Genomic DNA, 57,671 nt, shown 5'->3' with positions numbered 1-57,671 from the left:
TGTGAAAATGATCTAGTTAATTTGCTTGTTAGACTCAACTTTGTGTCACCCCCCATTTTTTCGCCTTTAGAACAATAATCCAACTATTTAAATAATAGGAGACATTCGCTTTTATTGCCAAATTATTTTGTGGCGAGTGTACAAAATTCAAAGCTAGAAAGGGGAGTTAAGTCTTTAGAGTGGAGGCACTTATACAAAACGCTTAAACCAACCATTACTAAATTAAATTAGTCTAATATATCGGTGACGCAGTAGACCGATAAAAGCTTTACTCCGTTTTATCCTTAAACTCACACAAGTCTTCGATAATACAGCTGCCACATTTAGGTTTGCGGGCGGTACACATAGCGGCCGTGTAGAATCAACCCGTGGTGCACTTCTACTTTAAATTCTTTCTGCACGACTTTTAAAAGTTTCTGTTCAACCTCTACTACGTTTTTACCCATAGCAAACTTGGTCCGGGTGTAACAGATGCAGAAATTGAAAAGATAACCACGGAGATTAAATACCCCATAAAAGCTCCTGTACGGCCTATATTATCAATTACAGTTATTTTTGACGTTAGAAAGGGTTAGGTTATTTTTCCATCACTAAAATAATAAGCGATGAGGCCTAAGGAGTTGATCAACCCATGCGCAATGATCAGTGGGAATAATTTTCGACCGTTATATAAATATACCAAAGCGAAAATGACAGCTACCACACCCGTGCTAATAATTCCTGGTATACCTTGAGATATATGAAGCATACCAAAAATAGTCGCGTGCAAGACAACGGCTGAAAAAATGCCTGCTTTCCTTTCTCCAAATAACGACATTAGGCTGTTCAATAAAAAACCACGCATTAATAGCTCTTCACCTATCGCTGCACCAACCCAAATTACAACTAGTAAATATATAGCTAAATACAAAGGATTACCTAATAAGAATTCAAACCTATCGGTAGAACTTTTGGGTATGGTGACATCAAGGGCACTTGAAATAATTGGAACTACTGCTGCCATAAATGCGAGCACTATCACCACTATTAAAATGGCAATGCCTATAGATTTGAACAAACTTCTCCCATCAGTAGGTAAGTTAAATCCGCGACTTTTCCATGTGATGTCTTGTTTCTTCATAAAGTATGTTGCGACAAATATTCCACACCACATTGCGATTGAACCCGCACCAATAACACTTAACCTGTCTGCGATGTCTTTAACGAGTAACATTACGCCTAGGACTACAACAACTTCAAAAATTGTTTGTTGTTTCGAAGTTAACTTTATCATTATCAAATTTTTCCTACTATTGCCGAGTTTTAACTTTTCGGTGGTATTGTATTGGCCTATTAAAATAATGGTTTAGTCCTTATTATTTAAATGATAATATTTAATTGATTTATTAGTAAAAGAGATAACTTGTTTCCAATGGCATTACATCCGGCAACGTTAACTTGTCTTCAAGTATTTAGCGCAATAGTTGAAGAAGGTGGTTTTAGTAGGGCATCCGAACGGTTGGGGTTGACGCAAAGCGCGGTAAGCCACCGAATAAAACAATTGGAAGAAATCACAGGTGTAACACTTATTAATAGAACAACGAGATATATGAAGGTGACTGATGTTGGCCAACGTTTATATAATCAGTCTCGACTGAATCTTGTTGAACTAGAGCGTACATTATCCAGTTTGAAAAGCATGTCTGAAGCTCCTTTAAGTTTAACCACTATATCGTCATTAGCGACCAAGTGGTTGCTACCTAAACTCAATGAGTACAACCTAGAACACCCTAATCAGCCATTATCGGTGCTAACTGATGATAAAATTATCGACTTAAATTATGAAGGCATCGATGCCGCAATACGCCTAACCGATATTAACGATCCTGCTCTGCATATGACCTTTATTTGTGATGAATGGGTTTTTCCCGTAGCAAGTGGTGCTATAGCTAAAGATGAAAATATTATTGCTCAACCAAACCTGTTATTAGATTTTCCTTGGCTTATAGATGTTATTGCTGAAAAAGGAAGTGATGAAAGCTCTTGGAAAGGTTGGCTCAGCAACCAAGCACTAGGTTTTCCTGACAATCATAAGAAGCAAAGCTTTAACCGAACTGACATTGCACTTCAGGCGGCGGCAGCGGGGCAAGGGGTTGCCATCGCTAGGGCAAGTTTAGTTGAAACAGATATGCTGGAAATGAAACTTTTTAAACAAGTAGGACGTGCAGTAAAGATGAAATATTCATATTATTTTGTATGTCCTCATGAAAAGGCAGATCACCCTGTGATAGCCAACCTTAGAGATTGGATATCAAAAGAACTAAAGGCATCAGTGAGCAGAGTTAAGCAGCATATTTGTTAAATACAATACACGTGAAATAAAGTGTCTAATTACCTAGGAATAGATAATTGGCACGTGTGTAAATGCGTTAGTATTTAATAGTCCAATAAGTCGGTTGCATTAAGCTTTAAGCATAATTCCAGAATACTCATCTTTCAGCTTGTGTAATTAAAGTGAACCTAGTTATTCACTCTGGTCTTTAAATTCACACAAATTTTCAATAATACAAGCGCCGCATTTGGGTTTACGGGCTACGCAAGTATATCGACCGTGAAGAATAAGCCAGTGATGCACATCGACTTTAAATTCTTTCGGTACAACTTTTAGACGTTTCTGTTCAACCTCTACTACGTTTTACCCATCGCAAATTTAGTGCGATCGGATACGCGGTTGATGTGGGTTTGTAAAGCGATAGTAGGCCAGCCAAAAGATAATTAAAGTAGGCATTGTGACTGACTCAATTTTTAGATCTGCTTTTAGCCAAAAGCTGAGCTTAACTCTTGAGTTACTAAAATCAGTTCAGCAGAGCCTAAAATCGACAAAATGCCTTTATGAAATAAACCGCAACCTAATCTAAGACCTGGCCTCTGCTAGTTTATGAGGCTAAACCAATCTGTTAGCTGACTATCAGTTTCAAATACACGAGAAAGTTATATTTAACGAAAAGTAGCAAAACGCGTTTTATTTAATTACTAGAGAATACATCGAAATTTCGATTCTTCGTATAAGCATATACAAGAGACATTTTTGAAATATCAAATCTGGATGGTAATTGGTCTGCCAAAATATCAATTTTCTTCGTTTTTTCTGAATACCTTTTTATTGCGTTTTTTTGTCCTAATGCTAACCAGAACCATTGTTCACCATACTTCTTAATATTTAAAGAACGATGAGTAATTAAGGAAATATCATCAGTCGGAATATTTGTATCTATCGTTCCATTTGGTCCTGATTTCACAATATTGTTTTGGTCTACCCAAATAGTGTTTCCAGAATTACTTGCATGCTGGACATATTTCCAATTAGGGGATTCAATTGATGAAATTTCACTCATTAAGTCATAAATGTGAACTTGCCATTTACCTTGCTTCTTCATACTAAAACTAATTTGTTGATCTGTTTTGAACGATACAGCGCGCAGTTCCTGCTCTGGTAAAGGTAATTTGGTGACTTTAAAATCAGATAAATTAACATAAAATATACTATTGATACCCAGCGCTATTAGCGCTTGGCCATTTGGAGAAAACTTCAAATCGAAGTAGTGATTTTGGTTATCAAAGTTAGTTAGCTTTAAGCGCTTTTCTGTCACAACATCATAAAGCCATATTTGTTCACTGCCTGTAGCTTCACTTATATAAGCTACTGCTTTACCGTTTGGAGAAAATGCTGGTAGCCTGTCACTAACACTAGCATTTGCAATAGTTTTGCTGTTCCCATTAATTAGATCTACAAGTTTAATATCTTTGTTATGCCTACCTGCAACATACAAATAGTCCGTGCCGTTACTATGTCTGTAGGGTCTTACGATTTGTTCACTGGCAGAAAAAATAATTTCTTTTTCCTTACCTGATAAATCATAGCTAGCCAATTGATATGATGGGAAACCATCCATAAGGACAATTTTGTCTCCTTGGTGAGACCATATTCCGCAGCAAATATAAGCATTTTGCTTGAAGAGTAAATTAAGTTTTTCACTATCTAAGTCAAGAGAGTAAAACCCTACCCACTGCTTTTCATCAGGCGATGAAATGAGAAGCTTGTTTTTTGTTGGGTGGAGATCAAATTGACTATTTCCTGCCAGATGAACACTCGGCTGATTTAATCGTGTTTTTATTTTGGTTTTAAGATTTAACTCAAATAATTCATAGGGTGTACCAGCCCCTTTATTTTCTGAAAATACAACTGTATTCTTATCGTGGGTGTACGACATCCCCCCATAACTTCCTTTATTACAAGTATAAATCAATTCTGGCTCTTCTAATTGCAGACCATTGACGGCTCTAGTGTAGTATTGGCAAGTATTGACACTAGTTACCAAGTAAACTATTTCTTTACCGTCTGGACTCCAACTCGCAGGACCAACATCTGCATCATTACTATGTTGCACATATACTTTCTCATGACTTTTTAAACTTTTGATGACAAGGTTAATTTGGTTGTCTGATGTAATCGACATATAGCTAATTCTAGTGCCATCAGGAGAAATCGAAGGTTGAACTTCATTACCGGCATCAGTGGTAAGAACAATTGAACCTGAAATTTTAATGTCTTTATCTATTGTTAGTTCAGAACTAGGTTTATCTTGAACAAGTAGGAACCAAGAACAAAATGCAGCAATTAACAGAAAAGTTGCTAGTAACAAAAGTTTTTGATTACTTTTTCTAATTATTTCGCTGCTTCGATCAGCATGTATTTCGATCAAAGGTTGTTTTTCTTTATAATCAGCTAAAGGTTGAACATTAGCGATAAACTTGTAACCTTTTTTTGGAAAAGTAGCGATAAAGTTAGGCTTTCTTGCATCATCTAGAAATACTTTCCTGAGCTTTGTGATAATCCTAGTCACAGCATTATCGGAAACAATGCGCCCTTGCCATACATATTCAATTAGTCGGTCTTTACTAATGATTTCATTCGGATGCTGACAAAAGTAAACCAAAAGCTCTACCATCATAGGTTCTAACTGGCTCGAACCATCCTCAGATAGCAAAGTCTGCTTTTCGTCACAAAAAATATAATTATTAATTTGCCAACGCATATAAAATATTTTAACAAAGGTAAGTATTTGAAAATTAACATACATCCTCCATTTAGTCACATAAAATCATAACAAATCACAAGATTATCACGACTTATTTTCACCATTCCCTTAACTTCTTTTCGCAATCTAAATTTATTGAACTAAAAAGCAGGTAACTATGAATAAAGCGTCTTATCTATTGGCCATTGCAGCTTCTATTTCTCTAACGTCATGTTCTGTGAGCAGTACAAAAAGTGAAGCGACATTAAGGGCTGCGAGTGTTTGTTTTTCAACTAACTCAAGTGCAGATATTAAAGCCCAATTTGAAAACGGTATCGTGTCGAAAACGATATTCACTAACAAAGAGGAATCTTTATCTAGCATTGAAGAACGGTTAGAAGATCTTAATATTCCTTCCCTTTCATTAGCTGTAATGAACGGTGGTATTATCGAGTGGTCTGCTATTTATAATTCACCATCAAACAAAGCGCTAATAGATTGTAATACACGTTATCAAGTGGCTTCATTATCAAAGCCTGTCACTGTCATGGCTGCGATCCGTATGCAATCAAATGGGTATATCGATCTAAATGAAAATATCGAAAACTATTTAAAGAGCTATAAACTGCCAAAAGGCAAGCAAACGAAGAGTGCGCCTATTACGATTAAAAATACGCTAGATCACTCTTCGGGGATTAATTCTGGAGGTTTTTTAGGGTATCAACAAGGTTCGCCTATACCATCTGATATTGAAATATTAAAAGGTAATAAGCATTCAAATTCAGCACCTTTATCTGTTGTTAGTAAACCAGGAGTGCAACTTGCTTATTCAGGAACAGCATATACGTTAGCTCAAGTTGCATTAAAGGATATATTCAAAAAAGATTTTTCCAGCATTATGGATAAATGGATCTTGTCGCCGTTGGGGATGGAAAACTCCAGTTATCGTTCTCCTGATATATCTTCTATAAATCAACCAAACTCAAAAATACAGGCAATTTCAATTGCTAAAGGCCATGACTCTGATGGTAAAGAAATAGAAGGTGGTTGGAGAGTTCATCCTGAACTAGCCGCCGCTGGAATGTGGAGTAACGCCAATGATATGGCTACTTTTATGCTTGAAATATACAAAGGCTACCAAGGCAAGAGTACTTTGTTTTCTCAATCAGAGATAAAGCAAATGCTTGAAAATGAAAAAGATGGCCACGTTTATGGGTTTATTTTAAACCATGAAGGAGATGACATTACTCTCACCCATTTTGGCGGTAATGTGGGTTACCGAGCTGGCATGACTATTAGCTTAAAAACGGGAGATGGCTTAGTTTATTTACTTAATTCTGACAATGGTGCAGCGTTAGGAAACCAATTAATGATGACCGCATCAAAACTGTACGATTGGTCCAGCTTTAAACAAATCATCAAAACCAAACGTGAAGCCAAGATAGAGATATTGAAGTCTCTAGTAGGTAATTACTTGTGGAACGAGCAACTAGCGTTATCCATTAGTTATGAAGATGAACATCAGCAGATTTCACTGCATTTCCCCAATGGTGATCAATACAAACTCACTCCTATAAAAGGAGTTGGTAAATCCTTTATACATCAGGACACTGCCACACTTGTCTCTTTTAACTCATGGGATAAAGAGACTGAATTTACTGTATATGGACAACGAGCTGTAAGAATGAAATAACGTCAACACGCCTCGTTAACAATGAGCGTGAATGACACCCGAAAGCAATTTACTAAAAGGAAAAAAGATGAAAACACTAACGGCGATAATACTAACATTACTGTTACTCACGACAAATGCGACAGCAGAGCCTAGAAAAAAAATATTAATAGTTGCCTCTAATATGATTGATATGGGCGATCCTGAAAAACACGACGCAAGAAATAATTTATGGGAATTCGCTCCGCCGTATCATATTTTTGTTAGTCATGGATTTGATGTCGACTTTGTATCACCTCAAGGTGGAAAAGTGGATTTTATGATGGATCCATTAGGTATTAGTAGTTACACCATCAAGTATGAAGGTTTTCTAGAAAAAGCGAACAGTTCATTATCGCCTGCTCAAACTGATCCAAATGACTACTGGGGAGTATTCATCGGTGGTGGTTACGGGGTTATGTTTGACGTTGCAGAGAATAAGGAAATACATTCGATTATAAGCCGGGTATATGAATCAGGTGGTATTGTTGGTGTCGGCGGTCATGGCTCAGCAGGTATCGTAAACGTAAAATTATCGAACGGTGAGTTTTTGGTGAAAGAAAAAAAAGTGGCCGGTTTTCCTAACTCTACCGAAAAATCTAAATCATGGGCAAAGCAAGGGACACTTTTGCCTTTTCTTATTGAAAGTCAGTTAAATAAAAATGGCGCTATCGCTCAGAATAAGAAAACACTAAAAGATAAACATGCAGTAGTAGTAGACCAACGAATAATCTCAACAATGTTCTTGCCTCCAGCAGCAATTGTCGCAAAAGAAATGATTTTATTGAAAGAAGCTAAATAAAGCGCCGATGACGCAAGTAGCCGATGCTAATTAGCAATGCGCTCGATTTTTATTTGAATTAAGTACAATAAGGAAAATGTATGGTTAACCCATTTAAAATATTAAACTTTTACAGTATCGTAATTACCAGTTTGATGTTGAACAGCGACGCACACGGACAGGTTGGTGGTAGTGCGGGCTACGACAGTTCTTTACGAGCAATTGAACCTAAAAATATTACCTTTAATGCCGGACTCGCTGGTTCCTCTTCGCCTCAAATAGGTAGGCTTATAGTCGCGAAAAGTCACAGGCACGTAATTTACAGTCTAACGCCAAATTAAACATCGTTAATTCTCGCAGTTTATTTGCCAGCTCTAACCGTATTCTATTTAACCATATTTCTTTGAGTTTTAGAGAAAATTTTAACCAACTAGTTTGCCTTTATTCCAGCAAGATTTTCGTGAAGTTGATTTGCTGTCGACCATGATAATGCTCCTTTCATGAAGGGACTATAAGAATGGCTGGAAGCACTGAATTTATTGATAGCAGGCATTACTTAGCCAATTTCGGACATTAGTTTTTGAGTTACTAACGGCAGCTCAGAGCCTGAAGCGGACATCGATCTTTTGTGATGCCATAATCATACTAAGGGTAATATTAAACCAAGATTTCAACTTATTTGTGACGCGGGTTCAAGCTCATTGCAGCCGTAAAAATTTCCGTTTTTAAAACAAAAAACGACTATTTTAGTAATTTCGCTTTCCTTGATTCTAATTTTTAATTACTAGGGTCTATGTAAGTAATACCTGTCTTTATGTCAGTGATACTTGACACCTATTAAGTTTGATGTAATGCTTACCTTACATTATGTCATGAGATAGTGACATGATTAGATAGTTGATTAACGATAGCAAGGTAAAGACCGGAGGTTAAAATGAGTAATGAATTAGATAAAAAGGAAAAGAAGTTTCTAGTCAAATTTATGTTGCATATAGCGATGTTTTTAGCGGTTTTAGCGATATCAGTAGTAATGAATGAGACCAATAATTTGTCTATATACAGCACTGGATTCCTCGCAATGTCTCCTGTAATTCCTGTGATATTTTTATTGCGGCTGGTGGTAAATCATTATAGGTCATTAGATGAATACATCCAGAGAGTAATGGGTGAAAGTTTGCTTTGGGCTGTAGGTGTTGTTGGTTGTGCGGGAATGGCTTATGGCTTGCTCTCAGAAATGGTTGTGGTGCCGACTATTAGCCCATCCTTTATGTTGCCAGCAATAGCAGTCATCTTTGGTGTAGCGCAGTTTATTAAACTATCGGGCAATACCCATGAAGAATAGGTTACGGGTACTTCGTGCAGAAAAAGGCTGGTCTCAAGCAGATCTTGCTGAAAAGTTAGGAGTGTCACGTCAAGCCGTGAACGCTATAGAAACAGGGAAACATGATCCTTCTTTAACTCTTGCTTTTGCTCTTGCGGATGCTTTTGGACAACGCATTGAAGATTTGTTTTTGCACAAAGAGTAAATCTTAAACAATATACCTTCTTTAGGCGAACTGTCGTCGTTATTCTGTGCGAATAATGCAGTCTGCTTTGTCGGAGAACTTGTCGTTAGATAAGCCAAGGCTAATGTCAGCAGTTGTATCAAAGTAGACAAAAGTTATTCTGTCTTATCTTTAAACTCACACAAGTCTTCGATAATGCAGCTGCCACATTTAGGTTTGCGGGCGGTACACACATAGCGGCCGTGTAGAATCAACCAGTGGTGCACATCAACTTTAAACTCTTTAGGTACTACTTTTTCGAGCTTTTTCTCAACCTCAACTACATTTTTACCCATCGCAAATTTTGTGCGGTTTGAAACGCGGTCGATATGGGTATCTACGGCTATGGTAGGCCAGCCAAAAGCGGTGTTCAGTACGACATTGGCCGTTTTACGGCCCACGCCAGGCAGGGCTTCTAAGGCTTCTCTGTTCTCTGGTACTTCGCTGTTATGTTGATCCACTAATATTTGGCACATTTTATATACGTTAGCGGCTTTTGAATTAAATAAACCAATGGTTTTAATATAATCACGCAGTGCGTCGTGGCCAATATCTAAAATAGCTTGTGGTGTATTAGCAACTGGAAATAGTTTGCGTGTCGCTTTATTCACACCAACATCAGTGGCTTGTGCTGACAGTGTAACGGCAACGAGTAACTCGAATGGGCTTGAATACTCAAGCTCTGTTTCTGGGTTTGGATTATTATCACGTAAGCGAGTAAGTATTTGATAACGTTTTTCTTTATTCATGCAACTTAAAACGCATTAGCTTTTATTAAGTTAATGCGCTTTCCCCTTAAGTTAAGCTAGTAACACGCGCCCGAGGGCCTTTTTCAGCTTCTGGCGATGTTATTTGTTTTGATTTTATTTGTGCGTCGATAACGTTTTTAGCTGCAATGAGTAAACCTAAACCCAAAAATGCACCGGGTGGTAAAATAGCGAGTAAAAATTGATTATCAAAACTAAACACTTCTATGCGTAAAACGCTAGCCCAAGGGCCTAGCAATAAATCAGCGCCATCGAATAATGTACCTTGTCCTATGAGTTCGCGCATTGCACCTAAAACCACGAGTACAACCATAAAACCGGCCCCCATCATTAACCCATCAAATGCAGATAAGTGCACGGGGTTTTTAGATGCATATGCTTCAGCACGGCCAATAATGGCGCAGTTAGTAACAATTAGGGGAATAAAAATTCCCAGAGATTGATACAGACCAAAGGTGTATGCATTCATTAATAATTGAATAATCGTTACAAATGCGGCAATAATCATTACAAAAACAGGAATACGGATATCTTTTGGTACCCAATTACGTACTGCAGAAATAGTTACATTTGATCCAATGAGTACCATCATGGTTGCAAGTCCAAGACCTAGCGCATTAGTGATGGTAGATGTAACAGCTAACAGTGGGCACAACCCGAGTAACTGCACTAATGCAGGGTTGTTTTTCCACATGCCTTCGTTGATTAACTCTTTATACTGACTCATGCGTCACCTGTATTACATGCATTGGGGGCATCAAATATCATATTAAATTGAGATTGCGAAAATAACACCGCGTCTTTTACAGAGCCTACCACTGCACGTGGTGTAATTGTGGCACCTGTAAACTGATCAAAATTACCGCCATCTTTTTTTACAGCCCAGCGATCATCATTTTCACCTAATACGGTTTTTCCTTCAAAGAGCGTGATCCAAGGCGACTTTTTAAGTTCAATTTTATCGCCAAGACCTGGCGTTTCTTCATGCTTGGTTACACGTACGCCGCCAATAGTGCCGTCTGCGAATACAGAGGTAATCAAATCAATATCACCACTATAACCTCTTGGTGTTACGTGTCGTATTATTAACGCAACAGGTTTGCCTTTCATGCGGGCTCGGTAAATTATTTGTGGGGACTTACCAAGTTGTGGGTCATCAATAAGCACACAGTCTTGATATAATGAATTATCATAAAACTGTGGTTTGAGAACTTCTTGTAGTTGGGTTGATAATTGATTGCGTTCTTGCAGTGCGATGTTATCAGCAGTTAAGTTATAGACTACAGCAACAGCCCCCGTTGTTGCTAACGCAAAGGCTGTCAAAATGGCACCGTTTTTAGTCATTGAGGGTAAAATCATTATTTTTTCACCCCATGCCCGTAGGTCCTAGGTTGTGTGTAGTAGTCTATTAAAGGAACAGCCATATTTAATAATATCACAGCAAAAGCCACTGCATCCGGAAAGCCACCAAAGGTACGAATTAAATAAATTAATAAACCGATAATTGCGCCATATATTAATCGACCTTTATTGGTGGTTGCAGCAGATACGGGATCAGTCGCGATAAAAAATGCAGCAAACATAGTCGCGCCACTAAATAAATGAAAAACAATTCCAGCTTCTGTCCCTGGCGATGCAATGTAACCAATACCACTGCATACAGCAAGTGTTACAATTAAGCTCACAGGAATATGCCAGTTAATGACTTTACTTTTAATAAGGTAAAGACCACCGATTAAAAAACCTAGATTAACCCAACCCCAGCCTTTACCAACCCACTCGTTGAACAAGGGGGATTGCATACTTTCTGACGCGGTTAGACCATGGGCAATATCTGTTTTTACGGTATCAAGCGGGGTAGCCATTGTCATCCCATCGATCCCTACACGCAATTGATCAACACTAAAACCAGTTGCAGTGAAATCAGTGAATATCACCCCCAGTTGCTGACTAAAATCAATTGAATTACCGAGTAAGTCGCTGACCGGTAACCAAGCTGTCATTTGAACAGGAAAGGAAATAAGTAATAATACATAGGCGGCCATTGCGGGATTGAACAAATTAAACCCTAAGCCTCCGTATAGTTGCTTTACTATCACAATCGAAAATAGGCAGCCAATTACAATAATCCACCAAGGCGCAAGTGGTGGAATACTCAATGCAAGTAGGACACCCGTTAACCAAGCACTGCCATCTTTTAAAGTCTGGAAAGTAGGACGCTTTCGCATTTTCATGATTGTAGCTTCTGCCACACTCACTGTAATAAGCGCAAGTACAAGTTGAATGACTACCCCAGTGCCAAAAAATATAACCTGTGCGATAAAGCCGGGAATACAGGCTGCAATCACCGTGAGCATAAGCGTGTTTAAAGACTTATGGCTATGGTTGTGGGGCGAGCTGGCCATGGTTAATTTCATGACTTATCACTTCCTTCTTGTTGGTTCTTTTTAGCTTTTGCTCGTGCAATAGCTTTTGCTACAGCGGCTTTCTTTTTATCTTCAGCACTGAGCGGCGCACTTTCTTTGGCTTGTTCAAGCTCAGAACTGACAGTCACCTCATCTGCGCTTTTGGTTACATCTGCCTTAGCGGCTTTTTTAGCTTTTGCACGGGCAATAGCTGCGGCAACAGCTGCCTTCTTTTTATCTTCATCGCTGTGCAAAGCACTCTCTTGCGGTTGCTCAGGTTCAGAAACCACAGATACCTCATTTAGTTCTTCAACTTTATCTGCCTTAGCGGCTTTTTTAGCTTTAGCCCGCGCAATGGCAGCAGCAACGGCCGCTTTTTTATCATCAACAGGGGGTTGCTCTGTTGGCAATTCTTCGTCAGCTTTAGCGGCTTTTTTAGCTTTAGCACGCGCAATGGCAGCAGCAACGGCCGCTTTTTTATCATCAGCAGGGGGTTGCTCTGTTACCGGTTCTTCGTCGGCTTTAGCGGCTTTTTTGGCTTTAGCCCGCGCAATGGCAGCAGCAACGGCCGCTTTTTTATCATCAACAGGGGGTTGCTCTGTTACCGGTTCTTCGTCAGCTTTAGCGGCTTTTTTGGCTTTAGCCCGCGCAATGGCAGCCGCAACGGCCGGTTTTTTATCATCAACAGGGACTTGCTCTGTTACCGATTCTTCGTCAGCTTTAGCGGCTTTTTTGGCTTTAGCACGCGCAATAGCAGCCGCGACGGCTGACTTTTTATCGTCAGCGGTTTCATTTGTGCTCGAACCGGCTTCTTTTTGTGCTTTGTAAGCACGCGCTTGTTCTTTTCGCGCAGCACGCTCTTTTGCTACTTCACTGTTATCTGGTTCAAGTTCACCTGAGTTCTTTTTCGCTTTAGCACGAGCTATAGCTGCAGCTACTGCTGATTTATTGTCAGATTTTTCATCTGAGCTTTTAACTCGCGCAAGCGCATCGGCTACTTTTTGTTTTTCGTCGGCAGATTTGGCTGCAGGCTTGCGTTTATGACGATTTTGCCTTGCTTCTTGTTCGCGCTCTAAACGTTCTTTTCTTAGCTCAAAGCGCTCTTTAGCTCTTTCGGCTTTAATTTTTTCGGCTTGCTGTTCTTTTATTTCAACTTTCGCGACACGATAATATTGAACCAAAGGTATTTCACTTGGGCACACATAGGCACATGCGCCACATTCAATACAATCGAATAGGTTGTATTCTTTTAATTTGTCATATTCTTTAGATTTGGCAAACCATTGTAACTGTTGAGGTAGTAACGAAGCTGGGCATGCATCAGCACACGCACTACAGCGAATACACGCTTGCTCAGGGCCCGGCTCTGCAAGTTCGTCATGATCAGGTGCTAAAATACAGTTGGTTGTCTTAATAACCCCAATGCGCACAGTGGGTAAAGTAAAGCCCATCATGGGGCCGCCCATTACAACGCGCTGTTGTGGTACTGGTGAAAAGCCTTGGCAGTCAAGCAAATGTTTAATCTCTGTGCCAAGTAATGCCCAAACATTACCAGCATTGTGGATAGTATTGCCTGTTACAGTTACCACACGTTCGATTAAAGGTTTACCTTCTAAAACAGCTTGCTCGATTGCGTATAAGGTGCCCACATTATGAACAAGTACGCCAATATCCGCAGGGATCCCAGCACTGGGCACTTCTTTATCGGTCAATAATTGGATTAACTGTTTTTCACCGCCTGAGGGATACACAGTCGGCACCGTTTGCACAATAATAGTGTCATCATGCTTGGCGGCTTGTTGCATTGCCTCAATTGCTTCAGGTTTATTATCTTCTATACCGATAATGGTTAAAGTAGGTGATAGCAGTTGTTGCATTATTTTAATGCCGGTTACTATTTTATCGGCATGTTCACGCATCAGAACATCGTCGGCTGTGATGTAGGGTTCGCATTCAACGGCGTTAACAATCAAAAACTCAATGGGCTTTCGACTATCCGCCTTTATGTAGGTTGGAAAGCCTGCGCCACCCATGCCCGAAATACCACTGTTGTGAATAATATCAATTAACTCGTCATGCGCTAGGTCAGCAAAAGCGATGTGAGGAGTAAGTTCACACCATTTATCTTGTCCATCAGGGGCAATAATAATGCTTAATTCCGGCAGCGCAGAAGGGTGTGCAGATGGCATTTGGCAGATATCGGTGATAACACCGGATGTAGGCGCATGAACCGGTACCGACCAGTTTGCTACAGGCTTGGTAAGTGCTTGCCCTTTTAGTACGGTTTGGCCTTTTTCAACAATGAGTTGGCCATTAGCGCCAATATGTTGTTTAAGTGGAACAACAAGTTTATCTGGCAGTGGTAATCGAGTGATTGGGCTTGCATTAGATAGCCCTTTTTGACCAGGTGGATGAATCCCCCCGGGAAATGGCCACACTTTACCTTGTTTGATCTGTTGAATTAACTTTTCCATGTGCGACCTCAATCTATTTGCGTAACAGGGATTGCATCTAACTGCCATTTCCACGTTTGTTTTGTGGTCTCAACAGGCAGCATATCAATACAATCAACTGGACAAGGTTCAACACATAAGTCACAGCCAGTACATTCATCTATCAGTACGGTGTGCATTTGTCTTGTTGCGCCAACAATGGCGTCAACAGGGCAGGCTTGAATACATTTAGTACAGCCAATGCATTCATCTTCTCGAATATAAGCGACGGTCTTGACAGGCTCAGCTTGCTCTCCGCCTGCCAGTGGTTTGGCTTCAACGCCCATTAAATCAGCCAACTTCTTAACAGTAGCTTCACCGCCAGGAGGGCATTTATTTATTTCGTCACCATTGGCAATCGCTTCAGCATAAGGGCGACAACCAGGGTAACCACACTGGCCACATTGAGTTTGCGGTAAAATGGTATCGATTTGTTCAACGATAGGACTACCTTGCACGCGAAAACGTACTGCGGCAAAGCCTAAAATTAAACCAAAAATAAGTGCTAGCGAACCAAGCGCTAGTAATGCATAAAACAAGGTCATGTTAAAACTTCACTAATCCGGTAAAACCCATAAAGGCCATCGACATAAGGCCTGCGGTGATCATCGCTATTGATGCACCTTTGAAAGGAGCGGGGACGTCTGCGGCGGCTAGGCGCTCCCTAAGGGCTGCGAATAAAACAAGAACTAAAGAAAAGCCCACGGCAGCACCAAATCCATACACTGCTGATTGAAGAAATGAGTGATCTTCTTTTATATTTAATAGGGCAACACCAAGCACTGCGCAATTGGTGGTTATTAATGGTAAAAATATACCTAATAATCTATATAAAGTAGGGCTTGTTTTTTTAACAACCATTTCGGTAAATTGCACCACAACAGCAATGACTAAGATAAAGCTCATAGTGCGCAAAAAAGTTATGTCTAGGGGGATCAAAATATATTGATTGACTAAATAACTTGTCACAGAGGCGAGTGTAAGTACAAAGGTTGTAGCCAGCGACATGCCAATAGCAGTATCTAATTTACTAGATACTCCCATAAAAGGGCATAAACCTAAAAACTGTACTAAAACAAAGTTGTTAACCAGCACGGTGCCAATCAACAGCAAGACATATTCTGTCATATTCGCCTCAAGCTATAATAATCGCGGACATTATCCTTTTTTCTCACTGGTTTAACAACACATCACAGGGAAAAAAGCTGCTTTTGTAACACTCAGAGTAATACGTATTGATTAAAATAAATGATTAATTTTGGAAGAGTCTTAGGAGCTGTAAATTAAAAGGCGCTGTGTGCGCCTTTTAATTGGTAGTAAGGTGTTTAAATATCTTTTGGCTTTTCGATGTAATAGCCTTGCACACCATCTAAGCAAAGAGTTTCAACGATGTGTTTTTCTTCTTGGCTTTCAATGCCTTCAGCAAACACACTAACGCCAATCCGGTGAGCTAAATCGACCATCAAGCGCATGAAGTATTGGTTATTTTTATCTTCTTCTAGACCACGTGTATAACTTGCATCCATTTTGATAAAATCTGGTTTTAAATCACGGAAGAACTTAAATGAGGTCAAGCCTACGCCAAAGCGTTCTACGGTGATCCTAGCACCTACGCGGTGTACCATATCAATAAAGCGTTTACTGGCTTTAATATTTTGTTGTAGGCCAAACTCACTGACTTCAAACACCAGTTTCGAAGCGATGTTTGTATCTTTTAGCAAGCGTCGCTCAAGCCAAATTACAAATTGGTCATTGTGCGCGCTTGATGCTGTAACATTGATACCAAAATACTTCTCTGAAAAGTTTCGGCTTTTAATTTTTTCTAACGAGGTATCTATAATCAAGCGATCAATTTCTATTGCCATATCAAGCTTTTCAGCCATGGCTAAAAATGAAGCGGTCGGAAGCACTTGGCCTTCTTGAGTTTTAAAGCGTACTTGTATTTCTGCATAGGCTTTTGCACTTTTGCCTATCGGCATAATGTTTTGCATGACCAAGTGTACGCGTTTTTCTTCGATGACTTCGTTAATCACTTTACGCCAGTTTTGATTACCAAATCCTGCGCTTACATTATTAATTAAGTCAGTTTCACGTTGAACGTGCCACGCATTGGCTTGTTTTGACTGTGCCATGCTCATTGCGTTATCAACGACTGAGAGCAGCTCACCCAGCGGCTTACCTTTTTCATAGCCAACAATACCGGTATTCGCTACTGAACTGAGTTCTTGATTTTGTTGATATTGCGTAAATCGCGACTGCAGATTATCACCGAATCGTTCAGATTCCTTTAACGGTATATTAGGTAATACGACGGCGAAGTCAGAGCTATTTAATCGAAAAACCTTACTGGCTGTGTAAGTGCCGCTAATATGTTTAATAATATCAGCAACCGCTTTTACGTATTCATCACCTTTTTGGTAACCACGAGTCTGGTTAATAATTTGCAGTTCACTACAGCGAACCATCGCTAAAGAGCCAAATGTGCTTTTATCACTGCTTTCTATATTTTTTTCGTAATATTCAACGAACATGTTCCTGTTACCAAGGTCGGTTACAGTATCTTTGTACGCTTCTTGTTTTATTGAATGCGCAGCATTTTGAATATCATCATGCTTACTTTGTAAAAAGTGAGACAACCGATTAAAGCTTGGCACAAGATCTGAGGCTAGCTTTTTAATTTTGCTGCTATCAATGGCAGTATCTAGGCTGTCGTTTACTTGATTTTGATTTATATATACATCAACGACATCAGCGACAGTCATGCTTATATTTCTATTAAGCCTTTTTAGCATCGCTTTCATGAAGATGACCGGGATAATTGCCATTACACCTGAGACCAAAATCACAATAAAAAAAGCGTGTTGAAGTAAATGCGCTAAATTGCTTGCATTGACAGTAAACTCAACTTTTATATCAGATGCATTGTTAACTGCAAATTGTGGCCTTACTGAGTTGAATGTAGAATTCACCATCGCTGCAAAAGCTGGCAATGGAGTAGGGGACTGAATATTGACTATTTCTTTCCCATCATAGTCACGTAATATGAACGTTGAAAAGACTTTTCCATCTATTAAAGCTTTTTGGATTTTTGATGAAGAAAAATCATCCATAGTTTGTTCGTTTATATAAGTACTGATTACGTTTTGCGCTGCTTTTTGCTTTTCGCTTACTGCACTATTAAAAGCAGCTGCAACAAAGTAACCGCCAATGCTGGCAAATAGTAACCAAGAAATGAGTTGTATAAATATGAGTTTTTTAAAACCAGCCATGATTTAGTCTTTCATTCGTTCAAAAGGGAAGGAATCAAATCCTTGATTTATCAGCGTACTTTTTCAATTACTGCCGTAATTAAAAATAATTACATTTGATTGGATTAGAGTAGAGGAAATACTAAGAAAAGTCTAATTGATTCGTTAAGTTGGCTCCCCCTCCCCGACTNNCCAACTGAGCTAAGGGGGAAGCGTCATGCCTTTCAACGGGGCGAAATATTAATGATGGAGCCGCAAAGTGTCAACATAAAAACTTCATAAATTCAAAAAAGTAGTTTATTCGATGTTTTTATGTTCGATCTGCGCGTTTTATAACTCTAATCGTGCAATTAATAACATCCCAAAAAAGAAAAACTTCAGCAACAGGGTGATTATGTAGCTAGGTTTAAGTGATGTAGCACCAACTAAAAATATGAAAAACCATAATTTGGTATCAATTTTATTCTCTAAAATACAAAAAAACAGTTTTTATACGGTAAATACTTTAAAGGGGGATTTTTTATTATTAAGCGTTAAGAAGTCGCTTTTGTAATAAGTTACGAAGTTTTTTAACGCTAAGAATTTTGTTAGGGCAAATTCTAGAAATAATATCAGAACGAATCCCAATAAATTTTTTACTTTAAATTCAGATTAATAAAGAAGACTTTCTTAAGTTGGAGGGTTACTTTCGACTGTAGATATGCTCATACATTGCATGTTTAGGTGATTTTTTCATCTGAAATGCCAAAATGAATTAAGTTAGTATTCGCCAACGTAATTAGAATTTAGTTTCTATCGATAAGTTAAACCCCTTGATTGGTGCGGGTTTGAATGAGTTATCCACGGAATCTGTGGATAACTCTGTTTATTAAAGTTTAAGAACATCATCTACGCTATATTTTTCGGGCGCTGTAAGGATATCAAGCACTAAAAACATTTTTTTTATCTATATATAAAACAATGTCTTAAAAAAAAAGCATGAATTAGCACCCTATGATGAGGAAAATTATTCGTGACGATAAGATATAAGCAATTTTTGTGTAAAAAATCAGCGCTAGCGGAGAGGGTTTTGTTATAAACGTTACATAAGTGTATTTTTATTGTTTTTAACTGATGTTTTTGAGCTATTGCAAGGAAACCGCTTAAAACGTGTACTTTTCTACCAAATTTATGACCGTTATGAACGATAGAAACTTTATCTACCTATATGTAAACGGATTCATTTAATAAATGCGTGGCTTGCAACGCGCTGATGCTTTAAAATGGCAGCTTAATAAAAGAGGCTTATTTATTCACATGCGCGCAAACTTGCAAACAAACACATCCCCTGATTTATTAAATTCCCCAATAGTTCCAACGCTAAAACGTATGACGATCCCGATGATCTTCGGCATGATCACATTGATGATGTTTAATATTGTTGATACGTTTTTTATTAGTTTGTTGGGTACCGAGCCTTTAGCCGCGGTGAGTTTTACTTTTCCTGTTACTTTTACTGTTATCAGTTTGGCAATAGGTTTAGGTATTGGCACATCTGCTGTAATAGCAAAAGCGTTAGGCAGTAATAATATGGAAGAAGCGCGGTTTGACGCTAGCATGGCGTTGTTGGTAGCTGTTGTGATGGTGCTTATTTTATCTTTATTCGGCTATTTATTTATTGAGCCAATATTTAAATTACTTGGGGCAGGGCAGAATACGCTGCCATTAATTCATGATTACATGGGTATTTGGTTTATGGGTAGTGTGTTTTTAATCACGCCGATGATCGGAAACTCAGTATTGCGTGCAAGCGGCGATACAAAAACTCCAAGCATAGTGATGGGGGGAGCCGGGCTAATAAATGCGGTACTCGATCCCATCTTAATTTTTGGCTTTGGTCCATTCCCCGCAATGGGCATCAAAGGCGCTGCAATCGCGAGCGTGATAGCTTGGTCTGTAGCTGTAGTGATCATTTTATATATTTTAGCCGTAAAAAAAGGCTTGTTGAGTTTACATGCAAAAAACCAAACAGCTTTGGTATCGGTTAAGAAAATTTTAAAAATCGGGTTTCCCGCAGCGGGCGCTAATATGCTCACACCCATTGCGATGGCTGTGATGACAGCACTCGTTGCTGGTTATGGACCTGAGGCGGTTGCTGCGTTTGGTGTGGGTAGTCGAATTGAATCCATAGCAAGCCTTGTTGTGCTGGCGTTGTCGATGACATTACCGCCATTTATAAGCCAAAACTTTGGTGCAGGTAAATTAAGTCGAGTGAAAGAGGCTTATTGTTCAACGCTTAAATTTGTAATGATATGGCAATTTATCATTTACTTATTGCTAATCGTATTTTCAGGTGTGATCAGTCAATTGTTTGGTAAAGAGCAAATGGTTATCGATGTAATTACCTTGTTCATTTATACATTACCGCTTAGTTATGGTTTTCAAGGCGTAATAATTTTATCTAACTCATCTTTTAATGCGCTACATAAGCCTATGAATGCGCTAGTGCTTAGCGTTATTAGGTTATTTGTTTTTTATGTACCGTTTGCTTATATCGGAAGTTTAATTGCAGATTTACCTGGTTTATTAATAGGTGCTGCAATAGGTAATGTGTTCACCGGCTTAGTTGCCTATAAATGGTTCATAAAAGAACTCAATGCTATTAATAATTCACCCGTCAAGGAGTGCCAAGTATGAGTGATCATTTCCAACTCGTTTCGCAGTTTACCCCAAGTGGCGATCAACCTACTGCCATAGCCCAGTTATGCGAAGGCTTAGAGTCAGGATTAGCACATCAAACTTTACTGGGTGCCACGGGAACAGGTAAAACATTTACCATGGCAAATATTATTAATGATTTAAATCGCCCGACAATCATTATGGCGCATAATAAAACACTTGCAGCGCAGCTGTATGGGGAGATGAAAGAGTTTTTCCCTCACAACGCCGTTGAGTATTTTGTGTCTTATTATGATTATTATCAGCCAGAAGCCTATGTTGTAGCCAGTGACACATTTATCGAAAAAGATGCGTCTATTAACGAACATATTGAACAAATGCGCTTAAGTGCAACAAAAGCTTTGTTAGAGCGTCGTGACACGATAATCGTGGCGTCAGTATCTTCCATCTATGGTTTGGGCGATCCTGATTCATACATGAAAATGATGTTGTTATTAAAAGTCGGTGAGACAGTTGATCAACGTGATATGCTTCGTCGTCTTGCAGAATTACAATATACACGAAATGATATTGATTTTAGCCGTGGTACGTATCGAGTACGTGGCGAAGTTATTGATATCTTCCCTGCGGAGTCAGAGACTTATGCCGTTCGTGTAGAAATGTTCGATGATGAAATTGAACGTTTGAGTATATTTGATCCGCTAACAGGGGCGGTTGAAAAACACATAGTACGTGCCACCATCTATCCTAAAACGCACTATGTGACACCACGAGAGAAGATCCTCGATGCCATAGAGCATATTAAGGCTGAACTGAAAGAACGTCGTGCTCAGTTATTAAGCGCAAATAAGCTTGTTGAAGAGCAACGTGTAGCACAACGAACACAGTATGATATCGAAATGATGACCGAGCTTGGTTATTGTTCGGGCATCGAAAACTACAGCCGTTATTTATCAGGTCGCACACCGGGTGATCCACCACCCACATTATTGGATTACTTACCCGATGATGCGCTAATGATCATCGATGAATCGCATGTCACAGTATCGCAAATAGGCGCTATGTATAAAGGCGATCGCAGTCGAAAAGAGAACCTTGTTGAATATGGTTTCAGAATGCCCTCGGCAATGGACAATAGGCCGTTACGATTTGAAGAGTTTGAAGCTATCGCGCCGCAAACTATTTATGTGTCGGCCACCCCTGGGGACTTTGAGTTGGAGCGCTGTGGTGATGATATTGCAGAACAAGTGATTCGTCCTACAGGCTTACTTGATCCTGTAATAGAAGTGCGCCCTGTTGGCACTCAGGTTGATGATTTACTGTCTGAAATATATAAACGCGTTGAAATTGATGAACGTGTACTAGTAACCACACTTACGAAACGAATGGCCGAAGATTTAACGGATTATTTGAACGAGCATAATGTTAAAGTTAGGTACTTGCATTCAGATATTGATACCGTTGAACGTGTTGAAATAATAAGAGATTTTCGAGCGGGTGTATTTGATGTGTTAGTGGGGATCAATCTTTTACGAGAAGGCTTAGATATGCCAGAAGTTTCTTTAGTGGCGATACTTGATGCCGATAAAGAAGGCTTTTTGCGCTCGGCACGTTCGCTTATTCAAACCATAGGGCGTGCAGCTCGTCATTTAAACGGACGTGCAATTTTATATGCTGACCGCATGACAAAATCTATGACTAAAGCGATAGATGAAACCCAACGTCGTCGTGATATACAACACGCTTATAATATTAAGCATGGTATTGAGCCAAAGGCACTATTGAAGAAAATTACCGACATTATGGATGTGGGTGAGCAGGCAGGCCCGCAGGATAATTTAAAACTTATTCGCAAAGAAACCAATAAAGTGCTCAGTGCTAAAGAGATTGCAGTTCAAATGAAAGAACTTGAAACTAAAATGCATGCCTATGCAAGCGATCTTGAATTTGAAAAAGCCGCTTCAGTGCGCGATGAAATACACGAATTACAACAACAGTTGATTAAAAATGCATAATTTTTCTCCTCTAATCACTGCACTTGATAGTGCACCGATTGCAGCTAATGAGCTGTGCCGTATTTTCCATGGTCGTGGTCACAGTGTTGAACATTTAAGCCATTTAAATTTAGACTTTTATCCACCGAGCTTATTTTTAGTATCTTATGATGAGATTACCCCTGAAACTCTTGAACAACTGACTGAGCAAGTTTGGAACTGGGTAAAAACAAATGCACCTGAACATATTACGGCACTGGTTTACCAGCAACGTGCAGGGCTAAAAACTCAAAATACATTGTTATACGGTGAGTTACCTGAATCTCACATAGTTAAAGAAGGCGCTGCCAAGTTTCATGTTGATTTAATGAGTCGTCAAAACACCGGGATTTTTCCTGATATGCGAAATGGCCGCGAGTTTGTGAGTAATAACAGTAAAGGCGCCAAGGTCCTTAACTTATTCTCTTATACTTGCGGGTTTTCAGTTAGTGCCATGCAAGGTGGTGCTGACTGCGTAATCAACATGGATATGAATAAAGGCGTATTACGCACAGGGAAACAGAACCATCAATTAAATGGGTTTGATCGCGGTGTGAGTTTTTTACCTCATGATATTTTAAAATCATTCGGCAAACTTAAAAAAGCAGCACCTTTTGATTTAATCATTGTTGATCCACCGAGCTTTCAAAAAGGCAGTTTTATACTGACCAAGGATTATCAAAAAGTACTACGTCGCTTGCCAGAACTATTAACCTGCGATACTCAGTTATTATTATGCGCAAACAGCCCTGAATTGTCAGAACATGCGTTTAAAGCATTAATCGAAGAACATACGCAAGGTGCTATCACTTTTGTTGAACGTTTAGCACCTACGTCAGGATTTGTTGAAGTAGATAGTGATCGTAGCTTAAAAGCACTTATTTATAAAACCACCATAACATCTGCATAATATGAAACTCAGCCATCGTTTGAGTGCGATTAATTCATTGGTAGATGAATCCTATGATGTAATTTGGGATTGCTGCTGCGATCATGGTTTATTGGGAATGACACTCCTTAAGCGAGAGGTTGCACATAAAGTAGTTTTTGTAGATATCGTACCTGAGCTGATGGATGCATTGAGTAATACACTCGGGCGCTTTGCAGATTCAAACGCTAACAGTCAGTGGCAGGTTCAATGTAAAGATGTATCAAGTATTGAACTTACCGCTGATGCGAAACAATTGATTATTATCGCAGGTGTAGGGGGGGAGCTACTATTAAGGCTAATGCAAAAAATCATTGAAAATCATGATCAGCAAACGCTTAATCAGCTCAGCTTTATAATATGCCCTGTGCACCATACTTACGCGTTAAGGAAAGGGCTTGCACAATTGGGCCAGGGGTTAAAGTCAGAGCAGATAATCATCGAAAATAAACGGTTTTATGAGCTTTTACATGTAAGCTTTAAATCAAACATACCCATTGAGCCTACCGGCTGTTCAATGTGGGACTTTACTGATAAACACCATCAGCAGTATGTTAAAACCTTAATAGCGCATTACACTCGCATGACAAAAAAAGAACCCACATATTATGAGCAGGTCATTGCTGATTATAAGCAATTAAATTTAGTTAAAACTAACAGGGCAGTGTGATCTACTTACTCTATTAAATTCGTACCACTTTTACGCCACTTGTATGAATTAATGTAATTTAAGTATGAATAGTAAAATAAAAGACTTAAAGCCTTCCACTGCGAATAATGCGAAGTGGCCACACAGCTTTGAACAACCAATTTCTTATGCGCCTTTGGTACAACTTTCTAACGGTAACTGGGTAGTCCCGCAACATTTTTTACGTTACAAGCATACTCTGCAATCTGTTAATGACGTACTCAGTCAAATTAGCTTTTCGGCTCATTTTCGCGTTATTGCGGCTGAAAAAGACCAGCAAGTTTATTTGCAAGTTGCTATTTTGAATCCCGACAATTACCAGTCTAGTGAGCTTAATCAAAATGCGAAAAAATTACTATTTGGCAGGCGTTGGTACGTAGAGGAAAACTTACCTACATCAGAGCTTATTCAAACCGCTTATTTAGCGCTAAAAGTAGCACGCGAACATGAAGTAAGAGAGCTTATTAAGTTTAAACACCAAAACGGATCAAGTACGCCATTTAATAATCACCATGATTTACCTCTAATGGCACAAAATGCTGAGCTTGTGATGTCAGATGGTAAAGATATAAGTGATGTAAACGAGGTTATAGATAATTGTATTTTTGCAGGAGCGCCAATCAAACTGATTAACGTTAATAAAATTGATAATTCAACGGTTTTATATCAAGTACAGTTAACCTGCCATGACTGCCAGCTTCACGAATTCAATAATACTCAAGTTTCATTTTTGGTAAATAACACAAGTACCAATCTATTTTTACATGGTCTGATTGATGCATTAATTAAAATCAGTAATGAATTTGTCAGTGAAAACTTTAAATACAATGACCTTGCTCGTTTTAGTAAGCACATATCCGTTGAGAAGATTGGGGAGTTAAGTATCAAACTTCGCTCTCATAATGCGTTAAATTTATGCTCATTGGGTAAGCAGCATGCTAATCAGCTCAATTTTGAAATTGATAGTGGGCGTGCGCCGCAAGGGTGTAACAGTGAAATATCTGGTTTTCTAGCCGCTCATGGTGTTGAGCGGCCGCAGAATGCTCACCTGTATACTAACCAGTTTACAGATTAATAGGTTTTATAGCTTATTTATTTCTTGATTAACATTAAAGCTTGAATCAGTAACAATAGCTTCGAGTGTTTGAATACGCTCTTTTAAAGCGCGCACCTCGGCATTCACTGCATCTAATTGTTTGTTTGCATCATGGTTGTTATTTTGCATTTTGTGCTTAAATTCGAGGTGCTTTTTATACATATCGTAAATGACCCCTGAACCCACAGAGATAAATACAATTAACACGATCATAGTAGTGCCTGACATAGTTTTTATTTCCCTAATACGTCTTATTTAGTATAAAGTATAACCTGCTTTGTGTAGGTATAAAGCTGACAATTGTAATTTTATTTGTATTTTATGCTTATCCTTAGGTGGCCGCAGATAATGCCATATTAAGCAAAGGGATAGGTTGGAACACTGTTAAGAGAGGGACTTATGTTACATACCAAAATACCACCCGTTATAGTGGTGTTATTTTTTGCAGGACTAATGGCATTGATTGCACATTACACTGTGATTGACTTTAATTTATTTGTTGCTTACGTTGCGACTATTTTAGTGTGTTTAGGCGTTATATTTTGTATCGCAGGTGTGGTGAGTTTTCGACTAGCCAAAACCACGGTCAATCCTACTAATCCTGAGCAAGCCTCAGAGCTAGTGACGGCAGGCGTGTATAAAATATCTCGTAACCCAATGTATGTTGGTTTCGCTTTTATTTTACTTGGGTGGGGGGTATGGCTTGCCTCTATTTGGGCGGTTTTAAGTATTATAGGTTTTGTGGCGTACTTAACATGGTTTCAAATCATGCCAGAAGAGCGGGCACTAACCGAGGTTTTTGGTCAGTCTTATATTGATTATAAGGCGAAGGTTAGACGCTGGTTATAGATGTTAAAAGGCTTTCATTGATCGCCTTTTAACATGGCTATGGTAATTTACTCGTACTCTAGCGGGTCTGTAACATCGTTAAGTTTAAATGCTTCAAGGCGCTCTTGGCACGCACCGCATTTACCACAGGCTTTCTCTCGGCCGTTATAACACGTCCAAGTTTCGCTGTAGTCTAATCCCATTTTTATGCCATCAGTTAAAATGTCAATTTTGGTGTTGTTTAAATACGGGCTAAAAATTTCAACGGCATCATAGTTAGCAATGCGGCACAAATCGTCCATTTTTTTCACAAACTCAGGGCGGCAATCTGGGTAAATTGCATGATCGCCAGAGTGAGCGCCATAATAAACTTGGCTGGCTTTTAGTGATACAGCATACCCTACAGCTAATGAGAGCAAAATCATGTTGCGATTAGGCACAATCGTACTTTTCATGCTTTCTTCTTCGTAATGGCCTTCAGGCACATCAATATCATCAGTTAATGATGAGCCACCAATCAGTTGGTTAATAGCAGAAATATCGACGATTTTATGGGGAACATTAAGCTTTTCACATACCTGTGCGGCGACCTTAAGCTCTTTAACATGACGCTGACCATAATCAAATGATAAGGCATATACATCGTGGCCTTCTTGCAGGGCTTTATTTAATACGGTAAATGAATCCATACCGCCGGAATAAATCACAACTACTTTTTGCGTCATATCTGTTTTGCTCTTAGTTTTAATAGAGGTTTATATCAGGGCGCGATATACTACACGGCTGGAGCATAAATAACAATTTTTGCCTATGCTTTTTGATTTTTGATGTGTCGCTCTAATCGGTCTGATGAGTGCTAAGTAGTAAGTGAGATAACGTTTGTATAAAATTAATGAAATATTTGAAACCATCCAAGGTGAAGCAAGCTTTACTGGTACGCCTTCCGTATTTTTACGTTTACAAGGGTGCCCTGTAGGCTGTGCATGGTGTGATACAAAACAAACGTGGGAAGTAGACAATGTATACAAAGTCTCGCTTGATGACACAGTGGGAAAAAAAGCGGACTCTGATCATTGGGCAAATGCCTCAGCGGAACAGATATTGGCACTTTTTAATGCGCGTGGTTACCGTGCAAAGCATGTAGTTATAACCGGTGGCGAGCCTTGTATGTATGACTTGAACCCAATATGTAATTTATTACATGAACATGGGTTTAGTACGCAGATAGAAACAAGTGGTACTTTTGAAGTTTTAGCTCCGACACAAACATGGGTTACTGTTTCACCAAAGATTAATATGCGTGGTGGCTATGAAGTTCTGACCTCAGCAATGAAGCGTGCAGATGAGATAAAACACCCCATTGCAATGCAAAAACATGTGGAAGAGCTTGAAGCGCTATTTTTAAAAACAGGTGTCAATCCAAAGCTTGTTTATTTACAGCCGATTAGTCAAAAAGTGTCTGCGACAAAGTTGGCGATAGAGACGTGTATAGACAAAAATTGGCGTTTATCTGTGCAGGTTCATAAGTATTTAGGGATAAGTTAGCTTCAAAAGCGTAAATTAAGAGTGCTTAGCAATGTGTAATATAAGTACTCTTAAGCAAATCAACACCCTATTTACTACAACTACCCTATGTAATTTTTGCTTCATAACTCCCCCTGAACATATAGAAATAATTAGCAGCTTGCGTTACTGTTACTCTAATAGAAACGGATTATAATTGACGTGTGACTCATACGAATTAATACTGTGGCTTATTGGTTATTGACTATAATTTACTTAGCCTTTGTTGTTTTACTTTTAGATAACATTGCAATAACTCGTGATATAAAATCTTAGCGCGGCAGAGCGATTTAAGCGTTACACCACTTTTTCGTATACCACGATGAAGCAAAATTCAGGACTTTGTGAAATATGCAGGATAAGCAACTTTTAAAGTTATTAAAGCAACAGCAAAAAATACTCTCGAAAATAGCGTTAGGGCAGCCTTTAAGTGAAATAAGTGAAGAGATCTGTTTAGCTATCGAGGAAATGCTAGAGGATGAGTCTGCCAAGTGCTCAATTTTATCGCTTCAGGGTAATCAACTGTTTCATTGTGCTGCCCCAAGTATTGATGCTAAGTATTGTCAAATAATTAACGGAATTGAAATTGGCCCTAAAGTAGGATCGTGTGGGACGGCAGCATTTTCAGAAGCAAGAATTATCGTTGACGACATAAACACATCGCCGTTGTGGGAAGGCTTTAAACAAACGGCGCTAACCTTTGGACTAGCCTCATGTTGGTCAACACCCATTATTTCTACTAAAGCTGAAGTGTTAGGGACATTTGCTGTCTATCATACCACTGCAAAAAGTCCTACAAAGCAAGACTTGGAGCTGATTGATCATTTTGTAAACTTTACCAGTATTGCGCTCGAAAATGACGCCAATGCAACTAAATTAAATGATGTTATTAGTCAACTTAAGCACAGCAATGATAAATTTGAAGCGTTCACCCAAGTAATGCCTGATCTTGTTCTTATTTTGGGTGAAAATGGCGAGTATGTTGACGTATATGGTTCTTCAAATGAATTTTTATATTCTTCTTTACTGCAAAGTAAGGGAAAAAATGTCAATGATGTTTTAGATCCTAAAGATGCGCTACCAATTATGGCGGTACTCGAGAAAACACTCGCGACAAATGAAGTTCAAGTGTTCGAATATGAGTTAGAAGTGCCCAAGGGAAAGGTGGTCTTTGAAGGGCGCACGGTACCTGTGGATCATTATCAATCTAAGAGTAGTCAGTCTAGGCATGTTTTATGGGTTGCAAGAGATATCACACAAAGAAAAGAAGCAGAAAAAGCCGTAGAAAAGCTTGCCTATTATGACCCTTTAACAAAACTCCCAAATAGACGAATGTTAAATGAGCGCTTAAACATCGCTGTTGAAAAAATAAAGCGCTCAGGTGAAACAGGAGCTTTACTATTCTTAGACATAGACGACTTTAAGCGCCTCAATGATTCATTAGGACATTCATCAGGAGATGAATTACTCATTGAAGTTGCCCGAAGATTAGGTGCGGTTATAAGGAAATCAGATACATTAGCGCGGTTGGGAGGCGATGAGTTTGTTGTTTTATTAGAATATCTTGGTGACGATAATGACCAAGCCAATGTGGAATCAGCCATTGTGGCGCAAAAGATCCACGAAGTTTTTGAGCAAGAGTTTAAAGTAGGGGCCTTAAAATTTCAGGTTAGTTGTAGTATTGGTATTTGTTTAATTGAAGGCGCAGATATAACTGCGAGCAATATTCTAAAGTTTGCTGACACCGCTATGTATCGCTCAAAGGCGAAAGGCGGGAATAGCTATAGTTTTTATGATCCACAACTGCAGACATTATTAGATAGAAAGATAAAACTCGAAACAGAGATTTTGAAATCGATTGAGAATGATGAGTTTTGTGCTTACTTTCAGCCACAAATTAACAATGAAGGCAAGGTCGTGGGAGCCGAGGCGCTGATCCGTTGGATCCACCCGATTAATGGAATTATTGGACCAAGTGAATTTATACCGGTTGCTGAGCAGTTTGGTTTAATACAACGTTTGCAAAATATAGTTCTTAGAGATATCTGTACATTACTTAAACGTTTAAACCCGTGTGTAATAGATGATGACTTTAAGGTGTCGATTAATATAAGTGCTTCACAATTCAAGTCTTCTTTATTAAAGTCTGAGTTACTTCATGTGCTTAATTATCACCACCTTTCTCCGTCTAAAATAACCCTCGAAATTACTGAAAGTATGCTAACTCATGATGTTGAACATACAATACAGCAAATGAAAGAGCTTCAGTCAGAAGGGTTTACTTTTTCAATTGACGATTTTGGCACTGGATATTCTTGTTTAGCTTATTTACACGCTTACCCGGTAAAGCAGTTAAAAATAGATAAAAGCTTTATTGATAGAATATCCGATGAAGAATCAGGGTTTAGCATTGTAAAAACAATTATCGATTTAGCAAATAACTTAGGGATGGGTGTGGTTGCAGAAGGCGTTGAAAGCAAAGAGCAGCTTACTATCCTAAAAGGTTGTAATATTGACTCTACACAAGGTTTTTACTTTGCCAAACCTATGCCAATGAACGACTATTTAAATAGCCATAGTAAGAACTTTAAGCGTGACTGAGCATAAAGTTAGCTATGTTTAAAAATACTCACTTGCTAGGTTTAAATAGTAACATATTGTTGTGTATGCTGGTTATAGGTTAACCAGCATACTAGTTTGTGATTTAATCGTTAAACTTGATACGAATGCCTGCATTGACAGTAAAACCATCGTTTCGAGACCAAATATCTGTCGTCCAACGACCACTCGGTGCTTGTTGTGGCAATATGAGAGAGTCTTCTTTTGTTTGCCTTACATTGAGTAGATTCTCAGCATTAACAAAATAGCTAATCCGTCCAACGGTAATTTGCCCAAGTAAACCTAAGTGCCAGTAAGCATCACTTTTATCTCTGTAAGGGTTATTCTCAAGCTGTTGTGTGCCGGTGTAGTAGGCTTCAAAACCAACTAAGTGGCTACCGTGCTCTTCCCACATAATTACTGCACCCGCTGAGTGTTCTGGGGTTAGAGTAAGCGGTACGCGACCTGTTCCTGAGTTAATTTGCTTACTTGCATCTGTATATAAATAACTACCCGTTAGCTTGATATCATTCCAGCGATAGCGCAATAGAAATTCTGCACCACGTATTTCACTTTGGCCTTGGGCGTTGATGATGCGAACGTTTTTACCTGATGGCGTGAGTTGCTGGTTGATGACTTCTAACTCAGTGACATTTTCAACATCGGAGGAGAAAAAAGTAACACTTGTTTCAACGCTATCAAATGTATAGCTGATATCGATAGAGGCTGTGTTTGCATGTTCTTCTGCAATATTTTCGAGCGGCTCTAAATGGGATAAACCAGCATCTTCAATGTCTTCAATAAATGGAGTGGGGGCGAAAAACCCTTTACCGTAAGAACCTCTTACGGTCCAGTTTTCTGGTTTATACAGCATGGAAATTCGCGGACTAAATTGCGTGCCGTATTCATTGTGCCAGTCGGCACGTGCACTCAACGACACCGATATATTTTCGCTTGTTTCATAATCAAGTTGTGAAAAAACGCCGGGCACTTCGTAGTGATAATCAAATGCAGCAAAGTCTTTTGATTGGTATTTTTCAGATTGATACGCAGCACCGACTAGCCATGCGATGTTGTCGGTATAACCAGAGATACTTGACTCTAATAAGTAACTTTCATGGTTGTCATTTTCGTTTATAGTACCATATAGGTGATCATGATCTTGCTGCATTGCAGAACCACGTACATTTAAGGCCAGTACTTCATTTATTGGTTTATCAAATATAAAGCCCGTATCAAGCCTTAAGCTGTCTTGTGTTTGTGCAAATGGGTTGCCATCAGGCATTATTGCGTTTTCAGCTGTGCCGCCATCTCGTTGCTCGGTCATCGCGCCTACCGTGACGTATAAATTGGCGCCATTATCGCCTTCCCAATAAAAACGGGGGCGTACACTTGCTCTGTTATAGCTTGCCATATCAAGCCAGCCATCCTCATCTAAGTCTTGCTCCTGTTGATGATGAAACCCTGCGGTAACAGAGGCGCTGATAGAGTTAGTTAAAGGTGCCGCAAAGTAAGAGGTAACATCTTGGCCATTTTTTGAGGTGGCATTGAGAAGAAGTTCGCCCTCAAACTCATCGCTCGGTGTACGTGAAATCAAATTGATCACTCCACCTAACGCAGAGCCTCCATATAATGAAGAGGCAGAGCCTTTAATGATCTCAACATTGGCAAGATCAGTCGGCGGGATTTGTAATAAGCCTATTGATTGACCGCCATATAATGGCAGCCCGTCACTAAGTAGCTGGGTATAGCGGCCATACAGGCTTTGCAAACGGATATTTGCACTACCTAAAGCGGGTGAAGTGTTTTGCACGCGTACACCACCAGTTTCTGCCACTAACATTGAAATGTTGCCAGGGCGCATTAAGGCTTTCTCGTGTATTTCTTCACTATTGATTATTTCAGTGCGAGTTGCTGACTCGGTAACAATTCGACCAAGACGAGAAGCCATGACTTGTATTTTCTCTATCGATTTTTTTTCATGTTCGTCATGGTCATGATGCTGCTCATGGGCGAACGAATAAGCAGGGAATAACGCAGCAGCAACAGCTAGCTTAGATGTTTTTATAAACATATTTGTCTCATAATTGTATTAAAGTAGAGCGAATTAGCCCTCAACGTGGCTAAAAAATATGGGAACTGTATTTATGAGATAGAGATAGGAGGGCGGAATACATGTGTCGGCATCAAAACTTTTCGTTCGACGTGTTGATTTATAACATTAGACTTTTGCACAACAAGCGCAGTTGTATTTACTTGACTAGGTAAATAAAAGGCCGACACACATGTGTTTGCAGGGCAAATACAAGTGACTTCACAGCACTCGGTATCGCAACATTCATCTTCACTTTGGGCTTGCTCATCGGTGAGGATATAATCTGTTGCTGATGATTGTTGAGAATGCGATGCAGTATTTGTAGGCAGATTAGCACTGTACGCCATCGTTTGGCCAAAAAAGCTTAGCAAAATAAATAATATTGCCAACAAATTTGAAAATGGCTTAGGCATATTAATCTCAAGTACAAATAGTATGTGTAGTATATTGAATCTTAGGTGCTTTGTGAATATCAATGACGAGATAGCTGGGCCCAAATGTTTTCTTTAAAAAGTGTAAAGCCGTTACCCGTACAATAAAATAAAGCATGGTGCGCTTTTAACACATAAATAAGTGGATGCTGTTTTTGAATGAGCTATTTTAAAAATCTAATAACAAAATTTATTATAATGATGCAACAACGGCCCGGTTTGTTGGCTGTATTTGCGTTTTGCAGCGGTGTGGCAAGCTACCTTTTAGTTGAGCGAAAGGAGTCGTTTTCGCAAATTATTGCCATACTTTTACTGATCAGTTGGGTTTGGTTGATTGTGGATAATTGGCTGCGCGATAAAGTTGAGCAGCGCTTTGGTGTTGCTGTTTCACCTAACTTTATGCGTTTTGCATTACAGATGGTGCAGCAAGAAAGCTTGTTTTTTGCATTGCCATTTTTTCTCGCGGTGACTTCGTGGAATCATCCACAGGCTGTTTTTACATCATTAATTATACTTTGCGCATTTATATCGGTTGTCGATCCGCTGTATTATAAAAAATTAGCTAAGCACAGTATATTATTTACGGTGTTTCACAACTTCGCACTGTTCGTTGTTATTCTCGTTACTCTACCTATTTTACTTAATCTCACCACCAGTCAAAGCTTAACAATAGCATTGATCACCTCAGTTATTTGTACACTGCCAAGCTTAGGTAATTTAATGCCCAATGCGCGCTGGTGGCGTTTTCCTTTACTCGTTTTATTGTTGAGTGCGCTTAGCGCAGGTTTATGGCAGCTACGTAGCTGGGTACCGCCAGCGGCGCTGCGCTTAACTGATATTACGGTATCCCACCAAGTCGATATTGCACAACGCAAGCCCATCGGTAACGTTAAGCAGTTAGATGTAAATACGTTACGACAGGAAGGTTTGTATAGTTGGACAGCGGTGAAAGCGCCAAGAGGTTTAAACGAAAAGATTTTTCATGTTTGGATCCTTAATAACCAAGTCGTAGAGCGAATCGCATTAGATATTACAGGCGGGCGGGAGCAAGGTTATAGAGCGTGGACCCACAAAATGAACTTTCCCGTAGACTCAGTTGGAAAATGGCAAGTACACGTTGTTACTGAATCAGGACAATTGATAGGACTCGCTAAATTTAATGTTAGTCTATAATCAGTTGTTCTTATTATGAATAGGAGCCCATTAGGTTATATAAGGATTGTTATTTTGTTCGACCAAGACACAAAAAATCCGTAAATCTAACTCCAGTTGGTGGTACTCTGGTTCCATGTGACAACACAGGGCGTAAAAACTTTTGTTGTGATCTTTTTCTTTAAAATGGGCGAGTTCGTGAACTACTAACGCTTTTAATAATGGCTCTGGCGCGCGCAGTAAATCGCTGTTGATTGCTAAATCATGTTTGCGGGTTTTACCTTGCATACGGTAAGTATGCGTACCCAGTGCATTAGTGACCATATCACCTTGCTTTTTAAATGCCGCGCGGCCAAACGGCGGGGCATTTTTTAAGTAGCGCTTTTTAAGCTCGGTTGCGTAAGCATATAATGACTTGTCATTGGTTATCGTATGAGCATGCGGGTATTTTTTTGTTAAATACGCACCGTGTTTGTTGTTATTAATGAGCTGCATCACTTTTGTGACAATTTGCTCAGGGTAGCCGTTAAAATAGCGAGAGTAGTCTTTCATAAATTTAAAATAAGCTCGATTGAGTGGCTTCTTTTTCACCTATAAAAGGTGATAAAACGCGGTGGTTATAATTTAAGTCTTGGCAAAATTGACGTGCTAACAATGGGGCTTGGCGGTTATCGGCGGTATGAAAAAAAACATAAGGTGTTTTACCTTCATCGAGCCATTGTTGTACTTTTTTCAGCCACGGCTGGTAATAACTTTTATAGTCATGCTCTAAACTGGCAATCACAAACCTTGCCATTGGCTGCTCACCAGTGGCGATAGCATGCACGGGTAAATGAGGCTTTTTTTGTTGTGCATCTATCAAGGCTTCGGTATTAGGTTTTACCGCAAACAGGGCACGCGTATCCATGGCAATCCGATTAATGTTGTTGGCCATTAATAACTGGTTTAACGCAACTTCTGCATCGCCTTTTTTAAAAAATTCGCCGTGGCGTACTTCAACCCCGTAATTTATATTGTGTGGCAACTTACTAATAAACTGTGCGAGAAGGGGCAATTGCGCAGGGCTAAAGCTATTGGGTAGTTGCAACATGATTTGGCCGATATAGGGTAATAGCGGTTCGAACAAATTAAACCAAGCTGTAAGCTCGTCATCAATGTTGGTTAATTGCAATTCGTGACTAAAGCGGCGATGGAATTTAAAGGTAAATTTAAAATCGTGATTCACAGCATCACGCCAGCGCTTTAGGGATTCAATACTCGGGTCGGCATAAAAACTGGTATTACCTTCAACGGAATTAAACACCTGCGCGTATTCGTGCAGCATGTCAGCATTTTTACAATGGCTGGATAACAAATTGCCTTTCCACGCAGTGCTTGACCACTGCGGACACCCTAAATACAACATAAAACGGTTAACTGATTGCGTGTTTTGGCTAGTATATCAAATCTATAAATTGAAAGCACAGAGCCCGCTGCCGCGCTCGCATTTTTAAGTAACTTGGGTATAATGCACCCCCTAAAATGATTAATAAATAGTGGCTTTAACTCCCCAAAAACAGCAAATTCTTAGGGAAAGCGGCTATGAGTCTTTAACTGACAGGAATACTATGCGCTCTATATACTGCGGACAGCTTAACAAAACTCACGTAGATCAAGAAGTTGAACTATGTGGTTGGATAAATAAACGACGTGATCTTGGTGGTCTTATTTTTGTCGATTTACGCGACAGAGAAGGCTTAGTGCAAGTTGTATTCGATCCTGAAGTTGAAGGCTTAATGGATACAGCGAATAAACTTCGCCAAGAATTTTGTGTGCAGCTTAAAGGTGTTGTACGTGCACGCCCTGATAGCCAAGTAAATAAAGATATGGCAACGGGTGAAGTTGAGATTTTAGGCACTAGCTTAACGATCATCAATCGCTCTGAGCCGTTACCACTTGACTTTAACCAAGTGAATTCAGAAGAGCGCCGTTTAAAATACCGTTACCTAGATCTTCGCCGCTTAGAAATGAGCGACCGTATTAAGTTACGTGCTAAGGCAAGCAGCTTTGTTCGTCGCTTTTTAGATGAAAATGCATTTTTAGATATTGAAACACCTGTATTAACGAAAGCGACGCCAGAAGGTGCGCGTGATTACTTAGTACCGAGCCGTGTTCACAAAGGCAGCTTTTACGCATTACCGCAATCACCACAGTTGTTTAAGCAATTATTGATGATGTCCGGTTTTGATCGTTACTACCAAATCGTTAAATGTTTCCGTGATGAAGATTTACGTGCTGATCGTCAACCTGAATTTACTCAAATAGATTTAGAAACGTCGTTCATGAGCTCTGATCAAGTACGCGGTATGACTGAAAAGATGATCCGTGAAATGTGGCAGTCATTGCTTAATGTTGATTTAGGTGAGTTTCCAATCATGCCTTATTCAGAAGCAATGAGCTTGTACGGCTCTGATAAACCAGACTTACGTAACCCAATGAAGCTGATTGACGTTGCTGATTTGGTTAAAGACGTTGAGTTTAAAGTATTCTCAGGCCCTGCAAATGATGAAAAAGGCCGTGTTGCAGTACTAACAGTACCAGGTGGCGCAAAGCTTTCTCGTAAACAGTTAGATGACTACACCAAGTTTATTGGTATTTACGGTGCAAAAGGTCTAGCTTGGATGAAAGTTAACGACCGTGATGCAGGTGCTGAAGGTGTTCAATCGCCAATCGCTAAGTTCTTAAACGAAGAAGTGATTAATGAACTTCTAGCGCGTACGAATGCACAAACAGGTGACATCATTTTATTTGGTGCAGATAAACGCAATACAGTAAATGAAGCCATGGGCGCATTACGCTTGAAGATTGGTGTTGATTTAGAAATCACCAACCTTGATAGCTGGGCACCACTTTGGGTTGTTGACTTCCCAATGTTTGAAGAAGATGACGAAGGCACACTTCACGCCGTTCACCATCCATTTACGGCACCAAAAGACATTGATGCAGCAGCGCTTGAAGCAAACCCAGCAGCGGCTATCTCAGATGCCTACGATATGGTATTAAACGGCTACGAAGTAGGCGGTGGCTCTGTTCGTATTCACAATGCAGATATGCAAGAAGCGGCTTTTAGAATCCTAGGTATTGATGCGCAAGAGCAACAAGACAAATTTGGCTTCTTACTTGATGCGCTTAAATACGGCACGCCACCGCATGCCGGTCTTGCGTTTGGTTTAGACCGTTTAGTAATGCTACTGTGTGGCACTGATAACATTCGTGACGTTATTGCTTTCCCTAAAACAACACAAGCCTCATGTTTACTGACTGACGCACCAAGTAAAGCCAATGCAGATTCATTGACTGAGCTTGCCATCAACGTTGTTGAAAAAGCTGAAAAACCAGCTGAATAAGTAACGAACAAACTAGTTTAATGTTAAAAACCCTAAGCTTATTCTTAGGGTTTTTTTATTGCTGTTTTAAGAGGGAGTTATAGTAGAAGGTATGTTATTTACACAAAACGATTACTATGAACACGAATTTTTAAAGTTAAAAGCGACAGCAAAGCGCTTTAGTGATATTGAATTTGAGCAGTGCCAGTTTATTGAGTGTGACTTTAGCCAAGCTCAATTCAGTAACTGTCGTTTTATCGATTGTGAGTTTATCAATTGCAATTTGAGTGATTTAAGTTGGAACTACAGCTCATTAGAAGAGGTGAATTTTAAAGGCTGTAAGCTCAATAGCATCGTGTGGGGACAAGTAAACTGGCCGCAACTGGCATTGACTGCGCCCGTTAGTTTTAAAGATTGCGAGCTTAGCCACGGCTCATTTTTTGAGTTGTCATTAAAAACGCTAACGATGAAAGACTGCTTTGCAAAAGATGTCGATTTTAGACATGCAAATTTAGCGAAAAGCCAGTTTATAGGCACAGATTTTAGAGACAGTGTGTTTCATCAAACCAATTTAAGTAACGCTAATTTTGTCGGTGCCACACAGTTTAATATTGATATAAAAAATAACGACGTAAGTGGTGCTAAATTTGAACGGTTTGAGGCTTTAAATTTATTAGCTGGGCTTGATATCGAGCTAGTGGATTAGCATTTTAAAAAAAGCTAATCCACAAGTAACACTTATATTAACAGCTTGGGCCGTTTTTATTGCGAGCGCTGGCAAGAGCACGAGCAATCTCAAGTAGCGCAGGGTTAATATCATCAGCGTCATCTTTGATTAATTTAGTCACATCGCCAGACGAGTATAAGCTATCGCGTGGTGATTTAATGCCAAGTTCACGCACAAAATCTTTCGTTTTACCTGTGCTACCAGTTTCAATAAACTTAAAAATAATACGCTCGTTATTACTTTTAGGCTCGGCTTGTAGTACTGCGATTTCTTCTTGGTAAGCTTCAATACGACTTTGTAAAATGTCGATGCGTTGTTCGATGCTGCTGTATGATTTCATAGGGCACTTTTAAATAAACATAAATATTAGCGCCATTATCGCATATATTTACAATAAATAATCGTTTAGCTGCGAGTAACTTGTCTGAGCGTATACAACGCTTTAAACTTATTGTAATTAAAATAAAAACTATAAGATTCACACCATGATGAACGCTTTAAAGTCTCTCCTTATATTAAGCTGCTTTTCTTTCTGCGCGGTTAGTTTTGCCAAAAATGAAGTGATTGTTGACAAATCCCGTGATCGTGCGATTCCCGTTAGTATCTCAGAGCCGAGTAATTCATCCACCTGCAGCGAACATAATAAATGCCCGGTAGCGTTTATTAATCCAGGGTATGGTATTGCGCATACGGACTATCAATTTGCAGCTGATATTTTTACTTCCAAAGGGTATTTAACAATCGCCGTTGCCCACGAATTACAGGGCGACCCTGCGCTTAACAGAACCCCGCCTTATATGGCGACTCGTCTAGAGAACTGGCACCGAGGTGTGGTGACCTTAAAGTTTTTAGTCAATGAATTAAGCTCTCGTTATCCATCTTATGATTTTAGCCATTTAACTTTATTTGGCCATTCCAATGGCGGGGATATCTCGGCGCTTTACGCAGCACTTTACCCTCATGAGGTGGAGAGTATAATCACACTTGATCACCGCCGTATGTTATTGCCTCGTAATAAAAATATCAGTGTACTTACATTGCGCGGCAGTGATTATCCAGCTGATGAAAATGTACTACTGAATGACACAGAGCTAAATGAGTTTCCTGTCAGGCAAATTCTGATAGAAAAATCACGTCATAACGATATGTATGATGATGGCCCTAAATGGCTGGTGCATAGAATGAGTAACGAGGTTGAGGAATTCCTCTGTAATTGAGCTTTATCAAAATCCTTTTAAAATTATTTAAAAAGCAACAGTATTAGTAGATGTCAAAAATATAAAAAGCTAAACTTTGCTGGTTTATAAAAATAAATAAAATAACAAAATGTAGGGTTTAAGGATGGATCTAGAATTTAGAGTGTTACAGGCAGAACATGGTGATGCAATAGTTATTAGTGTTGACTTTGAGGGCGCTCGTAAAAATATTTTGATTGACGGTGGACCAGCTAAAACGTTTGAGTTCAGAAGCATTCCTCGCCCTTTAAAATTATGCTTGAATGAGATCAAGTCAAAATCAGAGTTTGTTGATTTATTAATATTGACTCATGTTGATGATGATCATATTGGTGGGCTTCTTGTTGGCTTTAATAAGCCTGGATATTTATCGGATTTGACAAAAGAAGTTTGGTTTAACTCAGGTAAATTAGTTTTTAATCATTTTAATCAGCCACTTGATGACTCTAATTACGTAACTTTAAAAAATAAAGCTGGTGGCAATACTAGTATTGCTCAAGGTATTAAGTTAGAAGATCATCTTGAGGAGAAAAATAAGAACAGTCCTATATGGACTCATCCACTAATTAAAGCTGGAGATGAATTTGAGAGATTTGGTTGTAAATTCAAATTTCTTTCTCCATCACTAGAAAAGCTAGAAAAACTTTTAGTAGTCTGGGAAAAGAAAAAAGCAGTATCAAATACTTCTGGTGCTAATAAGGATTACTCTAATTCATTAGAAGAGCTTATATTGGTCGATGAATTTAAAGAAGATAACTCCATCCATAATGGGAGCTCATTAGCTTTCATTTTTGAATATTTAGATAAATCGTTATTGCTTTTGGGGGATGCCCACCCATCTGTAATTGTAGCTAATTTAAGACTACTTGGTTATTCGGCTAATAAACCATTAAAAATCAATTATGTTAAAGTTTCGCATCACGGTAGCAAAGCAAACACAAATGATGAACTACTATCCTTGCTTGATTGTAATAATTTTATAATATCAGCCAACGGACGACACCACGGCTTACCTAATAAAAAAACTCTTGCGCGTATTCTCAATCGCTTCCCGACCGCAAATTTATATTTTAATTACCCTGATTTAATTGGCGAAATATTTAGTTCAGAAGAATTAGAAAGGGCTAACTTCAAAGCCATCCCCTGTAAGGACGTTATTATAATATGAATCAGATAGTTGCATCGATAGAGCAAGAACACTCTGTAGTTGTTAATGATGGAAGCGGCGTTTTAATACAATCAATGTCCAAAGACTATGCGTATATTCTAACTGCTAAGCATTGTCTGCAAACAGATAAAGATGATCCAAATAGCCCACTGTTAAATGAACATAAAGTAGTTTCTAGTGATAGCGAAACGATTGAAGTTTTAGATATTGTTCTACATGAAACGAAAGATATCGCTATTTTAATAGTACCTCCAATAGATAGTATTGAGTTGATACTTAGCGATGTAGCTTTGACTAATAATGACAAAGTTAGACTATGTGGATACCCAGCTGATAGGAGGCAAGAAAAATTTGGTTATGTTTCCCACATTTTTAACTATTCTGATACTGTGAACGGCGAAATTATTTTATCTCCGAATGGAGCTTTAGCTTTCGATAATATAGTTGGTTTTTCTGGTGGAGGACTATTTAGCTTAAGTAAGCCTATTGGTCTGTGTGCAATTGAAACAAAAATGAACGGAAATACTGAGAGAGAGTTTCATGGCAATATCTCGGCAATTTCTGTTAAGGAATTTATTAATTTAATTAATGAATCCAACCAAAAATATAAAAACTTACCTTTAGCAAAAATTTTACCATTACACCTTTCTAGCTTTGAGCACTTAATTGATTTTAGCTTCAATATAATCAAAAGCTGGGAAAATGATAAAAAATTACTATATCTAATCAGTATATTAAAAAAAATTGCGAAAGATAAAATTAAAGTTAATTTATATCCCCATGAAATATTAAAGGACTTTGAGCAATATATTCGAGTACATAGTCGACCTAACCAAGAAGTACATGATAGAGAGCTTTGGATCTCTCTTTTAGAAGTAATAACGTTGTCTCTTTTGATAGATCAACCAACTATCATTAATAAAAGTTTTTTAGAGACAATATTTAAATCTAGACGGCTTGTATTTATTGGCGTTAATGAAACTTGGCAACAGCATATTAGTGATATATTCGAGGCAGAACTAAAGGACTTAAACAATGGCGGTATTATTGTTGCAAAAACTCTTATTTCACAAAGGCAAGTGCAGTTTGAAAACGATAGGCTGAATAGGCTTATTAACAATAGACATAACAGCCGTACACCTTCAAACCCAGATAACATAGTGAATGTTAGATCAAATATTGAAAAAATTAGTAGTATTGTTGACCTAACTGCTTTACATGCAGAATGTATCGAAAATAAAGAAAATATCTTTGAATCACTTACAGATGCTAAAGATCACCCGCATAAACTGGATGAATTAAAACGTGCATTAGCAAAAGAATATGGAGCTTATTTAACGGTAGTCGAGGCTGGAGATGATAAATAACTTTATTGAAGTTAGCGAAGAAAAAATTGAATTTTTGAACACAGCATTTCCGGATGTTAATTTTGAATTATTTCAATCATGTATTAATGATAGTGCTTATTTTTCTGTTTTTTATTGTACTTTAGGTGATGAGGGTTTACTTCAGCAGCTTTGGAAACGTATAAATAGTCTCATAAGTGTTGAGTATCAAACTAAAATTGAAAATGATTTTACGCGTTGGAATATATATCTGGTTTTTTCGATACCAATGAAGGTCAGTAATTCTTTAAAATATTTGATTGAGAATGACACTTATTTTATGCGAAAAATTGTTGATGATTGCAATGATGGTAAGGAGGAGATAGCGAGTTATCTTGATAATCATATTCTAGGTAAAGATATATCTTTTGGGCCCTCAAATACTCCGAAAGAGGTAACAATGAAGTACTCACATATTACACTAGATTTATTGTCAGCAGACTTGCCATTGAATCGGTCACAAGAAAGCCAGAAAGCAAGAGATGAATGGCTTAATGGTTTACTTCAAGGAGCTGATAGTAATGAAATTTAAACGTGTAGAAATACAAGGTTTTAAAAGTTACTTAGATAAGATAGACGGTACTTTTGATTTTACGGTTAAAGAAGGAACCCCCGCAGATATCGTATCTATTTATGCACCGAATGGGTTTGGAAAAACATCTTTCTACGATGCTATAGACTTTTGCATGACTAACAATATAACTCGATATATTAGGGATTCGGGTTTAGCAAATATACATAACACTGATGCAAAAGAGTTGAACCAAAAGGGACAAAAACAGTACATTTTAAGATCGAAGAGCGCTCCTGATGATCTTGAAACTATAGTGAAAGTTTTTACCGACGGTGATGAGTATGAAAGGAAAGTAAGCCCACCTCGCTCAGGAAGTAAAGACTATTCTTTTGAAAATAAAAAGACAGAGCCCGAGGAACGCTATTTTCGTTCAGTTATGCTCACCCAAGAAGCAGTTGATGGCTATTTAAGAGAGCTTAAGCCTGAATCTCGATACGAAAGATTCATGGAAGAACAACTTGGTGGGGATAACTCACTTGAGGTTACTCGTCAGCAAATTCAATTAATGCTGAGCACTCTAAAAAGTAAATTAGTTAAGTTTGAGGATGAAGCAAAAGATATTAATGAAAAAAACTTAATTAAAGAGCAAAATAGTGAAACTAATTTTGACTCAAACTGTTTACTAACAACAAACAATTTTATCGTTGAGCTAAATAAACAAGGTAGTAATTTAAATCTATTAGATGATGGTTTTAATGAAGAGAAACATGCAAATCTAGAGCTGCAAATTAATGTTCATAAAAGTAATATTAATAATGAGGTTACACAGTTTTTTTCACAGAAAGAATATTTAGAATCACACCTGAATTCTTTTACTACTTATGAAAATCATCACAATGAAATAAAAAAGCTAAAAGAAATACTTGCTCAGTTATCTAAGCAAGAAGTTGATATCAAAGCTTATGAAGAGCTAAGCAATGACTTGCAAGTTTTACAAGAAAATAAAAAGACTGATGAGCTTCATTTCAATAGCTTACTTGCAAAGGAAAAAGAGTTCCCTAAGTTTGTTGAAAAAATAAATTTACAGTCAAATTTATCGAAAAAAACAAAAGAAACAAGTGATAGATTAAGTGAAAACGTCAGATTTTTTGTGAATAAAACGACTGTTTTAAATGATTTGGAAAAGCAAAGAAATACACTTTTTGTTGCAAGGGAAGAGTTTAATAACAATAGAAAAAATGCAACTTACTATTACAGCGAAATATTGCGATTAGAAGCTATTATCGAACAGTTTAATAGCAGTGCAATTGAAACCGAACAAAGTGAATTAGAAGAGAAGGAATCCAATTTAAAATCCATAGGTGTGAGGGTTAAAAACGTAACGATTGAAAATAGTGACTCTTTTTTAGAACATGATTTCATAAATGAAAAAATCTCTTCAATAGTCACAGAATATTTAAATACTAAATCCAAAAGTAGTGAATTAGTAAGTAAAAAGAAAGATATAGAAGCTAGAATAGAAAAAACAAAAATAAAAAATAATTCAATAACTAAACTTATTGAGCTTGGTACTGAGTTAATTAGCCAAAACCAAAATGAGAATTGTCCTTTATGCCAACATAAGCATGATTCTTTTGAAGTATTGGCAGAGTCTATCAGTACTAATTCCATTTTATCTGAGTATCAGCAACTGCTTTTTCAAGAACTCGAAGACTGCCAAACAAGTATAAAGCTAAATGAGGGCACTTTAGAAAAATTGAGGATAAACTTTAATACTGAGAAAGAAAATCACTTAATAGTTTTGAGAGAGCAACTTAAGCAGGTTTTTGAGAGAAAGCAATTAGTAAAAGAACAATTTAAAAATTTAAGCTTGTATAGAGTTGAACTTGATAAGTTTAAAAAAATAACAGGTTACAAAGAATACAAGTCTTTCAAGTCAGCTATTGAAAGTGAGCTCAATAAAAATGACGTTTTAATATCTGAAATTGAAGAAAAGATAGCCAGTGTTGAAAATGAACGTAGAGGTTTAACTAAAGAACATACGCATCTAACTACAGAGTTAAAAATTGCCTATAACCAAGAGAAGGAAGTTGATAATTTCATTACTGATTATTCAGGTTTTTTAGCGGAATTAAAAATCGCTAATGACTCATTTAAAGATCGCTTAAATGAGGAAGAGTTAAAAAACTCAATTAGTGAAGCATTGAAAACGCTAAATCACAGATTCGAATCTCGTAACAAGGAAATAAAAATTGTCAAAGCGAAAGTCGATATTTTAAAAGAGCTTTATTCGCCATCGTTTTTTAATCACTTACCAGAAAATAAAGAGAGCTTAAAAACTCAGAAAGCTAAAAACACATCAAAAATCACAGAATTAAACTCATTATTACGCGAATTTTTCACAACAGTGAACAGGTTTAACCTAGGGCACTTATTAGAGAGTGATGATTGGGTTTCACTTAAGCAACGTTTTGGAGATGAAGTATCAACATTTCATCATAAAGTTGAGCGAGGTAAAGCTCAGGTCAATGGTTTAATATCTTTAAAAGAGCTTTCAGATCAAGTATTAGCTTATGCTGAGTTTACTAAGTCTACTAAAAGACTAAATGAGTTGAAACAGAGAATTGTAAGTTGTGAATCGATAAAAAAAACATTGATTGCAGATTTAAGGCTTATTAATGATTCTCTAAAATCGCAGATTGACCAGTACTTTCATGTTGATTTGATTAATACTATTTATAGAAAAATAGATCCACATCCTGACTTTAAGAGAATTACATTTCAATGTTTATTTTCTGACGAGGGAAAACCAAAACTACAAGTGTATGTTGAAAATAATGAAGGTAACGATACAATCTCACCAACCTTGAGCTTTAGTTCTGCGCAAATAAATGTACTCAGTCTGAGTATTTTTTTAGCTAAAGCCCTTAATGTAAAAAATGGTGAAAACGATGTTGATTGTATATTTATTGATGATCCTATTCAGTCAATGGATAGCATCAATGCGCTTGGTGTAATTGATTTATTGAGGAATTTAAGTGTTACTCATGGTAAGCAAATAATAATTTCAACTCATGATGATAATTTCCATGAGTTACTGAAGCAGAAGCTACCTCCAAGCCTATTTAATTCTAAGTTTTTAGAGCTGGAGTCGTTTGGTAAAGTAGCTTTGCACGAAGGGCAACATAATTAAGAGTGATTAACTTTTGGAGCGCAGTGTTCGCTGCGCTTTTATTTGTTACTCCATTAACTCACTTATAATCAGTGGGTTGTTATGCAGGGTTTTATGCACAGGGCATTTGTCGGCAATTTCTAATAGGCGCTGGCGCTGAGCGTCACTCAAATCACCCACTAAGGTGATTTTACGGGTGATGGCTACGAGTTTGTCGGTTTGCTCGCAGTTATCGCAATCGGCGTGATAATCACGGCTGTGGTCCAGTTCTATTTTTACGTGTTCAAGTGGCAAGTTTTTACGACTTGCATACATACGTAAAGTCATCGCGGTGCATGCACCAAGTCCAGCAAGTAAGTGGTGATAAGGGTCTGGGCCTAAATTATTACCGCCAACACTTAGTGGTTCATCGGCAAGCCAAGTGTGGTCTTTAGTACTGACTTGCTGAGTAAATACATGGTCTTTTTCTTCAACGAGTACATTGCCATTATTAAGTTTGGCTGTGTATTCACTTTTATCATATTTTACATAGCGTGTTGCCCATGAAGCAATTATGCTCGCCGCATAATCAGCATCTTGTTTTTTTGTTAGCAAGTGATCGGCTTTATCCAAACTAATAAAGCTTTTAGGGTGTTTTGCTGCTGCGTAAATTTTTTCAGCCTCATTGATACTAACCGTGGCATCAATGGGAGAGTGCATAACCAGCAAAGCGCGTTTTAATTTACTAATATGGCTACGATCGTATTTAGCTATATCGTCAACAAACTGCTTTTTAATGGTGAATTCACGCCCGGCTAAACTCACCTTTGCTTCGCCTGCGCTGTTTATTTCGTCTAGGTGGGCACTAAAATTATGCGCCACATGTTGCGCATCTGATGGAGCACCAATGGTGGTAATGGCTTGTACTTCACTTATATGCTCAGCAGCTGCAAGGACCGCTGCACCACCTAAGCTATGACCGATTAATAATTGCGGGGCCTTGAAATACTCTCTTAAATGGTCAGCAGCAGCGATTAAGTCTTGAATATTTGATGAAAAATTACTATTGGCAAAGTCGCCATCGCTGTTACCTAAACCAGTAAAATCAAACCGTAAAACGGCAATACCTTGTTGTGTTAATGCACGGCTAATACGAGTGGCTGCTGCAATGTCTTTACCACACGTAAAACAGTGGGCAAATAAGGCGTAAAATTTGATATCGCCAGCCGGTGACTCTAATTGTCCGGCAAGTTGTAACTCACCACTTTGAAAGGTTATTTTTTGTCGCATTGAATGTACCTTCGTATAGTAATTAAAAAGAGTAGACCAATATAAGAACGGTATGATTTCAATTTAATTGTGCTGATTTTTAGCGTTTGATCTATATCAACTATTAGTTGAACTCGGTAAAGGTGCGGACATAAGTCCTTATGTTTTTAAGGCTATTTTATTATCCTCGCGAAGCGCTACAATGGAGCAACTGCTATGATTAGCAAAGGCTTTTGACAACTTTATTCATTGGATACCAACATGCAACTACCTACCGTCGATTATCAAGCGAGCGATGCAGCCGCTCAATTTGTTGAATCTCTTAGAAACACTGGTTTTGGTGTACTCAAGAACCACCCAATCCCGCAATCTTTAGTTGAATCAATCTACGAAAACTGGCAGGCGTTTTTTAATTCTGAGCAGAAGCATGAGTTCTTATTTTCAAAAGAAACCCAAGATGGTTATTTTCCGCCGTCAGTATCTGAGGTTGCCAAAGGTTTTACTGTAAAAGATATCAAAGAGTACTTTCATGTTTATCCAAAGGGCCGAGTTCCAGAGCAACTAGAGGCAGATGTACGTGAGTACTATCGTTTAGCCAATGAGTTTGCGGCAACATTGTTAAGTTGGGTGCAAGCAGAAGCGCCAGCAGAGGTACGTGCTAAATTTTCAATTGATTTAAAAGATATGATAGCCGATTCTGAGCAAACGTTACTTCGTATATTGCATTACCCACCAATGACGGGTGATGAAGAGCCTGGTGCCATTCGCGCCGCAGCACACGGCGACATCAATCTATTAACTGTTTTACCTGCCTCTAATGAGCCTGGTTTACAAGTGCAAAAAACTGACGGTGGTTGGTTAGATGTGCCGTGTGATTTTGGCAGCTTGATCATTAATATTGGTGACATGCTACAAGAAGCATCAGGCGGGTATTTCCCATCAACGATTCACCGTGTAATTAACCCAACGGGTAAGGCGTCGACTAAGTCACGTATATCATTGCCGTTATTTTTACACCCACGCCCTGATGTTGTGTTGTCTGAGCGTTATACTGCTGATAGTTATTTACAAGAGCGTTTACGTGAATTAGGCGTAAAGTAATTGTAGTAATAATTCCAGTGTCTTAAGCTGGGAAAGTTTTAAAAGCGGCTTTTTTAGCCGCTTTTTTGTTGAAGCTACTTTATTGTTTCAGATTAAAACCCGCGAGGGGATACAAACTGACCACTTTGAATTTTGTCGTAAGTCTGTTGTGCTAGTGTCTCTAAACTATCCAGGCTTCGCCCTGTTGCTGTGAGTTGGTGCTCAATAGGTAGAATTTCTATATTTGTTACGCCAGATAACTGCGCAACACGAGCAAACGTGTAGGCGTGTTTGTACTTTTCGTGTTTATTGAACAAGCTTACCAGAGTCATATAAATTTCTGGGTTAGGTTCTTCACCCGCTTTATTTAACTCTAGTGTTTTATAAAGTAAATCAATCGTTTTCTCTTCATCTGATTTTATATAGTAGGTCGCTAAAAAAAACTGCATTTGTGCATCATTCGTTACACTAGGGTCATTTTCTAACGATAGTAGTTTGGTTAACGCAGACTGGTCATTATTGCGTGACCAATGATAGTAGAGCAGGCCAGGGTGATTAGTACCTTTAGTATCTTGGTATAAACGCGTCATCTCTTTAAGGCTCACTAAATGACCTTCTACCCGTGAGGTGGTTTTTTCTTTTAGCTTGATATGCTCTATTTTTGCTGCAAGAGATACGCATTGGTTATAGCTTTCGAAGCCTTGTAACAAAGTATATTTGTTTTCTTCAGTGGGCTGCTTATATTCATGGTACCGAGCAACGATAACTTCAGCGCGCTCTTTTTTACAATGGCTGTCTTTATTTAAATCATTACATAGCCCAGGTGTTTCTTTACAAATTTTAGCCTGTGTTAGTGGCTCTTCACACCCAGTAAGTACCAAAATACTCAATAATACAGTTGTTCTGAGTAACATCCCTAAACCCTATTTTTATAATATATCTTTTATTCTAGCCCAACGAATTGATCTGTAACAGTGGAGAATCGCGCGAGTTTAAATTAGAATACCCCCGACCATAGTGATGAATTGCTCTCACATGCTAAATTTGCGCTATGGATATCCGTTCAAAAACTGTTTAATTAGGTAAAAAACATGACCTCATCTCACGAGTTAGAATACACTAATAGCTGGCAAGAACGCCAAGATTATGCTGAAAGCATGCAACCGATAATCGGTAAATTATACCGTAGTCGTGGTATTGAAATTGCTGTTTATGGTCGTCCACTTGTTAACGCAAGCCCTATTGATATCATCAAATCTCACAAAACTGTGGCACAATTTGAAGGTACAAAATTACGTTTACGCGAAAGCTTCCCATTTCTAGAAGCAATCAGCAAAATGGATTTAAACTCAGCGCGTATTGATATTGGTAAGCTGGCATATGGATACCTGTTTAATGATGCTGCTAAAGGTCGTTCAGTTGAAGAATACTTAAACGATGAACTAGCTGAAATCATTAATTCAAAAGCTAAAGAGCCTCGTGATGTTGTTTTATATGGATTTGGACGTATAGGTCGTTTACTTGCGCGCTTATTAATTGAAAAATCTGGTCCATACGCTGACTTACGTTTACGTGCGATTGTTGTTCGTGGTGGTAAAGATGGTGACCTTGAAAAGCGTGCAAGCTTATTACGCCGCGATTCTATCCATGGTCCATTCAATGGCTCGATTACTATTGATAAAGAGCGTAATGCAATTAAAGCAAATGGTAGCTATATTCAAGTTATCTACGCTAATTCGCCAAGTGAAATTGATTACACAGCATACGGTATTGAAGATGCACTTATTGTCGATAATACTGGTATCTGGAAAGACGAAGCAGGCCTTGGCCAGCACCTTGAATCAAAAGGCGCTGCAAAAGTACTATTAACAGCACCTGCTAAAGGTAATATTAAAAACATCGTATACGGTGTAAATAACCAAGACATTTTACCTGAAGATAAAATTGTGTGTGCGGCAAGCTGTACAACAAATGCCATTACGCCAACGCTTAAAGCATTAAATGATAAGTTTGGTATTAATAATGGTCACGTAGAAACCGTTCACTCATACACAAATGACCAAAACCTAATTGATAACTACCACAAAGCAGAGCGCCGTGGTCGTGCTGCTGCATTGAATATGGTTATTACAGAAACAGGTGCTGCTAAAGCAGTTTCAAAAGCATTACCTGAACTTGAAGGTAAACTAACAGGTAACGCAATCCGTGTACCAACACCTAATGTTTCATTGGCAATCTTAAATCTAAACTTGGCGACAGATACATCAGTAGAAGAGCTTAACTCTTTCTTACGCAATGCCGCTTTACATTCAGATTTACGTGATCAAATCGATTACACCGCTTCAACTGAAATTGTATCTACCGATTTAGTGGGTAGTCGCTACGCAGGTGTTGTTGATTCACAAGCAACGATTGTTGATGGTAACCGTGTAGTACTTTATGTTTGGTACGATAATGAATTTGGTTACAGCTGTCAGGTTGTTCGCTGTATGCGTGACATGGCTGAAGTTGCATTTCCAAGCTTACCGCGTTAAGCAATAAGGTTTAGCTAAGTACGAAAGCCAGCAATTGCTGGCTTTTTTAGTCGTGAATTTTTTCAAAATTCAAGGTGTGTGGTAGGCTGTTTCTAGTTCACTACATTTTACTAACAAAACGCTCCATCAAAAGAGTGTTACATAATTTCTGACTAATATTGATTGGTTAGACTTTATTATTCACCTATAGGTTTATTTTACATGAAGATCACCAGTAATTTTGACAGTGGTAATATCAATGTTATTGCAGCCACAGACCCATTAAATATTCAATTAGAGATCAATAAAGATCATCAATCGGATTTTTTTCAATGGTTTCATTTTCGTTTAGAGACAATGCCGTTTCAAAACCATAAATTACACATCAACAATCTTGAAAACTCCGCTTATCCTGATGGCTGGGTAGGTTATCACGCTGTTGCATCGTATGATCGTCAAACATGGTTTCGTGTTCCTTCAAATTACAGTGACGGTACGCTAAGTTTTGAAATTGAACCTGAGTGCGGCACAATTTACTTTGCTTATTTTGCCCCGTATAGCTACGAGCGCCATTTAGACTTAATTACATGGGCGCAAAGCCAAGAAGCATGTCAGCTAGAAACACTTGGTGAAACACTCGATGGCCGAGATATGAGTGTGTTGCGTGTGGGTGGTGAGAGTGATGAGAATAAGAAAATAATCTGGATCACAGCACGTCAGCATCCAGGTGAAACAATGGCCGAATGGTATGTTGAGGGTGTATTACATAAGTTACTGGATGATGAAGACCCGCATGCAGCAGCTCTTCTATCTAAAGCAGTATTCTATATCGTACCAAACATGAACCCAGATGGCAGTGCGCGTGGTCACTTACGTACTAATGCTAAAGGTGTAAATTTAAACCGTGAGTGGCAAACACCGAGTATGGAAAATAGCCCTGAAGTGTATTTAGTGCTTAACAAAATGCGTGAAACAGGCCTTGATATGCACTTAGATATTCATGGCGATGAAGCTATTCCATATAATTTTGTTGCAGGCAGTGAAGGCATTCCAAGCTACGATGCTCGTATGAAAGACCTAGAAGATAGCTTTAAAGCAGCTTTGCTTGTTGTGACCCCTGAGTTCCAAGATGAGCATGGCTATCCAAAAGATGCGCCAGGTGAGGCAAACTTAACTGTAGGCTCATCAGCGGTAGCTGAAGAGTTTAAAGCACTTGCTTATACTGTAGAAATGCCATTTAAAGATAACGATGATTTACCTGATCCAGACTATGGCTGGTCAGACCGTCGCTCTTATCAATTCGGACAAGATACATTAGCGGCCATTGTTAATGTTGTTGATAAGCTAAGATAATTTCATATTATATGGGCGCCTTTGAGCGCCTATTATCCCCACAAAACATCCCCAGTTGTTATTTCAAATTGATTTTTGGAAATTAAGTGTTAACAAACTTGATAGGTTTAAGTTAACATGAGTGCGTTACCCTTATAAAAGTGTTATTTATTGATTTAATTGATAAGGGTTGTCACATATTCTGAGTTACTAAAGCAAAGTATCGTAACTAAAAATAAAAAATATAATTGTAGAGGATATCCATGGAAGCTTTTGTAAGCGCTGTTAATGATGTTGTGTGGAGTAGTGCACTCATTTACTTATGTCTAGGCGCAGGTCTATTTTATTCTATTCTAACTCGTTTTGCTCAAGTTAGACATTTCAAAGAAATGTGTAAACTGCTACTCACTTCTAACCGTTCAACAACAGGTATCTCGTCATTCCAAGCACTTGCCGTATCATTATCAGGGCGTGTGGGCGTAGGTAACATTGCAGGTGTTGCTGCTGCAATAGGCTTTGGTGGCCCAGGTGCCATTTTTTGGATGTGGATTGTTGCTTTTTTAGGTGCGAGTACGGCATACGCAGAGTCAACTTTAGGGCAAATTTATAAAACAGAAGAAGACGGCCAATATCGTGGTGGTCCAGCGTATTATTTTGATCGTTGCTTAGAGCAAAAATGGCTAGGTATTTTATTTGCTGTTTCTGCAATCATTGCCTGTGGTGTATTTTTACCTGGCGTTCAAGCTAATGCCGTTGGTAATGCGTTCACTCAAGTTTTTGGTAACGGAGAAATGGTATCAACGAGTTTTGGTGAAGTTGGTACATTTAAATTAGTGGCACTGGCGATTATTTTAATCGTGTTAGCGTTTATCATTTTTGGTGGTATTAAGCGCATTGCAAACTTTACCCAAATAGTCGTGCCATTTATGGCGTTAGGTTACATTGTACTAGCACTTATCGTGGTATTTTTAAATGTAGATAAAGTACCGGGTATCTTCTCGTTAATTATTTCTGATGCATTCACCGCACAAGCTGGTTTTGGTGCCGCGATAGGTTGGGGTGTAAAGCGCGGTATTTATTCTAATGAAGCGGGTCAAGGTACAGGCCCTCATGCCGCTGCTGCTGCTGAGGTTGATCACCCTGCACAACAAGGTTTAGTACAAGCATTTTCAGTGTATGTTGATACAATTTTTGTTTGTACAGCAACGGCACTAATGATTTTAATAACACAGCAATACAACGTTGTTGGTGAACTGCCAGCGGGTCAATTTATTGTACAAAATGTTGATGCTGCAACTGAAGTAGGCTCAGCTGCATTCACTCAAATGGCATTATTTAGCGTATTTGGTGGTTTTGGTGAGGCGTTTGTAGGTGTGGCTTTATTCTTCTTCGCGTTTACTACGATACTTGCTTACTACTACATAGCAGAAACCAACGTAGCTTATTTAAACCGCTACTTTAAAGGCAGTATCCCATTATTAATCGTTAAATTAGTGATTATGTTTATGGTCGCATACGGCATGGTTAATAATTCTGGCTATATTTGGAGTATTGGTGATATTGGCGTGGGCTTAATGGCGTGGATCAATATTGTTGGTATATTAGCTATTTTCTTCGTTGCGAAACCTGCCCTAAACTGTTTACGTGACTATGAAGAGCAAAAGAAAGCGGGCGGCGAGATTACGTTTGATCCGGTCAAATTGGGTATAAAAAATGCCACTTTTTGGGAAAAACGTTTAGCTGATAAAGCCAAAGAAAAAGTAAAACAGCCGGAATAATTAAGGATTACATTGGTGATTCTGATGTATTCATCACCTTTGGCAATGTCTTAGCAATTGATTGCAATTCAAAACAGACATAGCGGCATAAAACAAGTACAATACAAGGCGCCTACAGGCGCCTTTTTTTATGTGAAGTATGGAGAGTTATATGGCGATTGTCAGTTGTCCTAGTTGTAATAAATCGATATCAGATAAACATAAACAATGCCCTCATTGTGAGAATAACGTGGCAGAGCTTAATGATGAGCAACGCCAGCAACTATTGCGTGAAAAGCGCATCAATAAACAACAAATGTTTATGAATCACTCCTTTTTTGCACTATTCATATTCTTAGGTGGCTTTTTTTGTTTGTATTTTTTACAGCCAGAACCTGAAACAGCAAGATGGTATTTATGTTCTGCAGCCATTGGCATCGGGTGTATTTGGTATTTAGTTAATCGCGTAATTTTAGTAGTACTTAAAAAGAAAAATTGATATGAACATCGACAACCTTGTAAATAATATTACCCCAGAATTATTTGAACGTTTACAGTATGGTGCTGCAACAGGCAAGTGGCCTGATGGCACTGCACTCAGTGACGAGCAAAAAGAGCAAACAGTGCAAATTGTCATGCTTTATCAAGCTAAAGTAGCCCAATCAAACGAGCAATTTACCATTGGGTCTAATGGCGAAATGGTACAAAAGACCAAAGCGCAGTTACAGAAAGAATTTAACTCAGATAATGAAATAGCAAGGTTCAGTGAACATGATCTTTAAACATCTTTTTACCCCAAAATGGAAACACCCAAAACAACACGTTCGTTTAGAAGCGATTGAAAGATTAGATGTAGAACGAGATGCAACTATTCTGAACAAGCTTGCACTTGATGACAATTCAGTTGAAATTAGAAAAAAAGCGCTCAACAAAGTAAACGATTTAGTGTTGTGGTGGAAAGCCTATAAACAAGATCAAAATCTAAAAGATCTAGCTGAGCAGCATATTTCGAATGCAGTATTAAATAACGAGCAGGCGCTTAACAACGATATCAAAAATGAATACATCGAACGTTTTGCACCAGTTAAAACGCTCGAAAAGCTGGCCTTCGCTGAAAAAGAATTACAAGTTAGAGTTAAACTACTAAAGCGATTAGCGAACCCTAAGCTAACAGAAAAGGCTTTTAAAGAAGGCTCTGTTGAATTACAGCAGCAGTTAGTTGAGCTTGTTATTAATCAACAATTAGCAAAAACGTTAGTCAAACATGCACAAGGTGAGGCCAAGAGTAGTTTGCAAACGTATTTAGATGACGAGCAACGTGCTATTGAAATGCCTATTCAAGTGCAAAATGAAACGCGTGTTATTTTAGCGAAACTCAATGCATTGCGCGAAAAGCAGGACTATGAGCTTGTTAACGAACAAAGCCAAGCACTTATTGCGCAATGGCAAACGCAAGAGCTTAAATGGTTAAGCACTGAACAAGTCACAAACCTAGAAGAAAAATATAACGCAATAACCACTAAACTGAACACGCATGTGTCTCAGTTAAAAGCGAAATTTGACCAACAACAAGCAGAGCTTGCGCAAAAGCAGCGTGACGTATTAGCAATTGCTAACCTTGAAGCACTGAGTGAAGAGATTGAAAATGCATTGCAATTGGGCTTAGAAACGCCAGAGCAAATTCAACAAGATTGGTTAGATGCAAAAGTAACGCAAGCACAAGAAGCAATGAATACAAGCGAACTGGCAGACAGTGCGCAAAAAGCCCAAGTCTTTACTAAGTTATCTCAACTTGCAAAACAGGTTGCTCAGTTACCACAATTGAGTGCTGCCATTACGCAGTTTAAGCAGGCATTTAATGAACTCACTGAAGTAACAACGGATGTTGATAAAAGTACATTTGATGATGTTAGTCAACAGTTCGATTTAGCTTATAAAGCAGCGAATGCACCATTAAAACAGCTGCCAGTAGCGTTACAGGCTCCGTTTAAGGCGCAATTAAAAGCGCAAAAGCAATTATGGTCTAATGCTGTTGAGCCACTCACTAAGCAACTAACAAAAAACCAACAGCAAGCGAGTCGTAAGGGGCGCGATGTAAAACGCTTAATTGAACAAGGTCGTTTTAATGTGGCATTTGGTGTGTTTAAAGGCTTTGTTGAGCTTTATGATTCATTAACCCCCGCTTTTGCACAGCAACTTGATAAACTGAAAGTTGAATTAGAGACGCAACTTGAAAATGCACGAGACTGGCAAAAATATGCGTCTGCACCTAAGCGTGAAGAGCTCATAAATGAAGTTACAACGTTATTAGAGCAGCCTTGTACAGATGCAAAAGCGCGAGTTGCACAAGTGAAAACGTTACGCCGTCGTTGGAATGAGTTAGGGCGTTTAGACACAGAGCAAGAGCAACAGCAGGGTAAAGAGTTCGATGAAAAAATTGAGCTTCTCTTTGCACCTTGTCGTGAATACTTTGCGCAATTGGAACAGCAACGAGAGCAGATCAAACAATCGAGAGAGACCGTTATTTCTCAAATGCAGGCCTTGGCACAAACAGATACCGCTATTGAAGCCTTTGATTGGAAAGAATACGAAAGCCAATATAATCGTATAAACAAAGCATGGCGAAATGCCGGTAACGTAGAGCCTAAAGTGTATCGTGAGTTACAAACGCTTTATAAGCCACACCAGCAAACTGTTTTACATACACTTAATTCATTCCATAAAGCGAATAGCGCAGCTAAAAACAGCCTAGTTGAACACGCTGAACAATTATCACAGTCAGATAATTTGGCTGATGCTTGCCAGCAACTCAAAGAGCTGCAACAGCAGTGGCAAAAAATTGGTTTTGCTGGCGTAAAAGCCGAAAACGCATTATGGCAAAAGTTTCGTCAGTTTAATGACTTAACATTTGCTAAGCGCAGTGAAGAGTTTGCTCAGCACAAAGAACAGCAGGCGACGGATAATGCTATTATCGAACAGCAATTATCAGAATTAGAAGATGCGCTTCCTGCGGTTAACCAAAAAGCACAATTACTTGATTTGCGCACAAAGGTATCAGCTTTAACGCAAGTTAAGTCGCTTTCAAACCGGATCAATGCTTTACAAGCTGCGATTGATACAAAGTTAGCAGAGTTGACACAACAAGCAGCTAAAGCTGACTTTAATGCACTCTTTAGCGCACTGGAAAATCAAGAGGCTATCCCTGCACAATGGAAAGCTAATATAACGAGCCACCTTTCAGTTGCACAGTTATTAATACGTATGGAAATTCTTGCGAACGTAGATAGCCCTGCAGGCAGTGAACGTATGGCTGAGCAAGTTGCTATGCTTGATGATAAACATCGTGGTGAGCAAGCTGATTTGCAGTTTTACCTTAAACAGCTGCTTGCGCTCAGTGAGGGTTCAGTTGATGCTGACACACTAGTGCGATTAAAAACGATTTTTAACGCATAGTACCTTTGCGTTATATGAAATTAAATAAAGCCGCAATCTAGCGGCTTTATTTTTGAATAGGAAAAACACATGAAATTGATTTTATTAATAGGTTGTTTATTTTTATCAGCGTGTAATACCACACAGGGCGTATCGGTTTACTCATTTACTGACACAGAAATCGAAACGGTATTAAAGCAGCAACTACCCAAACTAAGTGATCAAATAAAACTCGTAGGTTTACCTGTGCAATTTGATGTCAATGATATTAGCGTTGACGTTGGTCCAAACAACCGTGATGTAATTGTTCTTGGTGCGGACTCAAGCGCTGTTATTAATGCATTTGCACTAAAATACCCTGTGCGCCTGAAGTTACAAATTGAAGGAGCTCCTTATTATGACAGTGAGAAGAAAGCGGTATTTTTGCAACGTGTAAAACTTTTAAACTCCACAATTGATGCAGGTGGCTTTAAAGGTAACTTAGGTGTGCTAGATGATGAAGCGATGAAAATTATTAATGGCTTTTTAGCGGTCAACCCTGTTTATACGCTTAATATGAATGACCCAAAAGTCGCTTTGTTAAGTAAGCTACCGTTAGATATGAAAGTAGCGCAAGGTGCGATAAAACTGGTACCCAGTATTTAGTCTATGTCCCGTCCTGAAATAGG

Annotated in this window: 49 protein-coding genes and 2 pseudogenes (1 of these 51 running past the window's edge); 29 read left to right on the top strand and 22 right to left on the bottom strand. The window is 38.7% G+C overall.

The features are described 5' to 3' along the window. The 3 genes and pseudogenes from CSC79_RS10865 to CSC79_RS10855 form a co-directional block, all read right to left on the bottom strand. Positions 1–56: the 5' portion of a hypothetical protein gene (locus CSC79_RS10865; RefSeq protein ID WP_099295838.1), read on the bottom strand. 673 nt of this gene lie to the left of the window's left edge; 56 of the gene's 729 nt are visible here — the first part of the coding sequence; the start codon lies at positions 54–56; its stop codon lies off the left edge, out of view. 212 nt (positions 57–268) lie between these two features. Continuing rightward, positions 269–461 (bottom strand): annotated as a pseudogene (locus CSC79_RS10860) (endonuclease III); the annotation flags it as partial. A 110-nt stretch (positions 462–571) separates the two neighbouring features. Further along, positions 572–1,273, bottom strand: coding sequence for a CPBP family intramembrane glutamic endopeptidase (locus CSC79_RS10855; RefSeq protein WP_099295837.1), 702 nt, complete (start codon positions 1,271–1,273; stop codon positions 572–574). Positions 1,274–1,411: 138 nt separating this feature from the next. Here CSC79_RS10855 and CSC79_RS10850 point away from each other — a divergent pair, with 138 nt between their 5' ends. After that, a complete protein-coding gene (locus CSC79_RS10850; protein ID WP_099295836.1) occupies positions 1,412–2,341 on the top strand; it encodes a LysR substrate-binding domain-containing protein in 930 nt (309 codons plus the stop codon). Between the two features lie 162 nt (positions 2,342–2,503). Here CSC79_RS10850 and CSC79_RS10845 read toward each other — a convergent pair. Next, positions 2,504–2,763, bottom strand: a pseudogene (locus tag CSC79_RS10845) (endonuclease III); the annotation flags it as partial. Positions 2,764–3,005: 242 nt separating this feature from the next. Continuing rightward, complete coding sequence (locus CSC79_RS10840) at positions 3,006–5,075, bottom strand: winged helix-turn-helix domain-containing protein (RefSeq protein ID WP_180270418.1); 2,070 nt, start codon at positions 5,073–5,075, stop codon at positions 3,006–3,008. Positions 5,076–5,235: 160 nt separating this feature from the next. On the opposite strand from CSC79_RS10840, the gene CSC79_RS10835 reads away from it, so the two are divergent. From CSC79_RS10835 to CSC79_RS10815, 4 genes are all read left to right on the top strand, one after another. Further along, entirely contained in the window at positions 5,236–6,750 is a 1,515-nt protein-coding gene (locus CSC79_RS10835) for a serine hydrolase domain-containing protein (RefSeq protein WP_099295834.1), read from the top strand. A 67-nt stretch (positions 6,751–6,817) separates the two neighbouring features. Continuing rightward, positions 6,818–7,570: a type 1 glutamine amidotransferase domain-containing protein gene (locus tag CSC79_RS10830; RefSeq protein WP_099295833.1), complete on the top strand. Its 753-nt coding sequence runs from the start codon at positions 6,818–6,820 to the stop codon at positions 7,568–7,570. Positions 7,571–8,483: 913 nt separating this feature from the next. Further along, positions 8,484–8,891: a hypothetical protein gene (locus CSC79_RS10820; RefSeq protein ID WP_099295832.1), complete on the top strand. Its 408-nt coding sequence runs from the start codon at positions 8,484–8,486 to the stop codon at positions 8,889–8,891. Continuing rightward, a complete protein-coding gene (locus CSC79_RS10815) occupies positions 8,881–9,075 on the top strand; it encodes a helix-turn-helix transcriptional regulator (protein WP_099295831.1) in 195 nt (64 codons plus the stop codon). Before CSC79_RS10820 ends, CSC79_RS10815 begins: the two co-directional genes overlap by 11 nt. Positions 9,076–9,209: 134 nt before the next feature. Here CSC79_RS10815 and nth read toward each other — a convergent pair whose 3' ends face one another. The 8 genes from nth to CSC79_RS10775 all read right to left on the bottom strand — a co-directional run bounded on the left by nth (position 9,210) and on the right by CSC79_RS10775 (position 18,026). Beyond that, on the bottom strand, positions 9,210–9,842 hold the full coding sequence (gene nth, locus CSC79_RS10810) for an endonuclease III (RefSeq protein WP_099295830.1): 633 nt from the start codon (positions 9,840–9,842) through the stop codon (positions 9,210–9,212). 46 nt (positions 9,843–9,888) lie between these two features. Then, positions 9,889–10,587: an electron transport complex subunit E gene (locus CSC79_RS10805; RefSeq protein ID WP_099295829.1), complete on the bottom strand. Its 699-nt coding sequence runs from the start codon at positions 10,585–10,587 to the stop codon at positions 9,889–9,891. Next, positions 10,584–11,219 carry an electron transport complex subunit RsxG gene (rsxG, locus tag CSC79_RS10800; protein ID WP_099295828.1) on the bottom strand — a complete coding sequence of 212 codons (636 nt, stop codon included), beginning with the start codon at positions 11,217–11,219 and terminating at the stop codon, positions 10,584–10,586. Before rsxG ends, CSC79_RS10805 begins: the two co-directional genes overlap by 4 nt. After that, positions 11,219–12,277, bottom strand: a complete 1,059-nt coding sequence (gene rsxD / locus CSC79_RS10795) for an electron transport complex subunit RsxD (RefSeq protein WP_099295827.1) — start codon at positions 12,275–12,277, stop codon at positions 11,219–11,221. The genes rsxG and rsxD overlap by 1 nt, the downstream gene beginning before the upstream one ends. Further along, entirely contained in the window at positions 12,274–14,739 is a 2,466-nt protein-coding gene (rsxC, locus tag CSC79_RS10790) for an electron transport complex subunit RsxC (protein ID WP_099295826.1), read from the bottom strand. The genes rsxD and rsxC overlap by 4 nt, the downstream gene beginning before the upstream one ends. 8 nt (positions 14,740–14,747) lie before the next feature. Then, complete coding sequence (gene rsxB / locus CSC79_RS10785) at positions 14,748–15,302, bottom strand: electron transport complex subunit RsxB (protein WP_099295825.1); 555 nt, start codon at positions 15,300–15,302, stop codon at positions 14,748–14,750. Between the two features lies 1 nt (position 15,303). Then, positions 15,304–15,885, bottom strand: coding sequence for an electron transport complex subunit RsxA (gene rsxA / locus CSC79_RS10780; RefSeq protein WP_099295824.1), 582 nt, complete (start codon positions 15,883–15,885; stop codon positions 15,304–15,306). Between the two features lie 197 nt (positions 15,886–16,082). Continuing rightward, positions 16,083–18,026, bottom strand: a complete 1,944-nt coding sequence (locus CSC79_RS10775; protein ID WP_099295823.1) for a GGDEF domain-containing protein — start codon at positions 18,024–18,026, stop codon at positions 16,083–16,085. Positions 18,027–19,301: 1,275 nt separating this feature from the next. On the opposite strand from CSC79_RS10775, the gene CSC79_RS10770 reads away from it, so the two are divergent. From CSC79_RS10770 to CSC79_RS10750, 5 genes are all read left to right on the top strand, one after another. Then, positions 19,302–20,681 (top strand): MATE family efflux transporter, encoded by a 1,380-nt coding sequence (locus CSC79_RS10770; RefSeq protein WP_099295913.1) that lies wholly within the window; start codon positions 19,302–19,304, stop codon positions 20,679–20,681. Continuing rightward, positions 20,678–22,678: an excinuclease ABC subunit UvrB gene (uvrB, locus tag CSC79_RS10765; protein ID WP_099295822.1), complete on the top strand. Its 2,001-nt coding sequence runs from the start codon at positions 20,678–20,680 to the stop codon at positions 22,676–22,678. The genes CSC79_RS10770 and uvrB overlap by 4 nt, the downstream gene beginning before the upstream one ends. Then, positions 22,671–23,606: a class I SAM-dependent methyltransferase gene (locus tag CSC79_RS10760; protein WP_099295821.1), complete on the top strand. Its 936-nt coding sequence runs from the start codon at positions 22,671–22,673 to the stop codon at positions 23,604–23,606. Before uvrB ends, CSC79_RS10760 begins: the two co-directional genes overlap by 8 nt. Before the next feature lies 1 nt (position 23,607). Then, complete coding sequence (locus tag CSC79_RS10755) at positions 23,608–24,294, top strand: tRNA (adenine(22)-N(1))-methyltransferase TrmK (RefSeq protein WP_099295820.1); 687 nt, start codon at positions 23,608–23,610, stop codon at positions 24,292–24,294. A gap of 64 nt (positions 24,295–24,358) precedes the next feature. Next, entirely contained in the window at positions 24,359–25,387 is a 1,029-nt protein-coding gene (locus CSC79_RS10750) for a hypothetical protein (RefSeq protein WP_099295819.1), read from the top strand. Positions 25,388–25,393: 6 nt separating this feature from the next. On the opposite strand, the gene CSC79_RS10745 is transcribed toward CSC79_RS10750, so the two are convergent. Then, the gene (locus CSC79_RS10745) at positions 25,394–25,636 is read right to left on the bottom strand and encodes a hypothetical protein (protein WP_099295818.1); all 243 of its coding nucleotides are present in this window, start codon (positions 25,634–25,636) and stop codon (positions 25,394–25,396) included. Positions 25,637–25,807: 171 nt separating this feature from the next. On the opposite strand from CSC79_RS10745, the gene CSC79_RS10740 reads away from it, so the two are divergent. Next, positions 25,808–26,257 carry an isoprenylcysteine carboxylmethyltransferase family protein gene (locus CSC79_RS10740; protein WP_099295817.1) on the top strand — a complete coding sequence of 150 codons (450 nt, stop codon included), beginning with the start codon at positions 25,808–25,810 and terminating at the stop codon, positions 26,255–26,257. 47 nt (positions 26,258–26,304) lie between these two features. On the opposite strand, the gene queC is transcribed toward CSC79_RS10740, so the two are convergent. Continuing rightward, complete coding sequence (gene queC / locus CSC79_RS10735; protein ID WP_343256009.1) at positions 26,305–26,985, bottom strand: 7-cyano-7-deazaguanine synthase QueC; 681 nt, start codon at positions 26,983–26,985, stop codon at positions 26,305–26,307. 130 nt (positions 26,986–27,115) lie between these two features. On the opposite strand from queC, the gene queE reads away from it, so the two are divergent. Both queE and CSC79_RS10725 read left to right on the top strand, forming a co-directional pair. Next, the gene (gene queE, locus CSC79_RS10730; protein ID WP_099295815.1) at positions 27,116–27,781 is read left to right on the top strand and encodes a 7-carboxy-7-deazaguanine synthase QueE; all 666 of its coding nucleotides are present in this window, start codon (positions 27,116–27,118) and stop codon (positions 27,779–27,781) included. 369 nt (positions 27,782–28,150) lie between these two features. After that, complete coding sequence (locus tag CSC79_RS10725) at positions 28,151–30,400, top strand: EAL domain-containing protein (protein WP_099295814.1); 2,250 nt, start codon at positions 28,151–28,153, stop codon at positions 30,398–30,400. 103 nt (positions 30,401–30,503) lie between these two features. Here CSC79_RS10725 and CSC79_RS10720 read toward each other — a convergent pair whose 3' ends face one another. Then, positions 30,504–32,471 carry a TonB-dependent receptor gene (locus CSC79_RS10720; protein WP_099295813.1) on the bottom strand — a complete coding sequence of 656 codons (1,968 nt, stop codon included), beginning with the start codon at positions 32,469–32,471 and terminating at the stop codon, positions 30,504–30,506. 71 nt (positions 32,472–32,542) lie between these two features. Then, positions 32,543–32,905, bottom strand: coding sequence for a hypothetical protein (locus tag CSC79_RS10715; RefSeq protein ID WP_099295812.1), 363 nt, complete (start codon positions 32,903–32,905; stop codon positions 32,543–32,545). A gap of 177 nt (positions 32,906–33,082) precedes the next feature. Between CSC79_RS10715 and CSC79_RS10710 the strand changes: the two genes are divergently transcribed. Beyond that, complete coding sequence (locus tag CSC79_RS10710; RefSeq protein WP_099295811.1) at positions 33,083–34,096, top strand: DUF5924 family protein; 1,014 nt, start codon at positions 33,083–33,085, stop codon at positions 34,094–34,096. Positions 34,097–34,126: 30 nt separating this feature from the next. On the opposite strand, the gene CSC79_RS10705 is transcribed toward CSC79_RS10710, so the two are convergent. After that, positions 34,127–34,627, bottom strand: coding sequence for a YgjP-like metallopeptidase domain-containing protein (locus CSC79_RS10705; RefSeq protein WP_099295810.1), 501 nt, complete (start codon positions 34,625–34,627; stop codon positions 34,127–34,129). 4 nt (positions 34,628–34,631) lie between these two features. Beyond that, a complete protein-coding gene (locus tag CSC79_RS10700; protein WP_099295809.1) occupies positions 34,632–35,480 on the bottom strand; it encodes a DUF72 domain-containing protein in 849 nt (282 codons plus the stop codon). Positions 35,481–35,682: 202 nt separating this feature from the next. Here CSC79_RS10700 and aspS point away from each other — a divergent pair, with 202 nt between their 5' ends. Together aspS and CSC79_RS10690 are read left to right on the top strand one after the other, a co-directional pair. Further along, complete coding sequence (aspS, locus tag CSC79_RS10695; protein WP_099295808.1) at positions 35,683–37,461, top strand: aspartate--tRNA ligase; 1,779 nt, start codon at positions 35,683–35,685, stop codon at positions 37,459–37,461. Positions 37,462–37,552: 91 nt separating this feature from the next. Then, on the top strand, positions 37,553–38,146 hold the full coding sequence (locus CSC79_RS10690) for a pentapeptide repeat-containing protein (protein WP_099295807.1): 594 nt from the start codon (positions 37,553–37,555) through the stop codon (positions 38,144–38,146). A 37-nt stretch (positions 38,147–38,183) separates the two neighbouring features. Here the strand turns inward: CSC79_RS10690 and CSC79_RS10685 are convergent, their stop codons facing one another. Continuing rightward, positions 38,184–38,507, bottom strand: a complete 324-nt coding sequence (locus CSC79_RS10685; RefSeq protein ID WP_099295806.1) for a hypothetical protein — start codon at positions 38,505–38,507, stop codon at positions 38,184–38,186. A gap of 145 nt (positions 38,508–38,652) precedes the next feature. On the opposite strand from CSC79_RS10685, the gene CSC79_RS10680 reads away from it, so the two are divergent. From CSC79_RS10680 to CSC79_RS10660, 5 genes are all read left to right on the top strand, one after another. Then, a complete protein-coding gene (locus CSC79_RS10680) occupies positions 38,653–39,384 on the top strand; it encodes an alpha/beta fold hydrolase (protein WP_099295805.1) in 732 nt (243 codons plus the stop codon). A gap of 124 nt (positions 39,385–39,508) precedes the next feature. Further along, positions 39,509–40,570: an MBL fold metallo-hydrolase gene (locus CSC79_RS10675; RefSeq protein WP_099295804.1), complete on the top strand. Its 1,062-nt coding sequence runs from the start codon at positions 39,509–39,511 to the stop codon at positions 40,568–40,570. Then, positions 40,567–41,937 carry an ABC-three component system protein gene (locus CSC79_RS10670; protein ID WP_099295803.1) on the top strand — a complete coding sequence of 457 codons (1,371 nt, stop codon included), beginning with the start codon at positions 40,567–40,569 and terminating at the stop codon, positions 41,935–41,937. Before CSC79_RS10675 ends, CSC79_RS10670 begins: the two co-directional genes overlap by 4 nt. After that, entirely contained in the window at positions 41,927–42,487 is a 561-nt protein-coding gene (locus tag CSC79_RS10665; RefSeq protein ID WP_099295802.1) for an ABC-three component system middle component 1, read from the top strand. The genes CSC79_RS10670 and CSC79_RS10665 overlap by 11 nt, the downstream gene beginning before the upstream one ends. After that, a complete protein-coding gene (locus tag CSC79_RS10660; RefSeq protein ID WP_180270417.1) occupies positions 42,477–45,662 on the top strand; it encodes a hypothetical protein in 3,186 nt (1,061 codons plus the stop codon). The genes CSC79_RS10665 and CSC79_RS10660 overlap by 11 nt, the downstream gene beginning before the upstream one ends. A gap of 45 nt (positions 45,663–45,707) precedes the next feature. Here CSC79_RS10660 and CSC79_RS10655 read toward each other — a convergent pair whose 3' ends face one another. Then, positions 45,708–46,910 (bottom strand): bifunctional alpha/beta hydrolase/OsmC family protein, encoded by a 1,203-nt coding sequence (locus CSC79_RS10655; RefSeq protein WP_099295800.1) that lies wholly within the window; start codon positions 46,908–46,910, stop codon positions 45,708–45,710. A 240-nt stretch (positions 46,911–47,150) separates the two neighbouring features. Here CSC79_RS10655 and CSC79_RS10650 point away from each other — a divergent pair, with 240 nt between their 5' ends. Next, on the top strand, positions 47,151–47,990 hold the full coding sequence (locus CSC79_RS10650; RefSeq protein ID WP_099295799.1) for a 2OG-Fe(II) oxygenase family protein: 840 nt from the start codon (positions 47,151–47,153) through the stop codon (positions 47,988–47,990). Positions 47,991–48,082: 92 nt separating this feature from the next. On the opposite strand, the gene CSC79_RS10645 is transcribed toward CSC79_RS10650, so the two are convergent. Further along, positions 48,083–48,883: a DUF2989 domain-containing protein gene (locus CSC79_RS10645; protein WP_099295798.1), complete on the bottom strand. Its 801-nt coding sequence runs from the start codon at positions 48,881–48,883 to the stop codon at positions 48,083–48,085. A 177-nt stretch (positions 48,884–49,060) separates the two neighbouring features. On the opposite strand from CSC79_RS10645, the gene CSC79_RS10640 reads away from it, so the two are divergent. From CSC79_RS10640 to CSC79_RS10610, 7 genes are all read left to right on the top strand, one after another. After that, positions 49,061–50,503 carry a glyceraldehyde-3-phosphate dehydrogenase gene (locus tag CSC79_RS10640; protein ID WP_099295797.1) on the top strand — a complete coding sequence of 481 codons (1,443 nt, stop codon included), beginning with the start codon at positions 49,061–49,063 and terminating at the stop codon, positions 50,501–50,503. 201 nt (positions 50,504–50,704) lie between these two features. Further along, positions 50,705–51,835 carry a M14-type cytosolic carboxypeptidase gene (locus CSC79_RS10635; RefSeq protein WP_099295796.1) on the top strand — a complete coding sequence of 377 codons (1,131 nt, stop codon included), beginning with the start codon at positions 50,705–50,707 and terminating at the stop codon, positions 51,833–51,835. A gap of 242 nt (positions 51,836–52,077) precedes the next feature. Further along, positions 52,078–53,592 carry an alanine/glycine:cation symporter family protein gene (locus CSC79_RS10630; protein ID WP_099295795.1) on the top strand — a complete coding sequence of 505 codons (1,515 nt, stop codon included), beginning with the start codon at positions 52,078–52,080 and terminating at the stop codon, positions 53,590–53,592. A gap of 151 nt (positions 53,593–53,743) precedes the next feature. Next, positions 53,744–54,070: a hypothetical protein gene (locus CSC79_RS10625; protein ID WP_099295794.1), complete on the top strand. Its 327-nt coding sequence runs from the start codon at positions 53,744–53,746 to the stop codon at positions 54,068–54,070. A 1-nt stretch (position 54,071) separates the two neighbouring features. After that, entirely contained in the window at positions 54,072–54,353 is a 282-nt protein-coding gene (locus tag CSC79_RS10620; RefSeq protein ID WP_099295793.1) for a DUF1315 family protein, read from the top strand. After that, positions 54,343–57,024, top strand: coding sequence for a DUF349 domain-containing protein (locus CSC79_RS10615; RefSeq protein ID WP_099295792.1), 2,682 nt, complete (start codon positions 54,343–54,345; stop codon positions 57,022–57,024). The genes CSC79_RS10620 and CSC79_RS10615 overlap by 11 nt, the downstream gene beginning before the upstream one ends. 69 nt (positions 57,025–57,093) lie before the next feature. Beyond that, positions 57,094–57,648: a DUF1439 domain-containing protein gene (locus CSC79_RS10610; RefSeq protein WP_099295791.1), complete on the top strand. Its 555-nt coding sequence runs from the start codon at positions 57,094–57,096 to the stop codon at positions 57,646–57,648. Positions 57,649–57,671 lie beyond the last annotated feature (23 nt).

The organism is Pseudoalteromonas sp. 3D05 (assembly GCF_002723455.1).
In the GTDB taxonomy this organism is placed as follows: domain Bacteria; phylum Pseudomonadota; class Gammaproteobacteria; order Enterobacterales; family Alteromonadaceae; genus Pseudoalteromonas.
The sequence above is the reverse complement of the archived record's forward strand: the minus strand, read 5'-3'. Positions and strand labels throughout refer to the sequence as shown.

Excerpts from the sequence above, each read along its gene's own strand:
- CSC79_RS10855 (WP_099295837.1), bottom strand. The coding sequence starts at position 1,273 with ATGATAAAGTTAACTTCGAAACAACAAACAATTTTTGAAGTTGTTGTA.
- CSC79_RS10850 (WP_099295836.1), top strand. The coding sequence starts at position 1,412 with ATGGCATTACATCCGGCAACGTTAACTTGTCTTCAAGTATTTAGCGCA.
- CSC79_RS10840 (WP_180270418.1), bottom strand. The coding sequence starts at position 5,075 with ATGCGTTGGCAAATTAATAATTATATTTTTTGTGACGAAAAGCAGACT.
- CSC79_RS10835 (WP_099295834.1), top strand. The coding sequence starts at position 5,236 with ATGAATAAAGCGTCTTATCTATTGGCCATTGCAGCTTCTATTTCTCTA.
- CSC79_RS10830 (WP_099295833.1), top strand. The coding sequence starts at position 6,818 with ATGAAAACACTAACGGCGATAATACTAACATTACTGTTACTCACGACA.
- CSC79_RS10820 (WP_099295832.1), top strand. The coding sequence starts at position 8,484 with ATGAGTAATGAATTAGATAAAAAGGAAAAGAAGTTTCTAGTCAAATTT.
- CSC79_RS10815 (WP_099295831.1), top strand. The coding sequence starts at position 8,881 with ATGAAGAATAGGTTACGGGTACTTCGTGCAGAAAAAGGCTGGTCTCAA.
- nth (WP_099295830.1), bottom strand. The coding sequence starts at position 9,842 with ATGAATAAAGAAAAACGTTATCAAATACTTACTCGCTTACGTGATAAT.
- CSC79_RS10805 (WP_099295829.1), bottom strand. The coding sequence starts at position 10,587 with ATGAGTCAGTATAAAGAGTTAATCAACGAAGGCATGTGGAAAAACAAC.
- rsxG (WP_099295828.1), bottom strand. The coding sequence starts at position 11,219 with ATGATTTTACCCTCAATGACTAAAAACGGTGCCATTTTGACAGCCTTT.
- rsxD (WP_099295827.1), bottom strand. The coding sequence starts at position 12,277 with ATGAAATTAACCATGGCCAGCTCGCCCCACAACCATAGCCATAAGTCT.
- rsxC (WP_099295826.1), bottom strand. The coding sequence starts at position 14,739 with ATGGAAAAGTTAATTCAACAGATCAAACAAGGTAAAGTGTGGCCATTT.
- rsxB (WP_099295825.1), bottom strand. The coding sequence starts at position 15,302 with ATGACCTTGTTTTATGCATTACTAGCGCTTGGTTCGCTAGCACTTATT.
- rsxA (WP_099295824.1), bottom strand. The coding sequence starts at position 15,885 with ATGACAGAATATGTCTTGCTGTTGATTGGCACCGTGCTGGTTAACAAC.
- CSC79_RS10775 (WP_099295823.1), bottom strand. The coding sequence starts at position 18,026 with ATGGCTGGTTTTAAAAAACTCATATTTATACAACTCATTTCTTGGTTA.
- CSC79_RS10770 (WP_099295913.1), top strand. The coding sequence starts at position 19,302 with ATGCGCGCAAACTTGCAAACAAACACATCCCCTGATTTATTAAATTCC.
- uvrB (WP_099295822.1), top strand. The coding sequence starts at position 20,678 with ATGAGTGATCATTTCCAACTCGTTTCGCAGTTTACCCCAAGTGGCGAT.
- CSC79_RS10760 (WP_099295821.1), top strand. The coding sequence starts at position 22,671 with ATGCATAATTTTTCTCCTCTAATCACTGCACTTGATAGTGCACCGATT.
- CSC79_RS10755 (WP_099295820.1), top strand. The coding sequence starts at position 23,608 with ATGAAACTCAGCCATCGTTTGAGTGCGATTAATTCATTGGTAGATGAA.
- CSC79_RS10750 (WP_099295819.1), top strand. The coding sequence starts at position 24,359 with ATGAATAGTAAAATAAAAGACTTAAAGCCTTCCACTGCGAATAATGCG.
- CSC79_RS10745 (WP_099295818.1), bottom strand. The coding sequence starts at position 25,636 with ATGTCAGGCACTACTATGATCGTGTTAATTGTATTTATCTCTGTGGGT.
- CSC79_RS10740 (WP_099295817.1), top strand. The coding sequence starts at position 25,808 with ATGTTACATACCAAAATACCACCCGTTATAGTGGTGTTATTTTTTGCA.
- CSC79_RS10725 (WP_099295814.1), top strand. The coding sequence starts at position 28,151 with ATGCAGGATAAGCAACTTTTAAAGTTATTAAAGCAACAGCAAAAAATA.
- CSC79_RS10720 (WP_099295813.1), bottom strand. The coding sequence starts at position 32,471 with ATGTTTATAAAAACATCTAAGCTAGCTGTTGCTGCTGCGTTATTCCCT.
- CSC79_RS10715 (WP_099295812.1), bottom strand. The coding sequence starts at position 32,905 with ATGCCTAAGCCATTTTCAAATTTGTTGGCAATATTATTTATTTTGCTA.
- CSC79_RS10710 (WP_099295811.1), top strand. The coding sequence starts at position 33,083 with ATGAGCTATTTTAAAAATCTAATAACAAAATTTATTATAATGATGCAA.
- CSC79_RS10705 (WP_099295810.1), bottom strand. The coding sequence starts at position 34,627 with ATGAAAGACTACTCTCGCTATTTTAACGGCTACCCTGAGCAAATTGTC.
- CSC79_RS10700 (WP_099295809.1), bottom strand. The coding sequence starts at position 35,480 with ATGTTGTATTTAGGGTGTCCGCAGTGGTCAAGCACTGCGTGGAAAGGC.
- aspS (WP_099295808.1), top strand. The coding sequence starts at position 35,683 with ATGCGCTCTATATACTGCGGACAGCTTAACAAAACTCACGTAGATCAA.
- CSC79_RS10690 (WP_099295807.1), top strand. The coding sequence starts at position 37,553 with ATGTTATTTACACAAAACGATTACTATGAACACGAATTTTTAAAGTTA.
- CSC79_RS10685 (WP_099295806.1), bottom strand. The coding sequence starts at position 38,507 with ATGAAATCATACAGCAGCATCGAACAACGCATCGACATTTTACAAAGT.
- CSC79_RS10680 (WP_099295805.1), top strand. The coding sequence starts at position 38,653 with ATGATGAACGCTTTAAAGTCTCTCCTTATATTAAGCTGCTTTTCTTTC.
- CSC79_RS10675 (WP_099295804.1), top strand. The coding sequence starts at position 39,509 with ATGGATCTAGAATTTAGAGTGTTACAGGCAGAACATGGTGATGCAATA.
- CSC79_RS10670 (WP_099295803.1), top strand. The coding sequence starts at position 40,567 with ATGAATCAGATAGTTGCATCGATAGAGCAAGAACACTCTGTAGTTGTT.
- CSC79_RS10665 (WP_099295802.1), top strand. The coding sequence starts at position 41,927 with ATGATAAATAACTTTATTGAAGTTAGCGAAGAAAAAATTGAATTTTTG.
- CSC79_RS10660 (WP_180270417.1), top strand. The coding sequence starts at position 42,477 with ATGAAATTTAAACGTGTAGAAATACAAGGTTTTAAAAGTTACTTAGAT.
- CSC79_RS10655 (WP_099295800.1), bottom strand. The coding sequence starts at position 46,910 with ATGCGACAAAAAATAACCTTTCAAAGTGGTGAGTTACAACTTGCCGGA.
- CSC79_RS10650 (WP_099295799.1), top strand. The coding sequence starts at position 47,151 with ATGCAACTACCTACCGTCGATTATCAAGCGAGCGATGCAGCCGCTCAA.
- CSC79_RS10645 (WP_099295798.1), bottom strand. The coding sequence starts at position 48,883 with ATGTTACTCAGAACAACTGTATTATTGAGTATTTTGGTACTTACTGGG.
- CSC79_RS10640 (WP_099295797.1), top strand. The coding sequence starts at position 49,061 with ATGACCTCATCTCACGAGTTAGAATACACTAATAGCTGGCAAGAACGC.
- CSC79_RS10635 (WP_099295796.1), top strand. The coding sequence starts at position 50,705 with ATGAAGATCACCAGTAATTTTGACAGTGGTAATATCAATGTTATTGCA.
- CSC79_RS10630 (WP_099295795.1), top strand. The coding sequence starts at position 52,078 with ATGGAAGCTTTTGTAAGCGCTGTTAATGATGTTGTGTGGAGTAGTGCA.
- CSC79_RS10625 (WP_099295794.1), top strand. The coding sequence starts at position 53,744 with ATGGCGATTGTCAGTTGTCCTAGTTGTAATAAATCGATATCAGATAAA.
- CSC79_RS10620 (WP_099295793.1), top strand. The coding sequence starts at position 54,072 with ATGAACATCGACAACCTTGTAAATAATATTACCCCAGAATTATTTGAA.
- CSC79_RS10615 (WP_099295792.1), top strand. The coding sequence starts at position 54,343 with ATGATCTTTAAACATCTTTTTACCCCAAAATGGAAACACCCAAAACAA.
- CSC79_RS10610 (WP_099295791.1), top strand. The coding sequence starts at position 57,094 with ATGAAATTGATTTTATTAATAGGTTGTTTATTTTTATCAGCGTGTAAT.